Genomic DNA, 57,671 nt, shown 5'->3' with positions numbered 1-57,671 from the left:
GGTGCCTACACATCAGTAGGTTACTACCCCTTCTCTGAAATGCAGAAACTGGTTGGTGTGCTGGTGGAAAAGACCGGCAAGCCTGCAGAGGAACTGCTGCACGACTTTGGCTACTATTTGTTTGGTCGTCTTGCTTCCGCCCATGGCCAGGTGATGGCAGGGCGCAGCGGCATTCTGGATGCCCTCAGTGTGCTGGACAACGATATTCACGTTCAGGTGCGCAAACTCTATCCTGATGCTGATTTACCGACTTTCAAAGTGTTGTCCAAAACGGATAACACCATGCTGTTAGAATATTACTCAACCCGCGAACTGCATTCTCTGGCTGAAGGTCTGATGGACGCAGCTGCCGATCACTTCGGGCAAACAATTCAACGTACAACAGTCAGATCAGACAAGCCCCATACCTATGAATTCAATATCACCGTTGAAAGCTGATGCGGACATGGACAAAAACAGCAAGGCGATTGCAGCGCTGGAGCGCCGTTTAGCCAGGGAAAAGCGTGCCCGTGAACAGGCGGAAGCCCTGTTGACTGAACGTAGCGTAGCTTTGTATGACGCTCTGCAGCAGAGTCAGGCAACGGAAACCCGGTTGCGTCTTGCCATGTGGGCTGCCCAGGAGTCTTACTGGGAATGGCGTGCCAGTGACGACAGAATTACCATCCGTTCATTTTCACTCCATTCCGCTAAAGAGTCTCTGCGGGAAAGTAGTCCGATTGATTTGCTGCGAAACATACACGAAGAAGACATTTCCAATCTGGAGTTTCAGTGGTCCATCGTACTGCATGGCGGCGAAGACCGGCTTGAGGTGTCCTTCCGTTACCGGTTCCGCGAAATGTTTCTCTGGATGCGTTTACGGGGCAGAGTGCTGGAGCGGGACGAATTTGGTTCTGCAGTGCGGATTGTGGGCACCACCCGCGACATCACTTACGAACGTGAAGCAGAGCAGACCTTTCATCTGATGGCATCCGCCTTCGCAAGCTCCCGCGAAGCAATGCTGGTGTTGTCAGACGACTATTCCATCACTGAGTGTAACGAGGCATTCGTTTCTCTTATCAAAGTGCAGGATAAAAACATGACCCTCGGCTGGTCGTTAAAGGATTTGATTGTTGATGCAGACAAACATTTGTCAAAGCACGGACACCAGCAAATACGGTTTGAAACGGTGCTGGTAACACTTGATGAGCGGGAATTGCCGGTAGATATATCGCTGGCACGGTTTGAAAGCCAGTATCAGAAAAAGCCTTATCTGATTGCCACTGTCCGTGACATTTCAGAGCGTAAATTTAATGAAACCCGCTTACGTCAGATGGCTATGCATGATGATCTGACCGGTTTGAGTAACCGTAACGGGCTGAATGAAGCTTTGGAAAACGCACTGGAATCCGGTCAGAATTTTAAGCTCTTGTTTATCGACCTGGACGGGTTTAAACAAATCAATGACGGTGCCGGCCATGAAATCGGTGACCGCTGTTTACAGGAAGTGGCCCGCGTACTTTCCCGCATACATTACAACAGTAAAACAGTCACCCGCTGGGGGGGCGATGAGTTTGTGGTGGTATTGCCGGATTGTGATGAAGAGCGTGCCAGCGCCATCGGTGAATCTGTCATTAAGGGGATAGAAAACCTCAAAATTGAGGCGCAGAGTACCGAGTTACATCTTTCCGCGAGTATCGGCATTGCCTGTCATCCGTTTGATGGCGGCAGCGTTGAACGCTTAATTCAGAATGCCGACGCAGCCATGTATCAGGCGAAGATTGGCGGTAAAGGGCGGGTGAGTGTTTACCAGCAGGGCTTGTGGGAGAGTATGAAGGCGCAGGTCAGCATGCTGTCTGATTTACGTAAGACCATCGAGCAGGATAGCCTGGATTTCTACATTCAGGGTAAATACGATGTACAGGGCGTGCTGAAGTCCGGCGAAGTATTGTGCCGGTGGCAGTCTGCTATGCACGGTAACGTCTCTCCGGGCATTTTCATTCCGCTGGCTGAGGCGAATCAGCTGGATTTGCAAATCGGCTTGCAGGCTTTGTCCCGCGCATGTGACTACCTCATCGTTATGGCACAGCAGCATCAGGTTGTGCCTCTCGCCGTTAACATCAGTGCAAACCAGTTATTAGATCCTCACTTTCCCGCTCAGGCGAAAGCCATTTGTGCGGAAAAAAAAGTGTCGGAGTCATTAATTGAAATAGAACTGACCGAGTCTATTTTTATGCAGGATGAGCAGCGGGCAATTAGTGCACTTCAGGCGTTAAGGGATGCCGGTTTCGACTTGGCGCTGGATGATTTCGGCAGCGGATTCTCTGCGTTAAGTTACCTCAGAATGTTTGAATTCAGTACGGTAAAGCTGGATCGCAGCCTGTTAAAAGACATCCATCATGACGCGAAAGCACTGGCGTTGTTTCAGGGCATTATTGTTATGTTGCAACGGTTAGAAATTCATACTGTAGTGGAAGGGGTGGAGTTGACTGAATACCTGCCGTTACTTCGTGAAGCCCGGGTGGATTTATTGCAGGGCTTTTATTTTGATAAGCCATCCCGGTTCAGTGAATTCCTTGCAAGATTACCGGAACAGAGTACGGTAACAGGCTGACCATTGCAAAAATAGCTGGCGTAAATAAAAAAGGCTGCTTCACCTGTGGTGAAGGAGCCTTTTGCCAATGAAAGTACGGCAGATTTCTGCTGTGTAATTACTTAGCGTTTGTGCTTTCGAAAATTTTGTCAGCCGATGCAGCAACAAAGCCCTGGTACAGTTTGCCGTCAGGCAGTTCGTAGCGCTGTGCGAACTCGTAGAAGCAGGAAGGGATCTGAACCGTTTCTTCGTTCATTTCAACACCGGCTTTGTCGGCCATAGTCGATGACTGGGCTAGAAATACGTTTTCGCCACCTTTGATTTCGCCACCTGAGGTGTTAAGAACAAAACCTGCTTCCTTAAGTAGCGTGTTCACGTCAACCAGAGACTGTGTCTGACTGAGGTGGTTAACACTCACGGTGAAGTGGTTAGCCTGAAAGCCCCATGCCGCCATCCAGGCTGCATATTCAGATTCATTCAGCAGCGTATCGTAGTCTTCTCTAGACAGTGACCACTGAGGCCCTGAATAAAGAAACGTTTCGCTGGTGGTGATGCTTTCATCCATTTGCTCTACCAGCTTATGGATGATCGCCTGAGAGGCTTCTGACAGCTCTTCTACACGGAGTTCACTGATAAACACTTTAGGTTTAGTCAGGTCGGCGTGTTCGAAATGCTTTGCGGTCAGCTTTTTGGCTTCAAAGTCGTAATCGCCTTTCGCCTCGTAGCCCAGCGCCAGAAAATGCGCAGCGAGCTTATCCAGCCGGCATTTGTCGAGATTGAAAGTACGGAACGCCACATGATCGTTCACGATACTGTCACTGTTTTCCTCACCCACCAGCAGCGCATGAATTTTATGGGCTGAAGGTGTGATAGCCACATATTTGTCCCACAGGCGGTCAAATAAGGTATCTACATTTGTATGCATGTTAACTGCGTCCTTTTGCTACAGCGTTAAACCCGGGCTTAATGTACCCGGCAGGGTGACTTTTTCCAGCTCAACAGATGCTACAGGGTATGCGCAATAGTCGGCTGCGTAGTACGCGCTGGCGCGGTGGTTGCCACTTTCGCCTACACCACCAAAGGGGGCTGCACTGCTGGCTCCGGTGATCGGGCGGTTCCAGTTAACAATACCGGCACGGATACGCTGGAAGAAATAACGGTAGTCTTCTTCGCTGTCGCCCAGGAAACCTGCAGATAAACCGTAACGGGTATTGTTTGCTTCTTTGATAGCTGCATCAAAATCGGTATAGCGGATGACTTTCAGTAACGGTCCGAAATGTTCTTCGTCCGGCAAGGCATCAAGTATGTCTGTCACATCAATAATGCCAGGTGTTGCAAAGCCCTTGTTTGCTTCCGGCTGAGTCAGTTCCACAATCACTTTGCCGCCAAGAGAAACCAGTTCCACCTGAGCATCGACCATCATTCTGGCCGCTTTGGCAGAAATCATCGCACCCATGAACGGCTGCTCCTGCGCGTCATAGTCGCCAACTTTGATGTTTTTTGTAACTTCAATCAGGCGGTTCAGGATGGTATCCCCTGCTGCACCTGATGGCAGGAATAAACGGCGGGAACAGGTACAACGCTGACCAGAGGTCACAAAGGCTGATTGCACGATGTCGTGAACGGCGGCATCAGTGTTAGCCACGTCTTTTACGATCAGCGGGTTGTTTCCGCCCATTTCCAGAGCCAGAATTTTGCCGGGATGTCCTGCAAACTGCTCGTGAAGAATTTTACCGGTACGGGAACTGCCGGTAAAGAACAGACCGTCAATACCAGCGTGCGTTGCCAGTGCTTTGCCTGTTTCTACTTCGCCCTGTACCAGATTGAGTACACCAGCCGGCAGACCTGCTTTTTCCCACAGCTTCACCATGAATTCAGCCACGGCCGGGGTTAAATCGCTGGGTTTAAACACAATGGTGTTGCCTGCCATCAGCGCAGGTACAATGTGGCCATTTGGTAAGTGGCCCGGGAAATTATACGGACCAAATACGGCTACCACACCATGGGGCTTATGGCGGATGAACGCCTGGCCTGTGGGCATAGGGTTTTCAACAGTACCGGTACGTTCATGATAGGCCTTTTCGGAAATACCGATTTTACCTGTCATGGCGCCCACTTCTGTTGCCGTTTCCCATTCAGGTTTACCTGTTTCACGGGCAATGATTTTAGCCAGTTCAGGCTTGCTGTCTGCCAGCAGTTCACCGTATTTTTTGATGACAGTCAGGCGCTCGTCAAAGCTTTGAAATGACCAGTCTGTTAACGCATTACGTGCGGCAGCGATGGCCTCGTCAACCTGTGCTGCAATGGCAGCTTGTCCTTCCCAGATAACCTGGTCTTTTGCCGGATCAACCGACTGAATAGTGTGTCCTTGTCCAGCGACCCACTCACCATTGATAAAGTGTGTAGTTTGCATGAATCAATCCTGTCGTTAGTCCCGAAAGCTGACTGGCGCAAAACGTACCATGTCGCCTTCGTTTATATTTAGTGCCGTTGAAGCCTGGCGGGAAATGGCAGCAACATTGTTTTCTTCGCTGACCGCCAAATCAGTGGCAACGGCGCGAAAATCCGCTACAGAGGTATTAATGATGTAACAGGTCTGTCCGCCTTGTGCTGCCGTCTGGTCGTCAATGACCACCGGTAGCTTGCGGCTTGCCTGTGCTGTGCGGATATGGCTCAGATTCGCTTCTACAGTCGGGCCGGCGTCGAAAATATCTACGTAGCCACGGCAGCTGAAGCCTTCTTCCTGAAGCAGAAGCAGGGCAGGGCGGGTTTTATCATGAACCTGACCAATCACTGCTTGCGCTTCTTTACTCAATAAATTGACGTAAATGGGGTATTTGGGCATCAATTCCGCGATAAAGCGTTTATTGCCAATACCGGTAAGGTAGTCCGCAGTGGGGAAGTCCAGCGAAAAGAAATGCTCTTCCAGCCAGGCCCAGAACGGTGATTTACCTTCTTCGTCACTGACACCGCGCATTTCGGCAATGATGGTTTCTGAGAACCGTTCACGGTGCTCCATCATAAACAAAAATCGCACTTTAGACAGAAAGCGGCCGTTAATACCGCCTCTTGCCTGTTCGCGCAGAAACAGCGTGCAGATTTCGGTGACGCCGGTGTAGTCGTTGCACACAGAGAGAATATCCACAGTATTGTGAATATTCAGCTCACGGGAGGCATGTACAACTTTGCCCATGTGATAATGGTAAAACGCATCATCCAGACCTACAGCGGCCTCAATACCTGTGGTGCCTACCACAGTGCCGGTGGTGGTATCTTCCATAACAAAAAGATAAGACTGATTGCCAGGTTGAACCACCTGTTCGGAAAAAGCGCTTTCTGCACGACTGATTTTTTTGCGCAGCAGCGTTTCATTTACCGGTAATGACGTAAAGCCAATACCGGACTCCACTGCGATGTTGTTCAGTGCGTCGTAGTCACCAGTGTTAATAGGGCGAATAATATACATAACCGCGTTTCCGGAGCCGTTGTTTATCAGGCGTTAACTACGGTGGCTACAGCGCGCTCAAAGCGTGCCATACCATCGCGGATTTCTTCTTCTGAAATGATCAGAGAAGGAGCGAAGCGCACTACATTGGCACCAGCCACCAGGCACATCAGTTTTTCGTTTGCCGAAGCAACCAGGAAGTCACGGGCGCGGCCTTCGTAATCTTTGTTCAGGGCAGCGCCCAGTAACAGACCTTGTCCACGGATTTCTTCGAACACATTGTACTTAGCGTTGATTTCACCCAGCAGTTCACGGAACAGGTTTTCTTTTTCGATTACGCCGTTTAACACTTCCGGCGTATTCACTACGTCAAGAGCGGCTTCGGCTACTGCACATGCCAGCGGGTTACCGCCGTAAGTACTGCCGTGAGTACCGGCTTTCAGGTGAGCGGCAATTTCAGCGGTAGTCAGCATGGCACCAATCGGGAAGCCGCCGCCTAACGATTTCGCTGTGGTCAGAATATCCGGCGTCACACCCAGACCCATGTACGCGTACAGTTTGCCGGTACGGCCAACACCCGATTGCACTTCATCAAAGATCAGCAGTGCATTGTGCTTATCACACAGTTCACGCACGCCTTTTACGAAGTCAGGATCAGGAGAGATAATGCCGCCTTCACCTTGCAGAGGCTCCATCATAACCGCACAGGTTTTATCTGAAATAAGCTTTTCAAATGCTGCAAGATCGTTGTAGTCACAGTGAACAACAGCGCCGGGCTTAGGGCCAAAGCCATCAGAATACGCGGCTTGTCCGCCTACTGTTACAGTAAAGAAAGTACGACCGTGGAATCCTTTGTTAAAGGCGATGATTTCGTTTTTCTCTTCACCGAATTTTTCCAGTGCATAGCGACGTGCCAGTTTCAGTGCCGCTTCATTAGATTCAGCACCTGAGTTAGCAAAGTAAACGCGCTCGGCAAATGTGGCTTCAGTCAGCTTCTTTGCCAGACGCAGTGCAGGTTCGTTAGTGAAAACGTTACTTAAGTGCCACAACTTGCTGCCCTGTTCGGTTAATGCTTTAACCAGTGCAGGGTGGCTGTGACCCAGTACGTTTACGGCAATACCACCTGCGAAATCGATGTATTCAGCACCATCCTGATCCCAAACGCGGGAACCTTCACCACGTACCGGTACCATATTGGCCGGATTGTAGTTAGGGACCATGACCTCATCAAAGGTTGCGCGAGTTACGTTCATTATAGTTACCTCTTTTATCGGGCATCCGCTGTGCAAATGTGAAATTGTGCAGATGATGTTGGATGCGAAAAGTACGAATTAGCTATACAGTATGCCAGTTAATCGCCACTTTGTAACCTTGGGAATCCCGCTGCAGGCCTTGTTTTTAGAGGGTTTTAGCTTGTTTTGCATAAAAAGTGCATAAGCATTCAGCTTATTTGTCTAAGCTTATGCAATTTGTTAATAAGTTGAGTCAGGGCAAGTGGCGGCGGGGCGAAGGACGTACCGTGATTTTTAGCGGTATGAATGATTATCCAGTCAAAATTTTTGATTAAATTTTGTGGAAGTGCACGAAAAACGGCGATTTCGTGCACAAAAGACGTTAATCCAGAGGCGGATTCTCAATCAGAGGAAGCTGAAAAATGTCAGTGGATTTCAGAATGTCACGTTCGCTTCTGACAAAGCCCGTTTTATGCAGTGCCAGCGGGATTTCGTCTTTGTTCAGAAATTTACTCTGGTGCAACATACGTACAGCGGCATAAGCTTTGGCTTTCTTGTAAAGCTCTGTGAGATCGTGAGGGTGTTGATCATTCTCTGTGATTTCAATAAACGGCAGCGCAAGGCGCAGACGTTTAAATTGCAGTATCTCTAACAGCCTTGCTGTGAGCGGCTCAGAAAATTCCTGCTGCATAGCAATAAGGTAATTTGCCGATGGCTGTACTTTCGCCATCGCTCCGTGCTGTTCAGTGTCCTTTGCAATTTCAGCTTCTCTTAACAATGCAATCTGCGCCTGTTCAAAGGCTTTAAAATACAACCGTGATACCGCACACCGTCCCAGCTGGGAAAGAGTCCCTGCGGTGAATGCTTCATGGGGCGGTAAATCATAATCATCAGCCAGTGCGCGCATAGTCAGACCCGTTGACTGAGCGAATTGCATGATACGATTTTTAATGTCCGGATACGGATCGGTAATTTTCGGCAGAGCCCGGCGCAGAATCATGGCCGGCAGCAATAAACGGAGGTTTTCAATACCGATAAAGCTCAGCGCCGTGCGTAAGGTTTCCACCGGAATCACTTTTCCCTTAGAGTCCTTACGACGAAACTTAGGTGCATTTACCACGGTCATGAGGTCATCGTAGAGCCATGGTAGTGCCGCAGCATGAGGTTCAATGCGGGAAATAGATGTGGCCCTGACTGACAGAATATCCAGCAGCGGTGCAACGTCATGACTCAGGTTAAGTACAGAGGTAAGGACCACCTCTGTATTGTCTATTTCATCTTTCAGCAACTCAAAAACGTACTGATGAAGTTCGGCGTTAACACGGTCTAACAGACTGGCTTCTGACTGTGCCTGAAGCTGTTTGTTTTTAATGGCGACTTTTTCAACATGCAGCAAACGGCGACGGGCATCGCCCTGTTCCGACTGGGCAAACGCCACTTCCCCCGGACTGCGGCGGCCCATCATCTGAGACACCCGCGCAGGCGCAATCAGCAGGTTATCAAACCTCTCATTGATTGGGGGTAAGTTGTCAGGGGTATGCTCCACTACCGGGCGGCTCCTGCGTACGTCATTTTTATTCGGGGTGCTGTCGGGTACAGAAAATGAAAGCATATCGGGCTACCGGAAAAATCATAGTAACCTGTTATCGGCCGGAGTATGACTTTTTTTGAATACTTTTTGAATATTATGCATCTGCCAGCGTAATAAACCGCTGCAAAATAGCGTGGCCATGCTCTGTCAGCAGTGACTCCGGGTGAAATTGGACACCCCACAGAGGCAGCGTTCTGTGGGCAATCGCCATAATTTCCCGCTGACCACTTTCGTTAATACACCAGGCTTCCACTGACAAACTGTCCGGCAAGGTTTCAGGTTCAAGTACCAGTGAGTGATACCGGGTGACAGTGTATCCGTCGGGTAAGTCGCTGAACATTCCCGTATTATTGTGAAAAAGGGCAGAGGTTTTACCGTGTCTGACCTTATCTGCCCGCGTGACTTTACCGCCGAATACCTGACCAATAGACTGGTGCCCCAGGCAAACTCCCAGCATAGGAATTTTACCGGCAAAGTGGTCAATGGCACTGAGGGTAATACCGGCTTCATCCGGCGTGCAGGGACCCGGTGACAACACCAGGTATTGCGGTGCCAGCGCGGCGATTTGCTCAAGGGAGATTTCGTCGTTACGCACCACTTTTACCTGCTGGCCCAGCTCAGTGAAGTAGCGGGCCAGGTTATGGGTAAAGGAATCGAAGTTATCAATTAATAACAACACAAACTGACTCCGTATATTGTGCCGGCTTAGCGTGGACGGGGAATGAAGCCCAGTGTGTCGTAAACCTTATCCAGTGTGTTAGCTGCACGGGCTGAGGCTTTTTCTGCCCCTTTTTTCATGACTTCATCAAGATAAGCACGATCTTCCCGTAACGCTTTGAAGCGCGTTTGTACTGGCTCAAGCAGTGCAACGACAGCAGAAGCCACATCGCCTTTAAGGTGACCATACATTTTATCTTCGTATTCAGGAACCAGTTCATCAATGGAACGGCCTGTAGACAGAGACAATAATGTCAGCAGGTTAGATACACCCGGCTTTTCTTCAGTGTCGAAATAAATGCGTGCCTTTTCATCAGAATCAGTTACCGCACTTTTGATTTTCTTTGTGAGCTTCTTTGGATCTTCGAGCAAGCCGATGAAGTTTTTCGGATTGTCGTCAGATTTAGACATCTTCTTGCCGGGATCCTGCAGGCTCATAATGCGTGCGCCGAATTCAGGGATGAACGGATCCGGGATAGCAAACATATCGCCGTAGATGTTGTTCATACGTGTGGCAACATCACGGGCCAGTTCCAGGTGTTGTTTCTGGTCGTCACCTACCGGTACCTGATTTGCCTGATATAACAGAATATCTGCGGCCATCAGTGCCGGATAGGTGAAAAGGCCGGCGTTGATATTGGTTACATTCTTCGCAGACTTGTCTTTAAACTGAGTCATGCGGTTCAGCTCACCCATTTGGGTATAGCAGTTCAGGATCCAGGCCAGCTGGGCATGTTCGGGTACATGGGACTGCACGAACAAGGTGCTCTTTTCGGGGTCAATGCCGCAGGCCAGGTATAAGGCCAGACCGTCAAGGCAGGCTTCCCGTAACGCCGCGGGCTCCTGACGCACCGTAATGGCATGTAAATCTACCAGCATATACAGGCAATCGTGATCATCCTGCATGGCAACCCACTGTTTGAGGGCTCCCATGTAATTACCGATAGTAAGTTGTCCTGAGGGCTGACAGCCACTTAATACAATGGGTTTGTTACTCATTTCCTGATTACCTGTACCTGCTGAATTCAGACATTGTTTGCGGCGGCTAATTCCCGTCGCATGTCGTCAATTACATTTTTATAGTCGGGGGCATTAAATATTGCCGAGCCGGCAACGAACATATCTGCGCCGGCTTCTGCGATGGCACGAATGTTATCGGTTTTTACCCCTCCGTCAATTTCAATACGGATATTTTTACCACTTTCTTCTACCCGCTGTTTAACTGCACGGAGTTTATCAAGGGTTGAAGGGATAAATGACTGGCCTCCGAAACCCGGGTTCACCGACATGATCAATATGTGGTGCAGTTTGTCGATGACATGGTCAAGGTAATGAAGCGGGGTGGCCGGATTAAAAACTAGTCCGGGCTGGCAGCCGTTATCAATGATCAATTGCAGCGAACGGTCGACGTGCTGACTCGCCTCAGGATGAAAACTGATATAGCTGGCGCCGGCTTTGGCAAATTGTTCGATAAGGTCGTCCACCGGTGACACCATCAGATGCACGTCGATGGGAGCGGTAATGCCATATTTCCGCAATGCTTCGCAAATCATCGGACCAAATGAAAGGTTGGGGACATAGTGGTTGTCCATCACATCGAAGTGAACCACATCAGCACCTGCTGCCAGCACTGCCTCCACGTCTTCCCCCAATCTGGCGAAATCAGCAGACAATATAGAAGGGGCGATTAAAAACTCTTTCATAGCTTCATACCTTATATGTTCTTAAGAACGCACCGGATGATAGCGCGGCAGGCCGCGTTTGTCTTGTCTGCGGCCAGCATAAGCAGGGCCGGATACCGCAAATAAGTGCGAATTATAGTGTCGCAATGACATTTCTCACTAAATGTCATGAAATAGGATGAATGACTGCACCAAAATGGTGATGTTGTTCAAATTCAGTGCGAACCATAATGGTGCTGTTTGGTTTTATTTAATGTCACTTTTAAATTTTGTGAATAAAAACTCATTGTTATCAGTTGGTTATTCATAAATTTATGATTTTAATCAGATGGGCATTAGTTTTGCCTTATACGAGAAAGCTGAATAAAAACAATAAGACAGAAATCGTTCAATACGTACATAAATAAAATCCAACGGAGAACACATGAAAACTTCCATTCAAAAAACGTTGCTGGCTGTTGCCGTATCATCTGCAGCTTTACTGACTTCTGCGCCTTCTTTTGCAGAATTGAGTGCGAACGTAAGTGTCACAAATAACTACATCTGGCGTGGTCTGACTCAGACTACTAACGAACCTGCTGTTCAGGGTGGTATCGATTACGCTGACGAAAGTGGTTTCTATGCCGGTACATGGGTATCTAACGTTCAGTATGCATCAGATGATGTCTACTCATACGAGCATGATTTGTACTTCGGTTTCTCAGGTGAGTCTGGTGACTTCACTTATGATGTCGGTTACCTGTACTACAACTACGATGCAGAAGCTGAATTCGATTTCGGTGAAATCTACGGTACTGTGGGTTACGGCGGTTTCAGTGCAACCCTTTACTTACTGGCTAATACTGAAGCTGATGAAGGCGAAGGCCAGGACTTCGGTTTTGCTCAGGCTTCTTATGTGTCTCTGGACTACGGCATGCCGGTAGCTTCCGGTGCAGAGCTGGGTCTGCACGTTGGTTATCACCAGGGTGACTTTGCAGAAGCTTTCAACGGTGTTGAAGGTTATGCGGACTGGGCAGTATCTATCGCGAAAGACGGTTTTACTTTCGCCATTACCGGTACAGATTTAGATGATGAATATCCGGGAGACGCTCTGGATAACGATTCAATCAAGTATGTTATTTCTTACGGTGTAGATTTCGAACTGTAAGTTCAACAGACCTCTTTTATAACGTTGAGAGTAAAAGCCCGGAGCAACTGTCTCCGGGTTTTTTATTTGTAATTCAGGCATTCATTAACTTTGCTTCCCGCTGTTTTCAGAAGATGAAAAAAATGCCACTTTTCCTGTACTAACTTCAGCTTGTTAGAATTCTTATTGTCGCTATAATAAGGTTACTTTTTAGCCGGCGAAGACAATCATGGAAAAGATAAGTTTCTTTCGTAAATCACGCTTCTGCATGAAAAAACCAGCAGGCGCTCTTGTTGCGATAGTGGTCATGCTGTCTGCTGCATTTTGCGACCCGGCCACCGTGACAAAAGCTGTATGCGACTTTCAGGATGAAGCGCAAACGGTATCTCAGGCAGCAGCCTTGCCCCGTGAGTGTTCAGCGCTGATGATGACTGAAGTCAGCTGGCTGGAATGGGCGTCCGGTAAGTCCACATCTTACCAGTTTCATTTCTTCGACCTGTTAGAACTGCTCTATGGCAATTCAGACAGAGATTTCCAACCCGCAGGCAAATAATGCTTATCAGCGGTAAACCTAAATCTCCCGGCTTTTTTGCCATGATTCTGAGCGTACTCGCCAGTGCATTTGGTGTGCAAAGCCAGCAAAATTATGAGCGGGATTTTAATCAGGGTAAGCTGGCCGGATACATTGTAACCGGTGTGATATTCGTTGCGTTACTGGTGTTGGGGTTGGCGAGTCTGGTAAACGCCATCATTAACTGAGTATTACTTTAAGCCTGTGTGCTTCAGCACCGGTTTTACCGGCTTCTTTCTGCGTTTGCGGGGTTTAGGGGGCGGTAAATCTGTCGCCGGAGCAAAATACGCCAACAACTCAGCCGCCGGTTTGCGGTTTTCACCCTTCTGACTGATAGAGCGCTTTACCGACAATTCCGAAATTTCAGCACCGGCATACAGCGTCCTGGTCAGCGGAAGATCATGATTGGACATCAATACAGGTATGCCCCGTTTCTTTGAGGCACGAATGGCCAGCTCTGCCAGCTTATGCTGTGAATCAAGGCCAAAACTTTTGGAAGCATAACTGGTGAAAGCCGCTGTTTTGCTCAGAGGAGCATAAGGCGGATCACAATAAATTACATTGCCCCGTCTGGCACGACTGAACACCTTCTCAAACGGTAAGCAGGTGAACACTGCCTTTTGGGAGCGCTCGGCAAATACCATCATTTCTTCTTCAGGGAAGTAAGGCTTTTTGTAACGACCGAAAGGAACGTTAAATTTGCCGGCAAGGCTGTAGCGGCAAAGGCCATTGTAGCCATGACGGTTCAGGTACAGAAACAGGATAGCGCGGTAATATTCATCTGCTGTGTGATTAAACTCTTCCCGCAGCGCGTAGTAAGTGGCTTCAACGTTATGTTTGTCTGAAAAAAAGCGGGACGCATCATGTACAACGGCATCCGGTTGGGCTTTCAGAAAGTTGTACAGATTAATGAGATCGGGGTTAATGTCGTTAAGCAAATAACGCTTGAAGTCGGTATTTAAAAATACAGAGCCAGCACCAACAAAAGGCTCAATCAACCGATTGCCCGAAGGAAGTTTGGCATTGATGTTTTCTACCAGGCTGTACTTACCGCCAGCCCACTTCAGGAAGGCCCGGTTCTTCTTCTGCATCATGCTTTTTGAATGTTACCCACGCGCACATCACGTTTTTAACGTGTTATAGGATGTTATTTGCTATTTGTCCCGGGCCAGCCGGATATTCAGTGACTATCAAAGCCATAATCGATTGTATCTGTCATCGGTGATCCCCACAACCTGCAATCGAATAACCGGTGCATTTAACGGCGAATTAAAGCGGGAACGATCAGATTTGCAGCAAAGTTGCAGGTGATAACGACAAATACGTTTAAGGTTAACGCGCTGATGCTAAAAAGCGGTCGAGCACATTGGCAAAGGCCTGCCTTTCCCGCTGAGACAATGGCGGTGGACCGGAGGTTTGCACGCCACTTGCCCGCATGGTGTCCATAAAATCACGGATATTCAGCCGTGAGCGGATATTCTCGCGGGTAAGTTCTTCACCCCTTGGTGTGACGACACAAGCCTGTTTACTGATGACTTCGTCTGCCAGGGGGATGTCTGAAGTAACGACCAGGTCGCCCGATGATACCCGCTGTACGATTTCGTTATCGGCAATATCGAATCCTTTCTCCACCTGCAGGCGTGTAAGCCACGGGGAAGGCGGAACCCTGATCCCATGGTTTGCCACGAAGGTCACCATGGTTTTAGTGCGCGGCCCGGCTTTGAACAGGATTTCTTTAATGGCAACCGGGCAGGCATCGGCGTCTACCCAGATGCTCACAGCCATTATTGGCTTACCTTTTCAATTTCTTCCAGAACATTGCGGCCCCGCTTGATGAAGATTTTTTCACGGCCCTGGAAGGGCGGGATGGTCGCCACAGCATTGTTAGCTTCTGAAAAAGCGTCGAATTTGTCATTGTATAAAATAACAAACCAGTCACCGCCGTAACGCTGAGTGCGGTAAATCCAGATGAAGCTTTCCATGTTGTTGTCTTTGATGAACTCTTTCATCAGGGTTTCATCTTTCAGGCCGGCTAGCTGAACGATGTAATCATCTGCCTGAATACTGTTAAACAGTTGTTCATTGTCATAGTTGCCACTGCCACTGAATACCGGTTCTGCTCTGGCCGGTGTTTCAGGTACAGACGGCGCCGGACTGGTACGGGATTCGGTGACCTCAACCGCACGGGGGCTTACAGAAGGTGTGGCAGGAGGTGTCACTCTGGCGACCTCACGGACAGGCTGTGCCGTTTCAGTTGCAGGTACTTGCGTACGGGTAGCAATGCGGGCTGGTTCGTCAGCCGGGGGCGGTGATACCTGAGCCGGTTCTTCCGGAATATCACGGATTTGTCCTTTAGGACGGCTCTCCAGCACCATAGGTTTGCGACCCACTTTGGCTTCGGTGATCAGCGGCTTCTCCGGTTCAGAACGTCTTTGAGGTTCTGGCTGAGCTGGCTGCACCTTACGACCAGATACGAATTCATCAAAACCTGCTGATGCCATAGGCTCACGGGGAATGCTTGTTCTGACTGGTGTCACTTCCTGCTCTTGTGCCGGCGCTTCTTCAATCTCTTCACTGGTATCAGTAATAGATGCGATTAATTCGTCTGCGGATGCGTTTTCAGCGGTTGTATCGGAGAAATCGCTTTCGGTACTGAATGATGAGGCTTCAGATCCAGTATCAGTCTCCGGTTCTGCAGGGGTATCCTGCGATACCGGTACTTCCACTTTCTCAGCCGTCACATCTTCGATAAAGCTGAGTAAGTCTTCCGGCTGGGCATTGTCTTCAGCAGTTGGTTGATACTGGTCTTTTTCATCGATAGCGGCAACAGCCTTGTCCCAGGAGACGACGGGTTTATCTTCCTGCACGGCTTTTTGTGCAGGATCTTTCAGTTCATCAAACGCTGAGCCCGGTTCAACGGAGGATACTGGCGGGAACTGGTCATCAATAGGGCCAAACAGGGCCTTGATATCATCGCCATACTGCATGTAAATCAGGCCACCGAAAACGGCAACAAACATCACTGCGACAAGTGAAATGAAGAGAGGGGAAGCCAGTACACTGGTACTTCTTGTTTGCAGATGTTCCTCCTGACCATTGCGTTTAGCCAGGTGCTCGTGAAAAGCCTTACGTCGGTTCTCAATCATAGTATCTAACTCTGAGCCAGGTTGTTGAGTCGCCACTGACTGACTGCTTATAAGCAGAGGCGTATCGGTGTTTTTTGCCGGTAGCCATTTCCGGGCTCTCTCCGCCCAGGTTGACTCACCGAACAGTAATACATTCAAATGTTGCTTATTGCCTGCAAAACGGCTTTGCAGTACCAGATCCCACAGCTCCTGAAGCAGTTCGTCCGGTACATGCTCCGCCTGGGTAATGGTTATGAGAATGGGACCAACATGCTCGTTAAGCCCTGCAAGCAACTCATTCAGCGGCCGTACATAGCTGCCAACCAGTGTACCCAGTAATTGTCTGCAAAGTTGACGACGATAATCTGACAGCTCCATAGTAGGATCGGCTGTCACATAGGCGATTTCTGTCTCGTCGTGTTGCTGGAACACAAAAGATTCCAGCGTCTTTTTTTGCTGAGCAGCGGAATCCCCGCTTACAAAAATTAGTTGTGAAGAATAGTTGACCAGATATTCCAGTCTTTCATGCAATTCAGATTGCACCTGATTACCCTCAGCTGATTACTGGTGTTACGCACTTACCATTGAATGTCTGGCGATACTTATGCGCAGGTTGCCGGTCAGCGAAGAAGTTGCGTTAAAATTTCGTCGCTGACGTCTTTAGTCACAACCGCATGTCCGATACCTTGCGGAATAACAAAACGGATATTACCCGCTTCGACTTTTTTATCCCGGCGCATATGCTTCATATAGGCATCTTTGTTCATGCTGTCGGGACCCGCTACCGGAAGGTCGAACGCTGCCATCAGGGCAATAACCCGACGACTTTCTGACGCATCCATCCAATTCAGTGCTTCTGCAGCCTGACACGCAATTACTGTACCAGCTGCTACGGCTTCACCGTGCAACCAATTTCCATATCCCTGTTCTGCTTCGATAGCATGACCAAATGTGTGACCGAGGTTAAGTATGGCACGCAATCCGCCTTCCCGCTCATCCTTGGCTACCACGTCTGCTTTTATCTCACAGCAACGGTAGATGGCGTCTGCCAGTGTTTTAGTTTCCAGTGTTTTAAGCTTATCGGCATGATCTTCCAACCACTTGAAGAAATTTTTGTCATAAATTATGCCGTACTTAATGACTTCAGCCATGCCGGCCGCAAATTCTCTGGCCGGAAGGGTAGATTGGGTATCAGTATCGATGGCGACAAAAACCGGCTGGTAGAACGCGCCAATCATGTTTTTCCCAAGTGGATGATTAACCGCGGTTTTACCGCCAACGGATGAATCAACCTGAGAGAGCAGGGTGGTGGGAACCTGTATAAACGGAACGCCACGCTGGTAAGACGCGGCAGCAAATCCGCATAAATCACCGATTACCCCACCGCCCAACGCAATAAGGGTGGTATCTCTGGCAGCATTCATCTCCAGCAGACGTGTCATGATAACGCCGAATTGTTCCAGAGATTTATGTTGCTCACCATCGGGGATAATGATGGTTTCAATATGCACATCGCCACAGGCTGCTTTTGCTTTTTCAAGATAAAGCGGTGCCACTACATCATTAGTAATAATGACAGCCAGCGGGCCTTTGATATAAGGAGAGAGAACAGCAGGCTTTGAGAGTAAGCCCGCTTCTATGTGAATCGGGTAGCTACGATCTCCGAGTTCTACAGTTAACATCGACATCACGCAGCGCCCCTATTCCTGAATGTTACTTATAATCCGATTTTGCTGATGATTTGGTTAGCTACCGCACGGGCAGACTGATCATCAGTATCAACAATGTAATCCGCCACTTCTTCGTAAAGCGGGTTACGTTCCTCAGCAAGGTTACGCAGGATTTGCTCCGGTTCACCTTTTTGCAGCAGAGGACGACGCTTGTCACGTTGAGTACGGGCGACTTGCTTGTCGATAGTAGTTTGCAGGTATACAACGATACCCCGGGCAGATAAACGGTTACGCACAGCTTTATTGGTTACTGAACCGCCACCTGTCGCCAACACGATACCTTGCTTGTCCGTAAGATCGTTTATGACGTTTTCTTCGCGCTTGCGGAAACCTTCTTCACCTTCCAGGTCAAAAATCCATGTAATATCAGCACCGGTACGGCGCTCAATTTCCTGGTCGGAATCAAAAAAATCTAGGTGAAGTTCGTCTGCAAGGTGTCTGCCGATGGTGCTTTTGCCAGCACCCATGGGGCCAATTAAAAAGATATTACGTTTTTCAGCCATATTTGCTTATATCACAACTTTTATTCTGTTAGGGGTAGTGGTCTTGCCTTCGGGACTACCCATTCACTTGCGCCCGTTCACTTCAACAACAGGCACAACGCTTAAAACCTCGCTTTATTTTCGAGAGCGGGATTATCTCAGTTTCACGGGCAGCGATGCAAGTTTTGTTGTACTTTTAATCGATAGACTTTGAAATCAGCACGTTAGCGCTATAAATAACAACGACAGACCGGTTAACTGGTCTGCCGTTCGGGGTTATTTTGACGTTACGTTGTGAAAAGTCTTACAAAGATTCTGTTACGATCTTCGGTGTGACGAAAATGAGCAGCTCCCGTTTCTGATACACAGAGGCGTTTCTTTTAAATAAATTTCCAACTACCGGTAAATCGCCGAATAACGGCACTTTGGATACATCTGAGGTACTGGTTTGCTGGAAAATACCACCCAGCACCACAGTTTCGCCATTATCTACCAGCACTTGTGTCTGGATTTCCTGCGTATCAATGGCAACCGCCGGGCCGGTAGATGTATCAACCGTTTCACCACGGGTATCCTGAGTAACTACCAAATCAAGAATGATCCGGTTATCAGGGGTAATGTGTGGTGTCACTTTAAGGCTCAGTACCGCTTTCTTAAACTCTACTGACGTAGCGCCGCTGGAGGTCGCCTGTACATAAGGAATTTCTGTACCCTGCTCAATATAAGCTTCATGCTGGTTAGCGACTGTAATACGGGGACTGGCAATGATTTCACCTTTATTCTCCGACTCCAGTGCTGACAGCTCCAAATCCAGGATGTTACCGTCTATTAAATCGGCAATCTGAAAACCAATGCGGGCGACACCTGTGGTGGTTACCGGCAGGTTCACATTCAGCCGGTCAGAAATGTCCGGTACGCTGCCAGAGGACGCAGAATCCGCACCTTCCAGTGAACCTGAAATCGCACCGTTGCTTTGGGTATCTGTGATACCCCAGCGTACGCCGAGTTCTTCATCAACATTGTCACGTACCGTGACCATACGGGATTCGATGAGTACCTGCTTGACCGGAATATCCAGCGCATCAATAACAGCGCGGGCTTCATCGATAGACTCCTGAGTATCTTTCAGCAACAGCGTGTTGGTACGTTCATCTACTGTGACTGAACCACGGTCTGACAAAATGCCGCCATCCTGCGATTTCAGGATTTGCGCAATGGCATCCGCCTTTGCGTAATTCACCGTGATATTCGATGTAGTCAGCGGTGCCAGATCTGACACCTGCTTTTTCGATTGTAACTGGGCAGTTTCCCGCGCGGTCAATTCTTCTGCAGGAGCAACCAGCAGAATATTGCCTTCCATGCGCTTATCCAGCCCTTTGATTTTAAGAATCATCGCCAGTGCCTGATCCCAGGGCACCCCTTCAAGGCGAATAGTTACGTTGCCGGTAACCGTGTCTGTAGTTACCAGGTTGAAGCCATTGGTTTGAGCAATGATTTGCAGCACCTGACGAACCGGTACGTCCTGGAAGTCCAGTGAAATAGGCTTGCCTGAGTATTCCGGATCTTTATCAAGTTCAGCCAGTTCTTCTTTACTCATCGGCTGTAGTTCAATACGCAGAGTATTGCCCTGCTTGCGGTGGCGGGCCAGCACGGTGCCTTTGTAATTGATTACAAGGCTGGCACTTTCTTCGTCCTGGAACGTCTCAATAGACTGCACCTCTGTGCCGAACTGAACCACATCGAGTTCAACCAGCTGGTCATCTCCGAGTTCAGTTTTGGGCAGAGTGATGGTGAGTTTTCCCTGTGCCTCAATGAGTTGCGGCGAAAAGTTGTCGTTATCAAATTCGATAACGGTGACAGCCATGTTGTCGGCTTCACGGGAAAAATCGATATTGGTCAGGGTTGAGTTGAAGATCTTATCGACTTCAGCGTAAGGATCCAGCAGTACGGTTTCCTGTTCCTGGGCAATAGCCGGCGCAGCCAGGACATTAAAAATCACCAGCGCAGCCACAGAGCCACCCACCCAAAGCCATCTGCGGCTCCGGTTGTGCAGCTTTTTATTGAAAAGGTATCGCTCAGACATTGTTATTATCTCCTGCCGCTGCATTCATCGACAGCGTGGTTTGTTCCCGTTGCCAGCATCCCGCTCCGTCGGGTAGCAATTGTTCAATAATAATGGATTCGGTGCCAATTGACTTAATTTTTCCGTAAAACAAACCGACATGACTTCCTTCACGGGCTTTTAACAGGCTGCCCTCGTTGGTCTTGAACAATACCCAGCGTACACCCTGCGTGCTAAATGTGCCAGATAACGTCAGAGAATCAAGACCATACTTCTCAAGTTCTTCTTTTCTGCGGTCAAAATCAGGCTGTAAACAATTGTTGTTTGTGGCGACGACCACCGGAGAGGTGCGATCCACCGGACGGGCGAAAGGGCTTCTGAAAGAAGAGGCTTCATATTCAAAAGCAGGTTGGGATTTGAACTCAGGGTACGGGTCAACCTGTACCTGCGTTGTAGCTTTTACCTGCTGGATATACGACACCAGGTCGTCCACCCGTGCGCCACAGGCAGAAAGTACAGAAACCAGTGCTGCAAGCAGAACAAAACGTGACGATTTTAACATCATGGCTGTTTTGCTCCCTGTTGAGAATTCATGGAAGTACGGTAGGTTTTCGCTTGCATCTGCAGGTTCAGACGGTCCGCTTCGTGTACAATCTCAAAATCGTGCAGAGTAACGATCCTTGGTAAATCGGCTATTTCAGACACAAATTCACCAAAGTTGTGATAGCCGCCTGATACCTCAATTTCGATAGGTAATTCAGTATAGAATTCTTTCGGCACTTCCTGCTGCCAGTTCAGTAACTTAAAAGTCAGGCCTGACGTAGTACCTACGTAGGTAATGTCGTCCAGTAGTCCCGGCGTTTCGTTACTGGTGGGCAGTGAACGTAGCATGGTAGAGAAATCGGCTTCAATTTGCTTTAACTGTTCCATGTAAGCATTGAGGTTCACCGCGATACGGTATTTGGCCTGGAACTGCATTTTCAGTTCCTGCTCTTCAATTTCTGCCTGTTCAAGCACAGGGAGCTTAGGTTTTACAATGAACCAGTAGCTCAATGCACCAACCACGATAATCACGAACAGCATAACCACCAGTTTGACTTCTTTCGACCAGATGGCGACTTGTTCGAAGTCCAGTTCGTTGAGTTCTTTCAGCTTACTAAAATCAAAACTCATTTTTTATTACCTCCCGCAGAAGGTTGTTCAATGCGTGGTGCAACTTCCGGGCTGATATTAAATTTAAGTGTGAAGTCGCTTACTGCGTCACTGGCCGATGTGTCTGCTTTAATAGATGACAATTCACCGCCCGAAAATACCGGAGAGTTATCAAGCCGGCGCATAAAATCTGACAGGCGGTTATTGGAATCACTCAGCCCCTGTATTTCAATACTGTTCCCCAGTCTTCTCATGGAAGTAAAAGACACACCGGCTGGCAGGATTCTGGCCAGCTCATCAAACACCGAGGGAGCAACGTTCCGGCTGACCTGAAGCTGTTCAATCAGTGCCATGCGCTGTTCAATCGCTTTCTTCGCTTCTTTAATTTTCTGGATTTCTGCAATTTGCTTATTCAGAACAGCAATTTCTTGTTTGAGGTAATTATTGCGGGAATTCTGATTACGGATTTGTGCATCAATGACCTGACCCACAGCCCAGAAAATTGCACCGACAAAAATGGCGATGCCAAGAATAAGGATCAGATACTGTTGTTTTTGTTGCTGGCGTTGTTTTTCCCGCCACGTAAGCAGGTTTACATGTGCCATTCGCTAAAGCTCCGGCTGGCCAGACCCGCGGCAAGGGCAAGCTGGGGGGCCAGCGCCGCCAGTTTTTCCTGATCGAGTTTGGGATTAACGGTCATACCTTCAAAAGGATTAAATACTTCTATTTCCATACCCAGGTCCTGTCTCAATGACTCGACAAGTTCCGGTATGGTGGCACCGCCGCCGGCGAAGACAATTTTCTCCGGGCGATCACCGTGTAATGTAGACACGTACATTTGAATGGCCCGCTGGATCTGTTGCTGCAGATTGGCAGCAAAAATGGGCAGAGTATCCTGTTGCCAGTTACCCGGCAGCGTGCCCAGCAGAATTTGTTTTTCTACCTCGTCGGGCTCCATCATATTGATGGCCGCGAGATCCTGAATCAGCATATTCATGCCAAAAGCATGTTCTTTGGTGTAAATCACTTCACCGTTCTGCCATACACAGATTTGCAGCAGTGAAGCTCCCAGGTTGATACAGCAAATCTTCTCGTCCTCATTTTCCAGAGGATGGAAGTAAAACAGTGCATTACCCAGCGCATAACCTTCCATATCAACCACTTTAGGCTCGAAGGGAACTTCTCTTACCAGAGTAATACGGCTGTCGACCAGGTCTTTGTGGGCAGCAGAAAGGAGCACATTGTCTTTGCCGGGGTAGGTTTTACTGGGGCCGAGTACTTCGAAGTCCAGATACACTTCCTCGAGAGGATAGGGGATCAGGCTGTCTGCTTCGATTTCAATCTGACCTTCCAGTTCGAAATCAGACTGTTCCGGGTCCATGTGTACCACTTTACTGATCACAGACGAGCCCGCTACGGCAATATTGACCGCTTTAACCTTCGTTTTCAGTACTTTCTTAATTTTCTTCAGCGTAATACTGATGGCGTCGAAATCTTTGATTTCACGCTCGGAAAACGCCCGTTTCGAGATGGGCTCGCATGCGAACGCCTGCAGCACAAAGCCTTTGGCATTGCGTTCAATCAACACTGCTTTTATTTGACGAGTGCCTATGTCAAGGCCCACAATAGGTGGCAGCTTTTTCTTAAACAGCGATTTCATTTGCTGGCGTCCGGAATTTCAGAATTAATACTCTAAGGTAGAATGTAACGCAAAATATTTAAACTGTATGGTTATGATACAGGTACATAGGTATAAATTTCTGACACTAACCGGCGTAACACTCTTGGTAATGAAAACTTCGTGAAGTACATAAAATCCCTTTTTCTGATTGCAATTATTGGCGGCACGCTAGGCGTAGCGGCACTTGCCGGTATTTATTTTTATATCAAACCAGACCTGCCAAGTGTTACTGTCCTGAAGGATGTACGCTTACAAACACCCATGAGAATTTATACCTATGATGGAAAATTAATTTCTCAATATGGAGTTAAACGGCGGATCCCGGTAAAACTTGAGGACGTACCTGAAAAATTGATTCAGGCGGTAATTGCTACGGAAGACAGCCGTTTTTATGAACACTATGGTATCGATCCTATCGGTGTGGCACGGGCGGCTTTCAATTTAATTATCACCGGTGAAAAGCAGCAGGGCGCCAGTACGCTCACCATGCAGCTCGCCCGCGGATTCTTCCTGACCCGCGATAAAACCTTCATCCGTAAGATCAAAGAAATTTTCATTGCGATTCACATGGAGCAGGTGCTGAGTAAGCAGGAAATCCTCGAGCTATACCTGAACAAAGTTGAACTTGGTCACCGTGCATTTGGCTTCGGTGCCGCTGCCCAGGTGTATTACGGGAAGAATTTAAAAGAACTGAACCTTGCCCAACTCGCTACGATTGCCGGTTTACCGCAGGCGCCATCGGTGCTGAATCCTGTAAGCCGGCCGGAACGTTCGGTTGAGCGCCGGCGTATTGTGTTATTACGTATGCTGGATGAGGGCTTTATCACGAAGGCTGAGTTTAATGAAGCCGCCGGTGCGCCGGTAACAGCACGTAAACACGGCGCTGAAATAGATCTCGACGCCCCGTACCTTGCTGATCTGATCTACAACGAGATGGTTGAAATCTACGGGAAGGAAGAGGCTGAAACCGGGGGATATCAGGTATATGCCACTGCGCCGTCTGATATTCAGCAAGCGGCACAGGATGCAGTTGTACGTAACTTACACGACTATGATGAACGTCATGGTTACAGAGGCCCGGTGACCTGGTTGTGGAACAAGCCTGCGAAAGATGAGGATGATGAGCCGGAAGAAAATCCTCTGGCCCTGACCGATCAAAACAAACAATGGACGCCGGATGAAGTGCGAACTGCGCTGGATGCGGTGCCGCATTTCCACCCGCTGGTGCCTGCGGTGGTCACGCAGGTCTTTGATCCTGCCACACCGGAAGAAGAGCCGTCGATAACAGTGACCGACCTGAATGGCGTAGAGCGTTTGATTAACTGGGAAGGTCTCGATTGGGCCCGTCCTTACATTACCGATTCCCGTCAGGGAGATGAACCTGAAACCGCATCGGATATTGTTTCTCCCGGTGCTGTGATTTATATCCGCATGCAGGACGAGCAGTGGCGGCTGGCACAAATTCCGGCGGTCAGCGGTGCTCTCATTGCTCTCAATCCTCATAACGGTGCGGCTGAGGCTGTGGTTGGCGGCTACAGCTTCTATCAGAGCCAGTTTAACCGTGCTACCCAGGCCAAGCGTCAGGTAGGTTCAAATATTAAACCCTTTATCTATTCCGCTGCGCTGGAAAATGGCTATACCCTGGCATCCGTCATTAATGATGCGCCGATTAATCAGTGGGATGCCACCACCGGCGTGGCCTGGCGTCCGCAGAACTCACCTCCGGAATACGACGGACCAATCCGTATGCGTGTGGCACTGGGTAAATCGAAGAACGTGGTCTCAGTGCGTTTGCTACGGGGTGTGGGATTACAAAAAGCCAGAGAGCATCTGGCAAAATTTGGCTTCGATAAAGACGAAGTGCCTAACGATGAAACCGTGTCACTGGGTTCCGGCGCGCACACGCCGCTGGAAGTCGTAAGGGCCATGTCTGTTATCGCCAACGGCGGTTACCTGATTACTCCATACTTTATAGACCGTGTGCTCAATGAGCAGGGAGAGCAATTGTGGCAAGCTTCTCCGGCGTGGGCGTGCAACCCGTGCTCTGAAAGCGGTGAGCAAATAGCGGGCGCGGCTGCTCAGGACTACAGTGAAGACAATGTAGAGGCTATGCTGGAAGCCCAGCTGAATGCTGAGGGCGGTCTGGGCAAAGGCTTGCCGGTCACAACTGACGATTCAGCAGAAAAGCGCTCAGCACCAAGAGTGATCAGTGCACAAAATGCCTTCCTGGTAGCTGATATGATGCGAACCGGTGTACGTGCCAATGGCAGCTGGAGCAAGAAAACCTACTGGATGGGTACTGGCTGGCGGGCGAGAAATATTCTGCAGCGGGATGACCTGTCGGGCAAAACAGGTACAACCAATGATGCGCGGGATACGTGGTTCAGCGGATTTCATCGGGACATTATCGCAACAGCCTGGGTAGGATTTGACGATATGAACCGTAATCTTGGCCGCTCTACCCGTAATCAGAATCTGATCAACCGTAATCCTGAGAAGTTTAACTGGCTGGGTAATGCCATGATTGGTGGTGAAGATGGCGCGAAAGCGGCGCAACCTGCCTGGATCCGGTTTATGCAGAAAATACTCGATGGTGTGCCGGAAGAACCGATGGCCATTCCGGAAGGAGTGGTACGAGTTCGTATCGACAGGGGCACAGGAAAGTTGACCAGACGAACAGACCATACGACACTATTTGAATACTTTGCGCAAGGCACCGAACCGAAGGTGTTCGTGCTTGACGATGAAATCGTCGATCCTGCACAAGGTGACGAAAACGCAGCGCCCGAGCCAGAGGAAATCTTTTAGGCGAGAAGGTTTTGGCCGGGCTACATTCCCAACAATAAATCGGATAAACAATGTCAGACGAGTCAAACCGATATTTATATATACCCCACGCTGGACCCTCACTGTTAGAAACGCCCTTGTTGAACAAGGGCAGTGCTTTTACGGCCCGTGAACGGGCCTCTTTCAACCTGACCGGATTACTTCCGCCAAGGTATGAGTCAATCGAAGAACAGGTTGAACGTGCGTTCATGCAATACAGTTCTTTTGATGATGCTCTGAATAAGCACATCTATCTGCGGGCCATTCAGGATAATAACGAAACCCTGTTCTATCGCCTTATCCAGTCACATATTGAAGAAATGATGCCCATCATCTACACCCCTACAGTAGGTGATGCCTGTGAGCAGTTTTCTGACATCTATCGCAGTTCCCGCGGACTTTTTGTTTCCTGGGAAGAACGTCATCAACTGGATGATATCGTCAGGAACGCAACAAAACGTAAAGTAAAAGTGATTGTTGTGACTGACGGTGAGCGGATCCTGGGTCTCGGTGACCAGGGGATCGGCGGCATGGGTATTCCAATCGGTAAACTGTCGCTGTATACCGCTTGTGGTGGTATCAGCCCGGCATACACGTTACCTGTCATGCTGGACGTGGGTACCAACAACGAAAAACTGTTAAACGACCCGATGTACATGGGCGCGCGCCATCCGCGTATCGGTCAGGAAGAATATGACGAATTTGTCGACATGTTCATTAAAGCGGTTAAACGCCGCTGGCCGGAAGTAATGATTCAGTTCGAAGATTTTGCTCAGCCAAATGCGATGCCTTTATTGCAACGCTACCGCAACGAAATCTGCTGTTTCAATGATGACATTCAGGGCACCGCAGCGGTGACTCTGGGTACCATTCTGGCAGCCTGCCGGACCACTCAGCGCAAATTGTCTGAGATGAAAGTGGTCTTTGTCGGTGCCGGCTCAGCAGGTTGCGGTATTGCAGAAATGCTGATCCAGCAAATGGTGTCGGAAGGACTGACTGATGCGCAGGCGCGCAAGCAGGTCTTTATGATTGACCGTTTTGGCTTGCTGACCGAAGGTATGGAAGGCTTACGTGACTTCCAGGCGAAGCTGCAGCACAGTCAGGAAGACATTGCAGGCTGGACGTTCTCCGGTAAATTCCCGTCGTTGCTGGATGTGATGCATTGTGCTCAGCCTGATGTGCTGATAGGTGTGTCCGGTCAGCCGGGTCTGTTCACTGAGCAGGTTATCCGCGCAATGAAGAGTCATTGCGAACTGCCCATTATCTTCCCGTTGAGTAATCCGTCACGACAGGTTGAAGCCCGGCCTGAGCAAGTTATTGAGTGGACAGACGGCGAGGTCATCATTGCTACCGGCAGCCCGTTCAAACCTGTTGAGTACAACGGTAAGGTGTATCCTGTTGCCCAGTGTAACAACAGTTATATCTTCCCGGGGATTGGCTTGGGTGTTATTGCGGGTAAGGCAAAGCTCATCAGTGATGAAATGTTGATGGCAGCCAGTAATGCGCTGGCGTCGGCATCACCTATGGCTAATACCGGTGAAGGCTGCTTACTGCCGCCACTTACTGAAATTGCAACTCTGAGCAAAGACATCGCCTTTGCCGTGGCGAAAGTGGCTATGGAGCAGGATCTGGCGCTGGAAATGACGGACGAGGCCCTGAAAGCGAGTATTGAGAAAAACTTCTGGCAGGCTGAATACCGCCCGTATAAGCGGGTAAGTATTTAAGCACAGTAAAGCCGGAGCCGCTAATACCAGTATAAAGCATACCGGTATTATTCAGCGCCGGCCGCATTGACTGCGAATAAAAAAAGACCGTGCAACGCAAGTTGTACGGTCTTTTCGTTTTTAAAGATGCAACCCCTTGGAGATGAGTTCCTTCGGTTATCCTTTCGCTTAAATCCCTTCAGGGAAGAGCGATTCTTTGGTTACTACCTGAATGCTTTCGATGATACTGCGGACATCCGGATCTAATTTTTCATTTTTAAGGGCCAGCATCCGGTTACGTTCAAATAGCTCTGTATGTTGTTCAATGCGTTTACCCATTTTACTCCAGGCCTGAGCCCTTGCCTGATATGGCCAGGCTTCCAACTCGATGCGTTGTGAATCCAGTTGTGTTAGCAACATTGACGCAACTGAAGCAATAGTCATACCTCCAAATATGCTTGAATCTGTTTTGTCAGGATCTATGGACACGAAAGTAGTCATCATCGGACCATAGGTTTTTAACCAGTCGTAATATTTGTTGAAAGCCTGCTCATCATACTCATCAACAGCAAAGTTGTACGACTCACGTTCAGATACGGTCACCCGTGTAGGTGTAGGGTCTACATAAACGGCAGTGGTGGTTGTGGCTGTGGTAACGATAGGACCGGCATCCGTCGCTTCGGGCATGGCGTCATCTGCGCCGCCTACCGTTAGCAATCCGCCTTTACCCAGGCCGCCTTTTACTTCCTGAGCCTTATATGTGCGCAGGGCCATTACCATCTGGTTGTAAGAATCGGCAAACGCAGTTACCAGCATTTTACCTTCCGGTGTTTTCGAGAAACCCCCGGCGCCACCGGCTGCCGCACCAGCAAACATGCCCCCAAACAGACTGAAGTCATGATTCGCTGCGCTGCCTGTGGATGATGAAACCTGAACACCGGAGCGGTTATCAATGAGCAGTAACGAGGTTGCCGCTTCGTTTTTACTGAAGCCGCCGCCCACGATAGAGCCCAGCGCGCCAAATAATGCACCGCCTATGGCTTTACCGCCCTGTGTTTTTTCTGCAAACAACACGGAAGGGCTGAGAGTATAGTCTGCGGCAACCATCTGACCGCCACCAATGTTTGAGCCTGATCGCAACTGTCCGGACTGCATCAACTGCCGTTCAGTATTCATGGCATTCATAGCACGGCCCCGCTCGACAATTACAAAGCAGTTGGATTGCTGAATCATCAGGCGGATCACTGGAATCGTGCTGCCTAATTTAGGGTAGGTCCTGCGGTATTCGGACCACCAGGGTAAAGAAGTGTCTTCAAACACACTGAGTGTACCGAGGGTTTCGTCGCAGTTTTCCAACTGAGTATTATTGTTAGCTGCAGATGCCCCGCCGGCTCCACCACTTACAGCGCCAGAATCACTACCGCCCATTTTAGGACTGGTAGACATACAGGCGGTCGCAAAAAACAAAGCGCTGATAACGGTTATAACGGGTTTGGCGAGGGATTGTACCTGGGATGCACAACCTGAGCCTGGATTATTCCTTTTCACAATCAATTCCTCTGATAGGTGTAATAAGTAAACCGGATCAGGCTGGATTTATGACGATATTAGAAACAACACCCGATTCCGGTGTTGAACAAAAGATGGCGGAGTTGACTGCGCGAACTTATCCATAAGCTTCGGGATGGTCGCAATTCCCTTTTGACGACTCAACAAATTCAAAATAGCACTGCAGGCCAGATGGGACAAGATAATTGATCAAAAAATGATCATAGTATGGGATAAGCAACAATACCTTACACGAGGAACAGGAATTTATCTTCTTGCATGTACCCTTAACTTATTGATCTTTCGTTCGGTGTGAACGGCTTTGCATACAGGTTGAAGAAAAACTGAACGCTCTGCGGCTAAAAAGTAAACGAACGCATACGTAAACTAAAAAACCGCCTGCACGGGCCGGAAAGTGTCGGTACATCGCTACGTTTTCACTTCAAAAATGACTAAGTCACCCACTGTGTTGTTAGTTAATTTTTTGTTTTATAAGCTCTTTTTTTCTTTGGCACACTGCTTGATATGACCATGGCACAGGAACAAATTCTGGTTAACGCCTATATAGAATTTAAGTGATATTGAAACAGCAATGCAGAGAAAACGGAGAATAATAATGAAAAAAGGAGCTGGTGCAGTAATGAAGCGCTATACAAAGAAAATTAGTCGTGCTCTGAAGCAGGCAGGCCCCGCGGCTCTTATTATTTCTTCTGTTTCGCTACTGACTGCCTGTGGTGGTGGCAGTGGTAGTGAAGTGACTCAGGTCGAAGATACAGAAACGTTTTTCTCTAATTTCACACTAAATATCTCAGATGCGCCGGTGGATAACGCCAGTGAAGTGGTCGTATTTTTCAGCACCGTTGAGTTACGCGGGAATGGTGATGCAATCACCATCGATGTCACAGACAGTAACGGCGATCCCCGCGAGATAGATTTGCTTACCCTTCAGGGAAATGCATTTGCATCGTTGATAGAAGATTTTGAATTGCCCGCCGGTGAATACACGCAAATTCGAATCCCTGTGTCTGAAGCGTCTTACGTGGTTATGGATGATGGCACCTGGCCTTTGTCCGTACCTTCCGGTGAAGTGAAGTTAGACGGTTTTACTGCGCTGGCCGGAGAGGAACAGACATTTACCGTCGAATTTGATTTACGTAAAAGCCTGGTGGATCCGCAAGGTCAGGATGAGGTGTTCCTGAAGCCACGGGGAATACGCCTGGTCGATAACAGCGAAGCCGGCGGCATTGAAGGCCGTGTCGGGGAGTCATTGCTGACTCAGGCAGCTTGTTCTGTGAAGTCTGACTTTACTTACGGTAATGCTGTTTACGTATTTGAAGGCACGGGCCTGGATGTGGCCTCCTTAGGGGATGACGCAGACACCAGTGCCACAGATACTGAGTTCCGCCCGGTCGCGATAGCAACGGTTAATACCGAGACCAGTTTCGATCAATCATCTTACGGGCTGGGCTATCTGGAAGCCGGCGATTACACGCTGGCACTGACCTGTCTGGGTCATCTGGACGAGCCTGAAACCGACGATGATAACGAATTTTCTTTTTTAACTGTCAAAGAAGTCACGGTTGCTGCTAACGAAGTAACAATAGCCAACTTTGACAATTGAGCCTGTTTGCGGGCAATGGACTGTCCGCTCTTTTATTCTTATCTGGTGTGAAAGCATCTCAGATTATTCTGAGATTTCACACCAGAGGTTTACATTTGAACCGGCCAGCCAGGCGACTTTGGACAATCATTGCGTGGTGGCTGCTTAGTTGATACTTTAACGGTATCAACGCGTTTACCCTCATCTTACATGACTCTCCCTGAGATAGACTTTGCCCAGGCAGTGGGGCTGCTAAGCTTTGTGCTTGGCATACTGTGCTTTTACCAGAAAGACGACCGGCATCTGAAACTGATGATGGTGGTGATGAACCTTAATCATGCCTTCCACTTTTTCCTTTTGAATGCCATTACGGCAGCCGTAAGCGCGCTGCTGGCCGTTTTGCGAACCGGGTTATCGCTGAAAACCAGTTCGCCGGTGGTGGCTTTCTGGTTCATTGCTTTTACGATGGGGTGGGGGATCTGGCTGGCAGACAGTTGGAAAGACTTGTTCCCCATTCTCGGCAGTTGCGTAGGCACCTATGCGGTTTTTTGTCTCACCGGCATTTCTATGCGCATTGGCTTCATAATTGGTGCATTGTGCTGGCTGACTAATAATATACTGGTGGGGTCTATAGGCACCACGTTGCTGGAACTTACCCTGATTGCGGTGAATTTAAATACCATCCGCCGGCTCTGGCTGCATAAAAAACTTAATGAAGATATCCATGAGGCAGGAACCTGATGTTTATTCCTAAAAACATGCGTATGCCTGCGGGCGGACAAACCTGGTCGTTCATTAAAGCGCACAGCTTCGGTGCGATGATTACACCTGATCTCACCGCCACACATTTACCTTTTGTGGTTCGTGAACAGGAAGGGCAACTGCTGGGTCATATGGCGAAGGCGAATCCTCAGTGGCGGGACACAGATGGTCAGCGGGTGCTGGTGATTTTTTCCGGCCCTCACAGCTATATTTCTCCCCGCTGGTATGCCAGTAAGCCAAACGTCCCCACATGGAATTATGCTGCTGTACATGCTTACGGGACGCTGGAACTTGTTGAGGATGAGGCAAACCTTGCCGCCATGATGACACTGGTGGAAACCTACGATCCGGGACTCACCGGGGATAAAAGTATTATGTCTGACGACTATGTGAATAAGTTATCCGGTGCAACCACCGGATTTCGTATTCAGGTGGACACGCTGGAAGGTAAAGAGAAACTGAATCAGCACAAGTCACAGGCTGATCAGCAAGGCGTTTATCAGGCTTTGCAGCAATCACAAGATACAGACGCACTGGCGCTGGCGAACTACATGAAATCACGGCTATTGGGGACCGGGGAATAATTTCCGGCCCCTGACTTTAATCTGTTATTATCCATTTCCATCTCTAGCGTGACAAAATTCCCCCATAATCCATCATGGTAAAAATCCTGTTTGCTTTTATTGGCCTTGCTGCGTCCGTGGCTGGCATTGTTACGCTCACTGCTGTGCACGATCTTTACAGTAAAAAGCGCGTTAATCTTGATCCCCATCTGCGGGAGATTTCCGGTATCGAGTTCGATAAGAAAGACCGGTTATGGGCGATTAATGATGGTGGCGATGACCCGGTGCTCTATCAACTGGATGACGACGGCAGTATTGTTCGAAAAATCCATGTGACCAACGCGAAAAATATCGATTGGGAAGATATGACGCAGGATGCCTTCGGGCATTTTTTCTTAGGGGATTTCGGCAATAACGATCAGTCCAGAAAATGGCTGACGGTATACAAAATAGAAAATCCAATCGATATTAAAACCGATACGACGGAAGCTGAAATCATCAAATTTACTTATCCGGAAATGGACGGTTCTCCAATCCCGCCGGAACACCGTAATTTTGATTTGGAAGCATTCGTGGAATTTGACCACAATCTGTATCTGTTTACCAAAAACCGTACTATTCCTTTTGACGGTCTGACCAACCTGTACCGTATCGGTGACTATGCCGCGAATTTTGAAGCTGAATTACTGGGCTCATTTCAAACCTGCACCACACTGGAAAAACTCTGTTGGATCACGTCGGCGGCCTTAAACCCTGAAAGGGATATGCTGGTTCTGCTGGACTCCACCAGCTTATGGTTGTTTGAGAACTTTGAAGGAGATAATTTCTTTTCCGGCGATGTCTCACGGATTGATTTAGGTATCGTGACCCAAAAGGAAGCGGTGGCGTTTTATAACAGCAATACCATCGTACTGACCGATGAGGAGTTCAATGGCATTGGTGGGAATGCCTATGTCATCAAGCTGGATGAAGCTGAGATTAAGCGCATCCGCTGATGCCGCTGTCCCTGAGACAGAACAGCGGCTGATAATATATCTGTCAGTGAGAAGTGTTTATCTGGCGAACTGTCTGAATACGTAGGGTAGTGACGCTCCCAGCGTTTCTCCGTGAGACAGGCCCTGAAGCGTAGTCATTTCAGCATCAACACCGGCTGCTTTCAAACGTTCAACCATTCTGGCGGTTTCACCGGCAGGAACCGCTTCTCTGGCTTTATACACGGCAGCCAGTGTTGCGGCATCCCGATCTCCCCGCGGGCGGCGTTTTGCTTCACCGCCAGAACCCGTGACTACTAACAGGCTTTTGTCTTTAATGTCAACCGGGCTTTCCGCTAGCAGGTCTTGCTCCTCAGATAAAATATAGCCTTCTCCCCACCACAGTGACGGATCGACAGGGGCGTAGAACGCGAAGCTGTCTGGCCGGGTAAACAGGGCGTGCAAAACGAAAATACCGCCATAGGAATGACCCCATAATCCCGTCTTCTCAGGGTTAACCGGGGTATTGTCTGAAATGGCAGGAACGACCTTACCGGTGATAAAAGACAAGTATCCGTCTGCGCCACCATACTCTCTGCCGGGACGTTGCTCTTTAGCGCTTAATGCAGACTCATTGACGGCCGGTGTGTAGTCATAGGCGCGGGCATCGCCGTCTATGCGCAGATCGTTGTCATGAGCGAGGAATGCCAGTACCGGCGGGACTGCGCTTTGCGACAGCTCACTTAGTAAGTCTGCAGAAACTTCCATCAGTGCAGCATTACCATCGAGCATGATGAGTAAAGGATAGCCCTTTTCCGGCGCCGGTGCTTCCGGTATCGCCAGGTTCACCCGGTACGCCTTCTGCGTATCGTGTTTTGCGTCGTGTCTGGTGAATTGTAAACGGGTGAAGCGGTAGCCCGGGGCGCCGGTATCAGCCACGGTTTTACCGGTTGTTATAGTAAGATCCGGTTGAGCGTTTACGGGTGAGACGTGACTAAGAGAAAAACTGAAAAGTGAAAAAATCAAAACTCTGATAAACATATTGATAGCCTGAATAACGAAAAACGTGAGTGCGACTGCAAATTGATGCCTGATAACGAATCAGGTAAATGCAACGACCGATTTTACCACTAATGAGAATGATTATCTTTTGCTATTTGATGTGTTCAGGGGATGAGGACAGTGTCATAAAAAAACAACCTGCCGGATGGCAGGTTGTTATACAAAGTAAATTACAGCCCGAGGGTGAAAATCTTCGAGTTACGCTGGAAGTTATACAGTTCCTTTTTCGCCTGCGGCAGTTCGCCGAGATCTGAAGGACGGAAACCGTGTTCCAGAAACCAGTGTGCTGTCAGCGTAGTCAGAACAAACAAGGTATGTATACCTGAATCCAGTGCACGACGTTTCACTTCTTCCAGAATGCGCTCTGCCCGGTTTTTGCCACGGTAGTCCGGGTGTGTTGCCACACAAGCCAGCTCCGCTTTGCCTTCTTCCGGATAGAGATACAGCGCCGCACAGGCGATGATCATGCCGTCACGCACAATGATAATGAACTGATTGATTTCATTCTCAAGGCGTTCACGGGAACGTTTCACCAGCGCGCCACTTTCTTCCAGCGGCTTGATGAGGTTAATGATACCGCCCACATCTTCGATGGTGGCACCACGTAACTGCTCGTAATGGTGCTCCATCACCAGCGAACCGGCACCGTCACGGGTGAACAATTCCTGCAACAATGCACCGTCAGTTTCATAGCTGATACAGTGAGCACGGGGGATGCCGGCTGCCACACTGGTGGTCAGTGCACTTAACACCGTTTGCTCAGTCTGAATTTGCTCTTCAAAAATGAGCTCTTCCAGTTGCGGACGTTCAATGGTGCGCAGTAATTTGCCGTCGTTATGACGAATACCGTCGTCTTTGGAGAAAACGATAATTTTATCTGCTTTTAGTGCAATCGCAGCCTGCGTCGCCACATCTTCATGGGATAAGTTGAACACTTCTCCGGTGGTGGAATACCCCATCGGAGAAAGCAGAACAATCGAGCCGTCATTCAGATGATCGTTGATACCTGTGGTATCAATCCGGCGCACCAGGCCGGTGTTTTCATAATCGATGCCGCTGCGTACACCCATAGGTTTAGCGACGACCAGATTACCTGTACACACGCGAATTTGTGCGCCGTGCATAGGTGAGTTGGGCAGTCCCATGGTCAGCAGTGCTTCTACGTGGCTACGCACTGAACCGGCGGCATCTTTGACGCATTCCAGGGTTTGCTTGTCGGTAATGCGGACACCGTCGAGAAAACGACCTTCGATGCCCCGCATGCTAACCCGTTCGTCAATTTGCGGACGGGCACCGTGCACCAGCACCAGACGTACACCTAAGCTGGCGAGCAGGGCGATATCGTGAATAATGTTGGCAAAGTTACTCTGTTCGATGGCCTCACCACCGAACATCAGCACAAAGGTTTTTCCTCTGTGCGCGTTGATGTACGGCAGCGAGCTGCGAAAGAGTTTTATGCCATCATGATGAGCTAACACCATTTTTCGTGTTACCCCAGCTTATCCAGATTTTCCAGCTCCTGATACAGTGCTTTGGTCACTGTTTCCTGGCTGGTGCCGCCCAGAATATTGCGTTGGTTAACGCCGTATTCCAGTTGCAGTACCGGATACACATCGTCTTCGATTTTATCGCAGATGGCCTGTAAATCAGCCAGCGGTAAATCTTCGATGGCACAGCCTTTGTCGATGGCTGCCAGCACCACTTTACCTGCAATATCATGGCCGGTACGGAACGGAATGCCCTTACCTACCAGATAATCGGCCAGTTCGGTGGCGTTAGCATAGCCCTGCTGGGCGGCTTCACGGCAACGCTCTTCATTCAGCGACAGTGAGTCGAGCACTTCAACAGCAATACACAGACAAATATGCCATTGGTTTACGGTATCAATGGCACCTTCTTTGTCTTCCTGCATGTCTTTGTTGTATGCCAGTGGCAAACCTTTCATGGTAACCAGCAGGCCTTGCAGGCTGCCGAAAACACGTCCGCATTTACCACGCATCAGTTCCAGTGCATCAGGGTTTTTCTTCTGCGGCATCAGTGACGAGCCGGAAGTTACCGCATCACCCAGTTGCAGGAAGCCCGCTTCACCTGAATTATAGAAAATCAGATCTTCAGCCATACGGGAAATATGCATCATACTGGTGGACGCACAGAACAGCAGTTCCAGCACGAAGTCACGGTCTGATACTGCATCCAGGCTGTTCAGGCACGGTGAATCAAAGCCCAGTTCTTCCGCCAGTTCATGACGGTCAACCGGATAGGTGGTACCTGCAAGCGCACCAGAGCCCAGCGGGCACTGGTTCATGCGCTTTTTCAGATCTTTCATCCGTGCCAGGTCACGCTTGAACATTTCCACATAGGCTAAACACCAGTGTGCAAAATGAATGGGCTGGGCACGTTGTAAGTGGGTGTACCCCGGAATAATGGCTTGCTGGTGGCGGCTGGCGGTATTCAGCAATGAGCGGATCAGCGCTTTTAAGTCAGCTTTCAACGAGTCAACGTGTTCACGGACCCATAAACGAAAATCTGTCGCGACCTGATCGTTACGGCTGCGACCTGTGTGCAGTTTACGACCAATGTCACCCAGCTTATCGATAAGTGCCGCTTCCACGAAGCTGTGAATGTCTTCTTCCGGACTGGCGTCGAAATCCAACTCGCCTTTCTCCGCCAGTACTTTCAGTTCAGACAGGGCAGACTCTAACTGCGCCTGTTCATCTTCAGTCAGTACACCGGCTTTCTTAAGACCGCGTGACCAGATAATGGAGCCCTGGATATCCTGTGCTGCCATCACTCTGTCGAACGGCAGGGAATCATTCACCTGCCGGAACATGTTGCTACTGCCTGCCGCAAAACGGCCGCCCCACAATGCCATGATATTCTCCTGTTACTGCTGCTTTTTCAGTGCTTCGATACGGCTGGACAGGCTGAACAGGCGGATAAAGCCTTCAGCATGACTCTGGTCGTATACATCATCAGCACCGAAGGTTGCGAAATCTTCAGAGTACAGGCTGTTCGGTGAGCGACGTTGCGTCACGGTTGCCTGACCTTTGTAAAGCTTCACAACGATGTCACCGGTTACGCGCTTAGCGAAAGACGCAGCGCCGGCCAGAAGGGCATCATTCAGCGGAGTGAACCAGCGGCCGTCGTACATCACGTGGGAGTATTCCAAACCAATCTGTTCACGGTATTTAAGCGAGGCTTTATCCAGCACCATGGTTTCCAGCGCTTTATACGCCGCTACCATTACTGTGCCTCCCGGCGTTTCATAACAACCGCGGGACTTCATACCTACCAGACGGTTCTCTACGATGTCGATGCGGCCAACGCCATGTGCAGCAGCAATGGTGTTCAGCTTAACCAGTGCCTGGTATGGCGACAGGGCTTCATCATTCACTTTCGTCAGACGACCTTCTTCGAAAGACAGAGTGACACGTTCCGCCTGGTCAGGTGCATCTTCCGGATCAACAGTCATTGTCCAGATTTGTTTGGTAGGCTCCTGCCATGGATCTTCCAGCTCACCACCTTCGTGGGAGATGTGCCATGCGTTTGCATCACGGCTGTAGATTTTGGTCGCAGAAGCTGTCGTTTTGATATTACGTTCTGCCAGGTATGCCAGCAGATCTTCACGGGAAACCATGTCCCACTCACGCCATGGCGCGATAACGTGCAGATCAGGTGCCAGAGAAGCAAAGGTGCCTTCGAAACGCACCTGGTCGTTACCTTTACCGGTACAACCGTGACACAGCGCATCTGCGCCAACTTTACGGGCAATTTCTACCTGTGCTTTTGCTATCACAGGGCGGGCCATAGAAGTACCCAGCAGATATTCACCTTCGTAAATAGCACCGGTAGTGATGGTCGGATAAATGTATTCGCTGACGAACTCTTCCTTCAGATCAACGATATGACATTCACTGGCACCGGAAGCGATAGCTTTTTCTTTCAGGCCAACCAGTTCTTCATCACCCTGACCGACATCAGCGGCAAATGCCACCACTTCACAGTCATAGTTTTCTTTCAGCCATGGAATGATGGCTGAGGTATCTAACCCGCCGGAATAGGCGAGTACGACTTTATTCACGTTCTTTTTCATTAAACCTGTCCTCTCAGGAACCTAGTAGTTTGGTCAGTATTGCGTTTTGGGCATGCATTCTGTTTTCTGCTTCCTGCATCAGCAGTGATTTGTCACTGTCGATAAGCGAACCGGTGATTTCCAGGTCGCGGTGAGCAGGCTGACAATGCATGACATATTGTGCGCCGGTTTTTTCCATCAGGGCTTCGTTGACCTGATAAGGCATAAATTTATCTTTAATGGCTTCAAGGGGCGTATCATCGCCCATTGATAACCAGGTATCAGCATAAAGCACATCAGCGCCGGTAGCGGCATCAATATCGTTGCTTTGTACTATTTTAACGCCGGTTTTAGCGGCAATGTCTTGTGCTTGCGCAACAATTTCCGGATCGGCTTCGTGTCCTGGCGGTGTAACCACAACCTGGTTGCAGCCCAGCAGTGCGCCAACAATCAGTAATGAATGGGTTACGTTGTTGCCGTCACCGATATAAGCCATAGTCAGGCCTTCGGTTTTTCCGAACGCTTCGTACATGGTGAGGTAATCAGCCAGACCCTGACACGGGTGATACTTATCGCAAAGCGCATTGATCACCGGTACTTTTGCCGCTTTCGCGTAGTCTTCAAGCGTGCTGTGTGAGAACACACGGGCAACAATAGCGTCTGCCCAGCACGCCAGATTGGCAGCGGTATCTACGTTATCTTCACGGCCGGCCAGTTTGCCGCCCTGTACGTCCAGGTAAACCATATGGCCACCTAGTTTATTAATGCCGATATCGAAACTTACGCGGGTACGCAGAGAAGGCTTTTCAAACAGTGCTGCAACAGATTTACCTGCCAGCACCTGGCTGTACTTCGCCGGGTTTTGTTTGATGGTTACGGCTAAATCTAACAGCGCCTTCGTGTCTTCGGGTGTCCAGTTAGCAAAGGACAATAAATCCTGTTTCATGGTCAATATCCTCAATACGGCTATGGCGCGATGCGCGTACCGGTATCCTTATTTAAAATGTCACTGATGCTGGCATCCCAGCTGGCGATGGTGACCGGACGTCCCAGGGACGAAGCTGCCAGCAGAGCCGCATCTGTTTTTACTTTCATGCCGTCTGTGATTACACCACCGGCAACCAGGCTGTCTATTTGTTGTTGGTTTAATGAGCTTAACAGCGCTTTATCTGCATCAAGCACGCCTTTGACGTTAGACAATAGCAGTAACTCGCCGTCAAGCAACTGGGCGATTACGGTGGCTGCCTGGTCGGCATTAATGTTCAGCAAACGGCCCTGCGCACTGGCACCGATGGAGCTGACTACCGGTAACAGATCTTTGCCGGTTAATGCTTTAAGCAGTTCCGGGCTGTTTGCCGAAGGCACGCCAACGGCACCGTATTTCTCATCCAGCGGCTCGCAGCTTACCATGTTGCCATCTAATAAGGACAAGCCAACAGGTGTTAATCCGCTACGGATTGCCAGTGCACACAGTGCTTTGTTCGCACTGCCGGCCAGAGTGCCGCAGATGTACGGCATATGTTCGTCCGGTGTTACCCGCAGACCATCAATTTTCTGGCTGGGCAGATTCAGTGCGGCCATCAGTGTTTCAACCAGCGGACCGCCACCATGTACGATGACCACAGGACGGGTCTTCATGACTTCACCGACAGAAGTCAGTAATGACAACGCCGCATTTTCATCTTCAAGCAGCGCACCGCCCACTTTAATAACAATAGGAGACAATTTCATTATGCAATCAGTCCCTGAGCGTCGGGCAGGCCACTGACCAGGTTTGCACATTGCATTGCCTGCGAGGCTGCACCTTTCATTGTATTGTCGATGGCGCTGGTAATAACGGCATAGCCTGACTGAGGATCCAGTTTCCAGTGCAAATCAACAAACGGCGTATTCACTACATCATCAATTTTCGGGAAGGTATCGCGAATGCGGACAACAGGTTTGCCTTCATAAGCGGTGTGATAGGCAGATGACAGTTGCTCAGCGCTGACGCCCGGCTTCAATTTCACAGTAATCGTGGCCAGAATGCCCCGCTTAAAGTTACCCAGGTGCGGGGTGAAAATCACTCCGGTGCCAAGCCATGCCTCGATTTCCGGGGTGTGTCTGTGACCCAGCACGCCGTAAGCCTGCAGGCTTACTTCGCAGAAGCTGTTATTCAATGCGGCTTTACGACCAGCACCACTCACGCCGGAAACAGCATTAATAACCGGGCGCACGGCACTGTCTAACAAACCATTTTCCAGCAGAGGTTTTAACGCTGTCAGTGAAGCTGTGGGGTAACAACCCGGTACGGCAACGATTTTCGCTGCCGCAATATCCTTGGCATACCATTCAGCAAGGCCATACACCGCTTTATCCAGACATGCTTCTGAGGTGTGTTTGAAACCGTAGAACTGTTCAAATACTTCAGTGTTCTTAATGCGGAATGCGCCGGATAAATCCAGCACTTTGGCTTTGCCTTTACTCAGTGCAGCCATCCAGTCGTGACTGGCTTCGTGAGGCGTGGCCAGGAAAACCAGATCCATGGTATCTGCGAGTGTGTCTAACGTGCTGTCATTCATCGGCGTAAGCATGTACTGGCTCAGGTGTGCATACTGACCGTGGATCGCAGCAATGGATTTATTGCCGTCGGCACTGTTTTCAGAAACATAGGTGCCCAGCAAATCCATAGCAGGGTGACGATGAACTAAATCAACGAGTTGTGCGCCAGTGTAACCACTGGCTCCGATAACTGATACTTTTAACATAATAGGTTTAATTAATTCTGTAGAGGGATAAAAAATCACTTTCTACCTTTGTACGCGAATGAAAGGGATACTGTTTTCATTCGCCCGCGTACAAAGGTAAAAAGTGCGCTACCGCAAAAGCAAATTCACACCGGATCGTCGGTGTACATAATGCAATGTGTAGCCAGCCAGGGGAGAGCTAAACTGTTTTACCTTGTCAACCTGCTGGTCGGGCCTGCTGGTTGGTTGAATCATGAGATTGTCCTGTCATTTTCTCTGTCTTCACGATAAAACGTTGCCATGGCTGACTTAGAGCGCCTATCGAATGCTGCAGAGATTACTAAACCGTCGCCTATGATACTCATTGCGAATAAATATGCAATAAATATGTATAAATATTTCTCTGTGCCAGGCGCGGTGAATTTCGTAATATAAATGGTATGTATGAAGATTATTTGACAGTCCGGCGGCACACCGTTTTGTCACGATACGCACATATTTACTGCCTGTGGTAAGAAAGAAAGGACACAAAAATGAACAAAAAAACCGTTGCACTGGTTGCCCATGACCATAAAAAAGCAGAACTCCTTGCGTGGGTGAATAAACATTTAGACAGTATGCAAAAATGCGAACTGGTGGCAACGGGTACCACCGGTGGTCTGATTGCAGACGATACCGGACTGAGTATCAAACGTTTTAAGAGTGGTCCGCTCGGGGGCGACCAGCAAATTGGAGCGCTCATTGCCGAAGGAAAACTGGATGCATTGATTTTCTTCTGGGATCCACTTAATCCTGCCCCTCACGATCCTGATGTAAAAGCGCTGCTGCGCCTGTGTTCGGTATGGAATGTGCCGGTGGCGTGTTCTTCGGCGACTGCTGACCTTATTATCACATCGCCGTTATTTTTCGCTGAAGATTACTTGCCGCTGAAACCGCAGTATTAAGAGAAAAAGCCGGACCGGTTTACGCCGGTCCGGCGGTTGGCATTGAAGTGTGTGCCAACGTCGGTGGACTCGTGCTTATTGTTAAGTCAGTGTAGGCGGGATTTCTGCAAAGTTGTTTAGTGGTACTGTAAAGCTTCTGTAAAGTTGGTGACATCGCGTCTTTACGGTGGTCGGAGTCAGGTAAACTTACTATCAGCAGGACAGGAGCCATGCCATGACACAGACCGTTTTCTCCATGTCAGTATTACGTTCAATGTCATCAACGCACACCCAACGTTTTTTTAAGCCGCAGAATTTTGGAGGCAATGAGATGGTCGCCACAGCGACAAAGCAGTCTATTTTGATCATTGATGATGACCGTGAACTGACGGACATGCTGAAAACTTATCTTGAGGCAACCGGTTACAGTGTAACCGTGGCCAATGACGGATACAGTGGTCTGGCGGCGGCAACTTCCGGTGAGTCTGTTGACCTGATCCTGCTGGACGTCATGATGCCTCAACTGGATGGCTTTGAAGTGCTTAAAAAATTGCGTATTAGCCATTTAACCCCGGTACTGATGCTAACCGCCCGGGGCGATGATTATGATCGCATCCTCGGACTTGAACTCGGGGCTGATGATTATTTACCCAAGCCATTTAATCACCGTGAACTGGTGGCGCGGGTGAAGGCCATTTTCCGCCGTCTGGAAATGTCTACCCAGTCCAGGCAGCAACAGGATTTGTCTGTAAACCATATATCACTGAGCATGAGCCGGCAGACAGTGGCAAGCCATAATGTGGCGCTGACACTCACTAACACCGAATTTGCTATACTGCATTTACTCATGATCAATGCCGGTCAGCTGGTCACGAAAGATGACATCAGCCAGAAAGTACTGGGTAAGAAGTTACAGGCATTTGACCGCAGTATTGATATGCATGTCAGTAATCTGCGAAAGAAGATTGCTGAAACCACGAATGATGAAAAGATAAAAACCATTCGCGGGTCGGGATATTTACTAAGACTGGCTTCATGAATTCACTTGCACGTTTCAATCCGGCCCGGCGTTTAGTCGGGCGTTTGTTTTTATGGTTCTGGGTAACCTTTATTTTTACCGCAGTTGTGACTTTTTATGCGGTGAGTTTTTTCAATGAACACGCAGAAGTCCGTGCACCGGATGCGCGTGAGCTGGAAGCCCTGAACCGTGCTGTTGCTGCTATTAATCGTGTAATTCAGGAAGACGGCGCTAAACCCGCCCGCCGCATTCTGGAAGAAGCTGACCGGATAAGCCGGCACAGACTTATCGCTGTAGGCATTGATGACGGCGCGATGGTGCAGGGAGGAGGGCCACCAGTCAGGCGCAGTGAAGAGGATGATCTGACTAGACTGGCTAAGCAGGCCTCACCGTTGTCACTGGTGCGGGGAAATTTTGAGACAATCGGGCCTGCCAGAGTGGATATTAACGGAAAGGATTTTGCCATTTATGTTTCTCTGATGAACGGGCCTCCCGACAGTCAGCAGCCACTCAAGTATTTTCTTTGTATCGCACTGGTGATTACCATTGTCTTATCTTATCTTTTCGCCCGATCTCTGGTACGTCCCATCACTATCTTGCAGGAAACCAGTCGTGAACTGGCGGGGGGTAACTGGAAAGCCAGGGTGAAGGAAGCCGATGGCCGCCGTGACGAGTTAGGAAGTTTATCCCGCGATTTTAACGCCATGGCATCGCAGCTCGAACAAATGTGGTTAGGACAGCAGCGGCTACTGGCCGATATCTCCCACGAATTACGTTCTCCTCTTGCCCGTTTGCAAATGGCGGTCGGTCTGGCGCATCAACAGAACGTAGATCCGGCGGCTCTTGCCCGGATAGAGCGGGAAGCCGAACGGATGGACTCGATGATCGGACAGTTGCTTACATTAACCCGGGCAGAGTCCGGCAAGCCGGAAATCTCTCCGGTGATGATAAGCGTGCTGTTTGACCGTACCTTTGCCGACGCCAGATTCGAAGCGTCTAACCGGAATATCCGGTTTGAGGTTGCAGCATTGCCACAGCAAACCGTTAACGTGAACAGTATGCAGTTATGCAGTGCCGTTGAAAACGTAGTGAGAAATGCCATTCGCTACGCGGAGTCTTCCGTATCGGTAGCCATTTCTGTGAACGAGTCGCAATGGTCTGTTGTGGTTAAGGATGACGGCCCGGGGCTATCTGAAGAGGAATGCAGCTCTGTATTTGCACCGTTCTACCGTGCAAGTCTTGCCAGAGATCGTGAGTCCGGCGGGGTTGGTTTGGGACTTGCCATTGCAAAAGCCGCAGTGGAAATGCATCATGGCGACATTAAAGCAACCCGAAATGCGTCCGGTGGACTGACTGTCACCATTTCTCTGCCACTGGACGGGCGTGATACATGGTCCGGACAATCTCCACAGAGCACTCATTAATTCATAACAGCGATGCCATTCCTGCGTTCTGGCAGCAGCATGTTACCTCAGGTGTGCTGACTGCCAGAGACGGCGTGAAGCTGGCTTATGCGTTTTGTCTTCCTGCGCAGCCTGCCGCTACCATTGTTATCAGCAGCGGCCGTATTGAAGCGTACCTGAAGTATCAGGAAGTGATGTTTGATCTGTACAATCAGGGCTTTGCTGTTTTCATTATGGATCACCGGGGGCAGGGGCTGTCGGACAGAATGACCGCTAATCCGCATCAGGGCTTCGTCCGGGATTTTGCAGATTATGTCAGTGACCTTCACCTCTTCATTACAGAGGTGGTATCAGCCAGACAACCTGACGGAGAGCGTTACCTGCTTGCCCACAGCATGGGGTGTGCGATTGGGGCACTCACGACTCTGGCCCATCCGTCATTGTTTCAGAAACTTGTTTTTTGTTCTCCCATGTTTGGTATACGTCCCGCGTTACCGGGCTGGATTGCCAATTCCTTGCTCAATATGGTGGAGCGCCGGTATCAGAAAGCCGGGCAGCAGGAAGGCTATTTTATCGGGCAAAAAGATTACTCGCCGGTTACCTTCGATGCCAATCATCTCACACACAGCGAACTGCGATACCGTTTGTTCCGTGATACTTACGCAAACACGCCAGAGGTCCAGCTTGGCGGTGTAACCGTTCACTGGCTGAGAGCGGCCATGAAAGCCATGGATTTTATTGAGAATAATGCCGGTGATATTAAGCAACCTGTGTTAATTCTCAGTGCCGGCGACGATACGGTGGTGGATAACCGCAGGCAGCGAAGGGTGGCCGGACTCATGCCGGATGCTGTTCTGCATTCCTGTGAGGGGGCGTATCACGAGATTCTCATTGAAGCAGACCGGATCCGCGAGCCTGCTATGAACAGGATCCTCGATTTTCTCGCCTGATTTACAAAAGTGTCTCTATTTTACACACTCAGACGGGGGGACAGAATCGCCGGCACTTTATTCTGCTGACCGGGTGAACCCTGTAAATGACTGACCTGACTTCGTTTTTTATTAAATTTTAATGACACTGAAAATTGCGGTATGGCTAATGCAATACTTTCGTATAAGACACGGGAAGACTCGTCAGAGTGAACCGTAACAAAATAAAACTTAACGACAGAAAAGTTGCCCTATAAAGCAATGCGAGGCCAGAAAATCATGCAAAATTATGCTTCATTAAGAACAATGCGTTTACAAGCGCCCAAAAATACAGATTTATCTTCTGTTTACGGGCATGCAATCAGTACTTTCAGCCCTTTGTCAGATAAAGTGGTTGAGTTTGTCGGAAACTCCGTAGCGCAACGTCGTGCACGCCGCTGGGCTGCTCAGGCGCAAACTAACAGGGTGCTTAACGCACTGTAACGGTCCATTGCACCAAAACTGCCCACAGCAACCGCCCTTCCTCCGCTGTGGGCTTGTCTCATGTCCTGTCACACCGTATCCTTGCTCCACAGCAAAATTCGTGATGTGACCATGTTTGATATCGTTTTATACCAGCCAGAAATTCCGCCCAATACCGGCAACATTATCCGTTTGTGTGCTAACACAGGCTTTTCCCTGCACTTGATAGAGCCTCTGGGCTTCGACTGGGACGATAAGCGTGTCAGACGTGCTGGTCTCGACTACCATGAATTTGCCGACGTAAAGCGCCACGCCAGTCTGGACGCTTATCTCAAAAGCGAACAACCGGCGCGCATTATCGCCTGTACCACTAAAGGCAAAGCCTTTCACAGTGATGTGAAATACCAGAAAGGTGATGCGTTAATCTTCGGCCCTGAAACCCGTGGTCTGCCCGACGAGTTTATTCAGTCCCTGCCTCCGGAGCAACGCGTACGCATCCCCATGTTGCCAGACAGCCGCAGCATGAATCTGTCCAATGCCGTGTCAGTTTTCGTTTACGAAAGTTGGCGGCAAACGGGTTATGAAGGCGCAAGATAAAACTAATCTGATTGTCACGCCCCGTCCAGCCTTGTCTGTGGACCACTGTGAAGTAATGTTAAGTTGTGTAAAGCCCGTAGTGTAAAGATGCGGGCTTTTGTATTTTAGGTATTTTCACTTAAGGAAAGACTGTGTTATCACCAGGATCCCACCGATGGGTAAAATGGCTGCTGTTACTGGTTGTCATTGCTGTACCCGCCTACGCTGCATGGAACATGTTCGCAGCCCCCGCCCGTGACATCAGCGCATTTTCATTTTCGCAGGTTGGCCGGGGTACCATCGAAAAGAACATCATTGCAACGGGCCAGCTTGAACCCAAACGTTATGTTGTCGTTGGTGCACAGGTGTCCGGTCAGGTTGAGAAAATCCATGTGGAAGAAGGTGATGTGGTGGAAGCCGGCGATTTGCTGGTGGAAATTGATGCGACAGTCTTTGAAACACAGGTACAGAACGCAGAATTTGCGCTGGACGTAAAGAACGCGAACCTCGCTCAGCTGAAGGCTGAGCGGGAACTGGCGTTGCTGCGCGAAAAGCGGAACAATAATCTGTTTGAGCAGGATGCGGTGAGCGCTGATACCGCTATCAGCAGCCGTATCGACGTCAAAGTACTGGATTCAAAAATTAAAGCCAGTATTGCGCAAATTAAAGCTGACGAAGCATCTCTGGCCGGTGATAAAGCGACACTGGGCTTTGCTAAAATTTATGCTCCAATCAGCGGTACGGTAGCATCTATTGCTGTTCGCGAAGGACAAACATTGAACGCGAACCAGAACGCACCGGAGCTGCTGCAGATCTCTGACCTTACTACCATGACATTGCGGGCAGAAGTCTCTGAAGCTGATGTGGAAAGTATTAAGCGTGGTATGCCGGTGTACTTCTCCACTATTGGAAATACCCGTAAGAAATATCACTCTGTAGTACGTCAGGTTTTACCGACTCCCACAATCATAAACGATGTCGTGTTGTATCAGGTGCTGGTGGATGTGGAAAACATCGAAGGTACGTTGATGGACTCTATGACTACCCAGGTTTTCTTTGTTGAAGAGAAGGAAGAAAATACCCTGGTAGTCCCGCTGGCTGCGGTTAAAGGGCCTCCCCGTGATAAATTCGTCATGGTCCGTGAGCAGGGTGAACTGGTAAGAAAGCCGGTAAAGACCGGGGTCAGTACCCGCACTGAAGTTCAGATTTTATCCGGTCTGAATGAAGGTGATGAAATTGTTTCCGGACAGGCATCAGCTGCTGCAGGCACTAAAGATAATAACGACCGTGGTTTCGGAGGTCCCATGGGTGGTCCGCCTATGAGGGGGCCACGTGGCTGACGTACCTTTAATTGAACTGGCGAATGTGACCCGCAGTTATCAAACTGAAGGTACAGAAGTCAGGGCGCTGGACGGTGTCTCACTGCGGATCCAAAAAGGTGAGTTTGTTGCCATCATGGGGCAGTCCGGGTCCGGAAAATCGACCCTGATGAATATCCTCGGCTGTCTGGACACGCCCACGTCGGGCAGTTATACCATTCACGGCCACGATGTGAACAAGCTGTCACAGGAACAGTTGTCAGCGCTGCGCCTGAAAACCTTCGGCTTCGTATTTCAGCGTTATCAGTTACTCGCCAGCCTCACCGCGACGGAAAACGTTGCGCTGCCGGCAATATACAGTAACACCGATAAGAGCATACGTGAGGAGCGTGCATCAGCGTTACTGACCAAGCTCGGGCTGGGTGACCGGCAGGATCACCGCCCCGGTGAATTATCCGGTGGTCAGCAACAACGGGTATCTGTTGCCCGCGCACTGATAAACGGTGCAGAGGTTATTCTGGCTGATGAGCCAACCGGTGCACTGGACTCTGCCAGCGGAGAGCAACTGCTTAATCTGCTGAAAGAACTGCACGGGGAAGGGGTTACCATCATTCTTATCACCCACGATCCGGCTGTGGCAGAACATGCTCAGCGTCAGGTGCATCTGCTGGACGGAAAAATCGTGTCTGATTCGGGGGAAGTGGCTCAGCCGGTGACGACATCTGCTGCACAGACATCGTCGATAAAACCGTTTAAAAGTATTTCCGGCATTGCGGCACTGAGCATGGCTTTTTCATCACTGCGGCTAAACTGGTTCCGTACCTTACTTACCCTGCTGGGGATTATCATTGGAGTAGCAGCGGTGGTCACCATGATGGCTATCGGGGAAGGAGGGAAACAGGACGTACTGAAGCGTATTGAAGCTATTGGTACCAACCTGATTTCAGTGCGGCCGGGCGGTAAAAATATGCGCAATTCCGGTGATGTAGCGACGCTGACTCTGGCAGATGCTGACGCATTACGTGATATTCCCGGCGTGACCTACGTTGCGCCGGAACGTTCTTCACGCAATACCATGCGCTATGGGGAAAATGATTTCTCGGGCAGGATTAAAGGCTCCACGCCGGATTACCTTCACGTGAAAGACTGGGAAATGGCGCAGGGCGTATTTTTCACTACCGAAGACGTGAACAATTATGCACCGGTTGTGGTGATAGGTGATACGGTTGCTGAAACCTTATTTACCGATAAGATGCAGGCGGTTGGTAAGTACATACTTATGTCAAACAGCCTGTATCAGGTGATTGGTGTATTAAAATCGAAGGGCGCAACTGCCGGTGGTAGTGATCAGGATGACGAAGTGCTGATCCCCATTACAACCGGACGGCTAAAGGTATTTGGCCGTGAATACCTGAGCGGCATAACGATTAAAGCCGCCAGTTCAGAAGTCGCATCAGATGTGAAGGATGCAGTCCTTGCTGTTCTCACCGAACGTCATGGTACAGAAGATGTGATGGTGTTTACCACTGACTCTCTGGTTGAGGCGGTTACCGAGACACAAAATACGCTTACATGGCTTTTAGCGTCTGTTGCTGCCATATCGTTATTTGTTGGCGGTATTGGCGTGATGAATATCATGTTGGTGAATGTGTCTGAACGTAAACGGGAAATTGGTCTGCGGATGGCCACCGGTGCCAAGCCGGCCGATATTCTTAAACAATTCAATATTGAAGCCTGGGTGGTGTGTATTCTCGGCGGCTGTGTGGGCATTTTGCTCGGGTATCTGGTGATCCTGATCGTGTCCCAGTTTTCCATTTCAGTGGCTTATACACTGCTACCGCCTGTACTGGCATTTATTACATCGCTGCTGGTGGGCGTACTGTTCGGTTATGCTCCTGCACTCAAGGCATCCCGCCTTAGCCCCATTGATGCGTTATCAGAGGATTGAGTTTTGAAAAAATCAGGATGTTTGCTGATAGCAGCATTAATGACAGGTTGTGCGTATACCCCGTCAGACCTGGACGGACAAAAGTCAAAAACACAACCGGATGTTTTTGATATCTATACACAGGACGGCGCCGGCGTAGACATTGCGGAAAACTGGTGGAGTGTGTTTAATTCTGAGGGATTAAATGCACTCATGGTTCGCCTGGCAGACAGTAACCTGACACTGGAAGAAGCTGCACTGCGGCTGCAACGGGCTGAGCTGATTTTACGTCAGAGTCAGGCCGACAATATTCCGGATATTACTGCCAGTGCAAGCGGCCGCAGTGGAAAAAACCTTGATACCGGCACAGAGTCAAACAGTACATCCGGCAGTGTGGGTGTCAGTTACACTTTTGATGTATGGGGCAGTCGTGAAGCCACTCAGCTTGGCAATAAGCTGAGTATCGACAGTCAGCAGTTTTCCCGCCGCAGTGCTGCATTGCAGGTGCAGGGTTTGCTGACCAGTGAGTACTTTACCCTATTGTCGCTTGAGCAACGCCTTGTCATCGCTAAACAAAACTACGAAGCGGCTGATCAATTATATAAGCTGGTGGACATTCGCTTTCAGGAAGGGGATGCGTCGGGTATCGAGGTGAGCCAGCAACAGAACACCATGATCAGTGCCCGTGGTGAACTGTTACGACTGAATTATCAGGCTACATTGAGCCGCCGCGCCATTGCAGTTCTGTTGGGGGATGAAACCTTAACCGCCATCAGTGGTGAAGAAAAGCTGCTGTCGTTTGTTCTGCCGGATATTGAATTGTATCAACCGGCTGCGGTGTTAAAGCAACGCCCTGATGTGCAGATTGCTGATGTTGCTTTGAAGCAGGCTGATATCGATGTGTATCTGGCGGGCATTCAGGGGCTGCCGGGATTAAGTCTGAGCGGTAGCTTATCAGTCAGTGATTTGCTCGATCTGGCTTCCGGCTGGAGTGTGAGTGCCGCACTAAACAGCGCCGCTACACTGTTCGACGGTGGCCGTATCGATGCCGGTAAGAAGATTGCCGATGTGGATCTTGCTCTGGCATGGAATAACTACAGCGCCACCACGTTAACCGCGTCTCAGTCGCTGCTGGATTCGCTGGACAACTATGCATACCTGAAAGCGGCTTATGAACTGGATGTCGCTTCAATGGAAAACAACGCACGGTTATACCGGTTAGCTGAAATTCGCTACAAAGCCGGTGATATCGATTTTCTGAATTTGCTGAGTGCGCAACGAAGCTGGTTCTCGGCACAATTGTCGGTTATTACCAGTTATCAGCAGACCTTATCGGCTGCCGCGACGATTTATCAGGAAGCGGGCGGGAAACCTGAACTGGTTACTTTGTAGTGGTTTTATGAAAGGTAAGAAAAGCGGGTAGCTGGTGCTACTCGCTTTTTAAATCTCTTGCCAGTAATGCCACAGCGGCTTCTTTCGGCGGCTTACCGTGATAAAGCACAGCATATATTTGCTCACAAATAGGCATTTCCACGCCATATTGCTTCGCCAGTGCATGCACTTCTTCGGTATTGCGGTAACCCTCGACAACCTGGCCGATGTCACGCATGGCGGTATCCACGTCTTTACCTCGTCCCAGTGCAAGACCAAAACGGCGGTTTCTGGACTGATTGTCAGTACAAGTTAATACCAGGTCACCCAGACCGGCCATTCCCATGAAGGTTTCCGGTTGAGCACCCACTTTAACACCAAGACGGGTCAGTTCAGCCAGTCCCCGGGTAATTAACGCCGTACGGGCATTGGCACCAAAGCCAAGGCCATCAGCCAGACCTGCACCGATGGCGATAACGTTTTTCACTGCGCCGCCGAGTTGCACGCCGATGAAATCAGGATTTTTATAAACCCTGAATGAACGGCTGCAATGCAGCTTGCGGGCAAAATCATCGACCAGCGATTCACAGGTGGACGACAGTGAAATGGCAGTTGGCAGACCTGCAGCCATTTCTTTTGCGAACGTCGGGCCGGAAAGTACTGCCAGCGGATAAGTATCACCCAATACGTCCAGTGCAACGTCACGCAACAGTCTGCCGGTACCCGGTTCCAGACCTTTAGTAGCCCAGATCAGCCGGTGATCGGTTTTTAGCATCGGCTTGATGGTATTAAGTAAATCTTTAAAGGCATGGCTGGGAACGACAATAAGAATGTCGCGGCTGGCAGCTACCGCTTTGGAAAGATCGGCTTCTACTGTCAAAGCATCAGGGAATTTGGCGCCGGGCAGATAACGGGCGTTTTCCCTGCTGTCTGCCAGTGCCTGCATGTGAGCTTCGTCGCGGCCCCATAACAACGTGGGGTTGCTATTTCTGGCCAGACAAAAAGCAAGGGCGGTGCCATAAGACCCCGCCCCCAATACGGTTACTGAACCGGTATTCATAAAAGAGTGACTTAAGCGTCTAGCTTCTGACCACCTTCCTGCGCTTGCTGTGCACGTTTCTGCATGTAAGCGGCGAAGATAGCGTCGAAGTTAACCGGAGCCAGGTTCAGAGCCGGGAATGTGCCACGGTTAACCAGGTTTGAAATAGCTTCACGGGCATAAGGGAATAACAGGTTAGGGCAGTAAGAACCTAACAGAGGTGCTTTAGCCTGGTCCGGCATTTCCGGTGCAATCGCAAAAATACCCGCTTGTTCTACTTCACACAGGAACGCGGTTTCTTCACCAACGGTCGCAGTAACGGTTACAGATAAAACAACTTCAAATGCATTTTCAGCCATTTTATTTGTAGACGTATCGATATCTAATTTGATTTCCGGCTTCCATTCTTTCTGGAAGATAGCCGGCGCATTCGGAGATTCAAAAGAAATGTCTTTTGTGTAGATGCGTTGAATATTGAATTGAGGACCCTGGGCTTGCTGGCCTGCCTCTGCGCCATTGGTGTTCTGATTTTCTTCAGCCATGATAATTCCTGAATGTGTAAATACGTTCTTAACTTAAAATTATTGCGCTAACAGCGCATCGAGTTTTTGTTGTGATTCAAGAGCAAATAAATCATCACATCCGCCCACATGGGTATCGTTGATAAATATCTGCGGTACTGTCCAACCGCCGTTAGCTCTTTCTATCATCACATCGCGGAGTTCAGGGTTCACATCAATTGCGATTTCCTCGAATGCTACGCCTTTTTGCGCTAATAATGCTTTAGCACGATGACAGTAAGGGCAATGCCCCTTGGTATAAATTTCTACTTTACTCACAATCTGCTCCTGTGTTCCGGCCCGTTATTTGGCAACCGGAAGTCCGGCAGAATTCCACGCGTTCATGCCGCCTTTCAGCACTTTCACGTTTGCGAAGCCGGCTTTGTTCATGGCCGCTGCAATACCGCGTGCGCTGTTACCCATTGCACATACAACAATAATGGGTTTGTCTTTTACGTTTTCAAGCTTTTTGAAATCTTTTGCTCTGACTTCCTCAGGTTTCAGCTGGCGGGCACCGAGAATGTGACCGGTTTTAAACTCGTTAGGCGCGCGGGTATCAAAAACAACGGCGTCTTCTTTATTTACCAGCATGGTCATTTCGTGGGTATTTACTTCTTTTACTGATGAAGTGAAACCTGTGACATAGCTGAAAATCAGCATTGCAACTAAGGCGACCCACGCACCGGCTAACAGCATATTATTACCGGCAAACTCTACGAGCTGTTCCATTCCTAAAACCCTTACTTTACATGGAAGACTAAAAATCGACTGCAAAGTATATAGAAAAACCGCACAGAAACCAGCCTGACAACGCATCATTGAATTAGTCGATTGCAGATGAATCCTCTATCCCGTTGATATAGTATGGACTTTGAATCAGAGTCAGGTGCTGTCAGAGGCAAAGCAACGGGTGAGTGTACAAAATTTCAATCAGGCCGGTCCGTCCGGAAAGTCCGTTCGCGGGCCTCTTCTCAGTGTCCTTTGCTGGCTCTGCCTGTTCACCGTGCTGCTACCTCAGGCTTATGCTCAGGAACAACAACAGGCAAAACTTGCTGAGTTACAAGCTGAACTTAAAGCCAGACAAGCGACACTGGCAGCCAATAAGGCGAATGCCGGTGAATTGCAGGCAGCGTTGAAGCAATCTGAACTTGAAATCGCCTCCACGGCCAAATCTCTCAATGATACCTCTACACAACTGGCTGATAACCGTGAACAGCAAAAAAAGCTGGAAGCAGAACAGGAAGCGCTGAGAAAGGCCATTCTGCAGCAACAAACCATGCTGGCGAGCCAGTTACGCAGTGCATTCATGGCCGGCAATTATGACTATGCAAAGATGCTGTTTTATCAGGACGAAGCCAGTACGTTTGAACGCGTGCTGACTTATTATCAGTATCTGAGTAAAGCCCGCTCAAAGGAGATCACCACTTTCCGCTCGAATGTGGAACAGCTGGTTCAGGTTAATGAGGCGCTTTCGGAGAAAGCCAGAGCACTGAACAGCCTGCTGGCGGATCAGAAGTCTCAGCAAGCAGTGTTACTGGCCCGTCAGGCAGATCGTTCTGAAACACTGAAAAAACTTAATCAAAAAATCGAGAGTGATGCTGCCAGAGTAAATGAACTCAAGCAAAACGAAGAAGCGCTTGTGCGGGCCATTGATGAGGCGCGCCGTCGTGCGGAATCGGCGAAATCAGAACTGGCGGGTTTATCCGGCTACAAAGGGAAGCTGCTCAAACCGGCTTCAGGACGGGTACGCAAGCTGTTCGGGACCCGCCGCCAGGGGCAGGTGCGCTGGAAAGGCATTATCATTGAAGGTGCAGAAGGTACACCGGTGAGAGCCGTGTCTCATGGCCGCGTCCTTTATTCTGACTGGTTACGTGGTTTCGGGCTGGTAACCATTGTTGAGCACGGGCAGGGCTATATGAGTGTGTATGGTCACAATCAGGCATTGCTGAAGCAAGCCGGAGATACGGTGGGCGACGGTGAAACGATTGCTTTAGTCGGACAAAGTGGCGGACAGAACTATCCTAATCTATACTTTGAAATCCGGCACAAGGGCAAGGCCCTTAATCCCTCAAGCTGGCTGGATCTCTGATATTCCGGCGAACTGAGCGGCCACCTCAAAAATTGTTTAAAAAATGTCAAAAAAAGCGCATTTGAAATTTCATATTTCGAAGATCACTGTTATGCTCAATATGTATGGAATGCAATACTAAATAAATAACCCGTATGGACGCAGGGTAACAAAGGTCATAAGAACCTTATAATTACACTATTAAAATAATAGGCGTGCGCTTGCTAAAAATTTGTTTACTCAAAAGAACTGACCGTCAGTTGGTTGATTGGTTTGCGTTGTTTTGGGGTGTGTTGTTTGCACTCTTCTGTCTACCAGTCGCGGCTGCAAGTGTCCAACCAAAAGTCGTCGTTATTATCGACGATATCGGACATCGTTTCTCCGACCGCAGGGCGCTTGACCTGCCAAGAGAAGTGACGTTCTCGATTCTTCCTGATGCTCCCATGACTACTGAAATGTCCGAACTGGCTCATGCCCAGGGGCGGGATATAATGTTACACATGCCGATGGAATCCTTTGATGGCCAGGAAATGGGGCCTGACGGGTTGCGTGTAGGTATGTTTGAGACTCAGATGGAACTTCAATTTGCCCGTGCAATGGAAAGTGTGCCTTATGCGATTGGCGTGAACAATCACATGGGAAGCAGGCTGACCAGCATGTTCAATCCGATGCGCTCTTTTATGGATTTACTGAAGCAACGAAATTTATTCTTCGTTGACAGCCGTACATCCGTGAAAACTGTCGCGGAGGAAGCCGCATTGCACGCCGGGATCCCGGTAGCACGAAGGCATGTGTTTCTCGACCATGTCATCGACGAAGCGGCCATTGAAAAAGAGTTCGATCGTATGTTGCTGCTTGCCCGTGAAACGGGGACCGCTGTTGCCATTGCTCATCCGCACAGGCTGACCATGGAAATCCTGCAAAAGCGTTTGCCTGAGCTGGAAGAAATGGGGATCAGACTGTCGACGGTCAGCGATTTATTCGAGCCTGAACCGGCGATGATGGCACAGCAAAAGTCAGAGGACACGATGAGGCCACAGATGGTCGCGCCGAATTAATCCTTTTTTTGGGATTGTAATTTTGAATTTCGCCAAGACTGTTATATTATAACGTCCCTTTTGATGGCGAGGCGAGAAATGTCCCGAATTCAGGATGCTGACAATCCGACTAAATTAGACAGGCTGGGTATATGGATATCCAGCTTGTGTGCGTTGCATTGTCTTGCTTTGCCTTTGTTGCTGCCGCTGATCCCGCTTATCGGCTCAACATTCTTCGCGCAACTTTGGTTTGAGCGCACTATTCTTACTATTTCCATGCTGATAGGTGCTGTGGCACTGATTAACGGCGCGGTGCGTTATCACGGGCAATATTATCCGCTGGTTCTGTTATTTTCAGGCGGGGTTATTTACTGGTTCAAAGATATATTCGGGCACGACTACGAACCCTTCACCATTGCCACCGGCGCGCTGCTTATTGTTGCCGGCCACTGGATAAACATGCGTTTGTGCCGCCAGTGCCGCTGTTGCCGCAATACGGTATTATCCCAGCATCTCGCAAAGTAACACCGTTAACACATCAGTCGCGTAGCATTCAGCGTTTCACATGCTACGTCTGGCACATTGCTGAAAATCCCGTCCACGCCCCATTGCTGAAGTAACAGCATATCCTCAGGGTTATCCACAGTGTAAACGAACACCTTATAGCCTTCAGCTTTTGCCCGGCTAACATAACTTTCTTCAACAATATCCAGTGCAATGTGTAATGACCAGGGTTTCAGTGAGTCTGCGAACTGCAATAAATCGGTATGGATACTGGCGGTAAGTGCACCGGTTTTAAGATCAGGTCTGGCGCGGCTGATCTCTGCAAGCCATTGATGATTGAAAGACGATATCACCATGGAGTCCGTACTGGCGCCGCTTTCTTCACAGGCGCGGTCAAAAGCGCTGAGCCAGCGGGCGGTGTCTGTCAGCCCTTTGATTTCAACATTGCATAATGCATCTTCAGGCAGGGTAGCCAGGGTTTCTGCAAGAAACGGAATACGCTCACCCTGACCGGCATCCAGTGAGCGCAGATAGTCAGTTGTTTGATCGGCAACCCGCCCCCGGCCATTCGTGGTTCTGTGTAGCCAGCGGTCATGAAATACCACGATGTCATCGCCGATCTGATAAGTATCGAACTCAACACCGTGTGCTCCCATGGCGAATCCGAGCCTGAAGGCCAGCAACGTGTTCTCCGGTGCCGCCTTACTTGCTCCGCGGTGAGCGAGTACTATCATTTACTTGTCCTGTTTATGGAGCTTTTGTGCGTTCATGGTTTCGTAGATGGAGGCTGATGTCACCAGTATGCCACCTATTAACGCTTTCCAGCCCGGAGACTCATGTAAAATTAGCATAGCCAGGATTACGCCGTACAGTGGCTGCATGCAGGCAATCAGAGAAAAAGTTTTTGCCCGCAAGTGGATGAGCGCGGTTGCTATAAGCGCGTGGGGTACTGCGGTAAACATGGAGCCGAGAACGGCCAGCAGCAACCATGTATCAAAGGTGGCATCACTGAGGTGTTCACTGGCAAAAGGCAGCAGGCAGGCTATCACCACCAGGATTTGCCAGGCCATGGCCTTCGCACCTGAATAGTGAGAAAAGTGCTGGCGGTGAAGCAGGTTTCTCAGGGCATAAAGCACGGCAGAAAAAATACCGGTCAGGACACCCAATGTCACCTCGTTTTCCAGCGATATCTCCGGCACCAGCAGCGCCACGCCCACAAAAACAATTAACGCACTGAAAAAGTCTTGCCAGACAAGCCGGATTTTCTCAAAGAAGGGTTCAATAAGAACGGTTATGACCGGGAAGGTAAACAGGGCAATCATGCCCACGGCAACACCGGCGTATTGCATCGCCGCGAAGTAAGTTACCCAGTGCACGGCCATCAGACTACCCAGCAACAGAGCAATACCGTAATCACGTTTGTTGTTCAGTCTGAAGGTTTCACCGGCCAGACGCATGAATACAGCAAGGCACAGACAGGCAAATACAGAGCGCCCGAAAGTAATATCCGTTGCGCTCAAGGGAATAATATTTGAAA

Annotated in this window: 55 protein-coding genes (2 of these 55 cut by a window edge); 23 read left to right on the top strand and 32 right to left on the bottom strand. The window is 49.4% G+C overall.

Annotated elements, in window-relative coordinates:
• Together ACXAGR_RS03755 and ACXAGR_RS03750 are read left to right on the top strand one after the other, a co-directional pair.
• On the top strand, nucleotides 1-438 hold the 3' portion of the coding sequence (locus tag ACXAGR_RS03755) for a heme NO-binding domain-containing protein (protein ID WP_474841485.1). Its footprint begins 102 nt before the window's first position; the window shows 438 of its 540 coding nt (coding positions 103-540); its start codon lies off the left edge, out of view; the stop codon is at nucleotides 436-438.
• Complete coding sequence (locus ACXAGR_RS03750) at nucleotides 410-2,590, top strand: putative bifunctional diguanylate cyclase/phosphodiesterase (protein WP_474848212.1); 2,181 nt, start codon at nucleotides 410-412, stop codon at nucleotides 2,588-2,590. The genes ACXAGR_RS03755 and ACXAGR_RS03750 overlap by 29 nt, the downstream gene beginning before the upstream one ends.
• A gap of 97 nt (nucleotides 2,591-2,687) precedes the next feature.
• Here the strand turns inward: ACXAGR_RS03750 and ACXAGR_RS03745 are convergent, their stop codons facing one another.
• From ACXAGR_RS03745 to rpe, 8 genes are all read right to left on the bottom strand, one after another.
• A complete protein-coding gene (locus ACXAGR_RS03745) occupies nucleotides 2,688-3,494 on the bottom strand; it encodes a 2-oxoadipate dioxygenase/decarboxylase family protein (RefSeq protein ID WP_474841481.1) in 807 nt (268 codons plus the stop codon).
• An 18-nt stretch (nucleotides 3,495-3,512) separates the two neighbouring features.
• Nucleotides 3,513-4,982, bottom strand: a complete 1,470-nt coding sequence (astD, locus tag ACXAGR_RS03740) for a succinylglutamate-semialdehyde dehydrogenase (protein ID WP_474848210.1) — start codon at nucleotides 4,980-4,982, stop codon at nucleotides 3,513-3,515.
• 15 nt (nucleotides 4,983-4,997) lie between these two features.
• The gene (astA, locus tag ACXAGR_RS03735; protein ID WP_474848208.1) at nucleotides 4,998-6,035 is read right to left on the bottom strand and encodes an arginine N-succinyltransferase; all 1,038 of its coding nucleotides are present in this window, start codon (nucleotides 6,033-6,035) and stop codon (nucleotides 4,998-5,000) included.
• Nucleotides 6,036-6,061: 26 nt separating this feature from the next.
• On the bottom strand, nucleotides 6,062-7,267 hold the full coding sequence (locus ACXAGR_RS03730; RefSeq protein ID WP_474848206.1) for an aspartate aminotransferase family protein: 1,206 nt from the start codon (nucleotides 7,265-7,267) through the stop codon (nucleotides 6,062-6,064).
• Between the two features lie 361 nt (nucleotides 7,268-7,628).
• Nucleotides 7,629-8,858 (bottom strand): HDOD domain-containing protein, encoded by a 1,230-nt coding sequence (locus ACXAGR_RS03725; RefSeq protein ID WP_474841473.1) that lies wholly within the window; start codon nucleotides 8,856-8,858, stop codon nucleotides 7,629-7,631.
• A 73-nt stretch (nucleotides 8,859-8,931) separates the two neighbouring features.
• Nucleotides 8,932-9,516, bottom strand: coding sequence for an anthranilate synthase component II (locus ACXAGR_RS03720; RefSeq protein WP_474841471.1), 585 nt, complete (start codon nucleotides 9,514-9,516; stop codon nucleotides 8,932-8,934).
• Nucleotides 9,517-9,542: 26 nt separating this feature from the next.
• Entirely contained in the window at nucleotides 9,543-10,553 is a 1,011-nt protein-coding gene (gene trpS, locus ACXAGR_RS03715; protein WP_474848204.1) for a tryptophan--tRNA ligase, read from the bottom strand.
• Nucleotides 10,554-10,579: 26 nt separating this feature from the next.
• The gene (gene rpe / locus ACXAGR_RS03710; RefSeq protein WP_474841467.1) at nucleotides 10,580-11,257 is read right to left on the bottom strand and encodes a ribulose-phosphate 3-epimerase; all 678 of its coding nucleotides are present in this window, start codon (nucleotides 11,255-11,257) and stop codon (nucleotides 10,580-10,582) included.
• A 403-nt stretch (nucleotides 11,258-11,660) separates the two neighbouring features.
• Between rpe and ACXAGR_RS03705 the strand changes: the two genes are divergently transcribed.
• From ACXAGR_RS03705 to ACXAGR_RS03695, 3 genes are all read left to right on the top strand, one after another.
• Nucleotides 11,661-12,383 carry a TorF family putative porin gene (locus ACXAGR_RS03705; RefSeq protein WP_474841465.1) on the top strand — a complete coding sequence of 241 codons (723 nt, stop codon included), beginning with the start codon at nucleotides 11,661-11,663 and terminating at the stop codon, nucleotides 12,381-12,383.
• 247 nt (nucleotides 12,384-12,630) lie between these two features.
• Complete coding sequence (locus tag ACXAGR_RS03700) at nucleotides 12,631-12,915, top strand: hypothetical protein (RefSeq protein WP_474841464.1); 285 nt, start codon at nucleotides 12,631-12,633, stop codon at nucleotides 12,913-12,915.
• A complete protein-coding gene (locus ACXAGR_RS03695) occupies nucleotides 12,915-13,121 on the top strand; it encodes a DUF2970 domain-containing protein (protein WP_119502744.1) in 207 nt (68 codons plus the stop codon). Before ACXAGR_RS03700 ends, ACXAGR_RS03695 begins: the two co-directional genes overlap by 1 nt.
• A 3-nt stretch (nucleotides 13,122-13,124) precedes the next feature.
• Here the strand turns inward: ACXAGR_RS03695 and ACXAGR_RS03690 are convergent, their stop codons facing one another.
• The 10 genes from ACXAGR_RS03690 to pilM form a co-directional block, all read right to left on the bottom strand.
• Nucleotides 13,125-14,027, bottom strand: a complete 903-nt coding sequence (locus tag ACXAGR_RS03690) for a Dam family site-specific DNA-(adenine-N6)-methyltransferase (protein WP_474848202.1) — start codon at nucleotides 14,025-14,027, stop codon at nucleotides 13,125-13,127.
• Between the two features lie 238 nt (nucleotides 14,028-14,265).
• Nucleotides 14,266-14,712 (bottom strand): YaiI/YqxD family protein, encoded by a 447-nt coding sequence (locus tag ACXAGR_RS03685; RefSeq protein ID WP_474842369.1) that lies wholly within the window; start codon nucleotides 14,710-14,712, stop codon nucleotides 14,266-14,268.
• Nucleotides 14,713-14,717: 5 nt separating this feature from the next.
• On the bottom strand, nucleotides 14,718-16,601 hold the full coding sequence (locus tag ACXAGR_RS03680) for a hypothetical protein (protein ID WP_474848200.1): 1,884 nt from the start codon (nucleotides 16,599-16,601) through the stop codon (nucleotides 14,718-14,720).
• A 77-nt stretch (nucleotides 16,602-16,678) separates the two neighbouring features.
• A complete protein-coding gene (gene aroB, locus ACXAGR_RS03675; RefSeq protein ID WP_119502740.1) occupies nucleotides 16,679-17,746 on the bottom strand; it encodes a 3-dehydroquinate synthase in 1,068 nt (355 codons plus the stop codon).
• Between the two features lie 29 nt (nucleotides 17,747-17,775).
• Entirely contained in the window at nucleotides 17,776-18,291 is a 516-nt protein-coding gene (gene aroK, locus ACXAGR_RS03670; protein WP_119502739.1) for a shikimate kinase AroK, read from the bottom strand.
• A gap of 283 nt (nucleotides 18,292-18,574) precedes the next feature.
• The gene (locus ACXAGR_RS03665; RefSeq protein WP_474848198.1) at nucleotides 18,575-20,353 is read right to left on the bottom strand and encodes a type IV pilus secretin PilQ; all 1,779 of its coding nucleotides are present in this window, start codon (nucleotides 20,351-20,353) and stop codon (nucleotides 18,575-18,577) included.
• Nucleotides 20,346-20,897 carry a pilus assembly protein PilP gene (locus ACXAGR_RS03660; protein WP_232373409.1) on the bottom strand — a complete coding sequence of 184 codons (552 nt, stop codon included), beginning with the start codon at nucleotides 20,895-20,897 and terminating at the stop codon, nucleotides 20,346-20,348. Before ACXAGR_RS03660 ends, ACXAGR_RS03665 begins: the two co-directional genes overlap by 8 nt.
• Nucleotides 20,894-21,505, bottom strand: coding sequence for a type IV pilus inner membrane component PilO (locus ACXAGR_RS03655; protein ID WP_119502737.1), 612 nt, complete (start codon nucleotides 21,503-21,505; stop codon nucleotides 20,894-20,896). Before ACXAGR_RS03655 ends, ACXAGR_RS03660 begins: the two co-directional genes overlap by 4 nt.
• The gene (locus ACXAGR_RS03650; RefSeq protein WP_474848196.1) at nucleotides 21,502-22,089 is read right to left on the bottom strand and encodes a PilN domain-containing protein; all 588 of its coding nucleotides are present in this window, start codon (nucleotides 22,087-22,089) and stop codon (nucleotides 21,502-21,504) included. The genes ACXAGR_RS03655 and ACXAGR_RS03650 overlap by 4 nt, the downstream gene beginning before the upstream one ends.
• The gene (gene pilM / locus ACXAGR_RS03645) at nucleotides 22,077-23,144 is read right to left on the bottom strand and encodes a type IV pilus assembly protein PilM (protein ID WP_119502735.1); all 1,068 of its coding nucleotides are present in this window, start codon (nucleotides 23,142-23,144) and stop codon (nucleotides 22,077-22,079) included. The genes ACXAGR_RS03650 and pilM overlap by 13 nt, the downstream gene beginning before the upstream one ends.
• 141 nt (nucleotides 23,145-23,285) lie before the next feature.
• On the opposite strand from pilM, the gene ACXAGR_RS03640 reads away from it, so the two are divergent.
• Nucleotides 23,286-25,973, top strand: coding sequence for a penicillin-binding protein 1A (locus ACXAGR_RS03640; protein WP_474848194.1), 2,688 nt, complete (start codon nucleotides 23,286-23,288; stop codon nucleotides 25,971-25,973).
• A gap of 50 nt (nucleotides 25,974-26,023) precedes the next feature.
• Entirely contained in the window at nucleotides 26,024-27,715 is a 1,692-nt protein-coding gene (locus ACXAGR_RS03635) for an NAD-dependent malic enzyme (protein ID WP_474841452.1), read from the top strand.
• A gap of 168 nt (nucleotides 27,716-27,883) precedes the next feature.
• Here ACXAGR_RS03635 and ACXAGR_RS03630 read toward each other — a convergent pair whose 3' ends face one another.
• Nucleotides 27,884-29,242 carry a CsgG/HfaB family protein gene (locus ACXAGR_RS03630; protein ID WP_303572021.1) on the bottom strand — a complete coding sequence of 453 codons (1,359 nt, stop codon included), beginning with the start codon at nucleotides 29,240-29,242 and terminating at the stop codon, nucleotides 27,884-27,886.
• 616 nt (nucleotides 29,243-29,858) lie between these two features.
• On the opposite strand from ACXAGR_RS03630, the gene ACXAGR_RS03625 reads away from it, so the two are divergent.
• The 4 genes from ACXAGR_RS03625 to ACXAGR_RS03610 all read left to right on the top strand — a co-directional run bounded on the left by ACXAGR_RS03625 (nucleotide 29,859) and on the right by ACXAGR_RS03610 (nucleotide 33,162).
• On the top strand, nucleotides 29,859-30,863 hold the full coding sequence (locus ACXAGR_RS03625) for a DUF4382 domain-containing protein (RefSeq protein WP_474848191.1): 1,005 nt from the start codon (nucleotides 29,859-29,861) through the stop codon (nucleotides 30,861-30,863).
• Between the two features lie 189 nt (nucleotides 30,864-31,052).
• On the top strand, nucleotides 31,053-31,583 hold the full coding sequence (locus ACXAGR_RS03620) for a YgjV family protein (RefSeq protein ID WP_474848189.1): 531 nt from the start codon (nucleotides 31,053-31,055) through the stop codon (nucleotides 31,581-31,583).
• Nucleotides 31,583-32,188: an FMN-binding negative transcriptional regulator gene (locus ACXAGR_RS03615; RefSeq protein WP_474848188.1), complete on the top strand. Its 606-nt coding sequence runs from the start codon at nucleotides 31,583-31,585 to the stop codon at nucleotides 32,186-32,188. Before ACXAGR_RS03620 ends, ACXAGR_RS03615 begins: the two co-directional genes overlap by 1 nt.
• Nucleotides 32,189-32,262: 74 nt before the next feature.
• Nucleotides 32,263-33,162 (top strand): hypothetical protein, encoded by a 900-nt coding sequence (locus ACXAGR_RS03610; protein WP_474848186.1) that lies wholly within the window; start codon nucleotides 32,263-32,265, stop codon nucleotides 33,160-33,162.
• Between the two features lie 57 nt (nucleotides 33,163-33,219).
• On the opposite strand, the gene ACXAGR_RS03605 is transcribed toward ACXAGR_RS03610, so the two are convergent.
• The 7 genes from ACXAGR_RS03605 to argC form a co-directional block, all read right to left on the bottom strand.
• The gene (locus ACXAGR_RS03605; protein WP_474848184.1) at nucleotides 33,220-34,077 is read right to left on the bottom strand and encodes an alpha/beta hydrolase; all 858 of its coding nucleotides are present in this window, start codon (nucleotides 34,075-34,077) and stop codon (nucleotides 33,220-33,222) included.
• A 293-nt stretch (nucleotides 34,078-34,370) separates the two neighbouring features.
• Nucleotides 34,371-35,681, bottom strand: coding sequence for an amino-acid N-acetyltransferase (gene argA, locus ACXAGR_RS03600; RefSeq protein ID WP_474841440.1), 1,311 nt, complete (start codon nucleotides 35,679-35,681; stop codon nucleotides 34,371-34,373).
• 8 nt (nucleotides 35,682-35,689) lie between these two features.
• Complete coding sequence (gene argH / locus ACXAGR_RS03595; RefSeq protein ID WP_474848182.1) at nucleotides 35,690-37,072, bottom strand: argininosuccinate lyase; 1,383 nt, start codon at nucleotides 37,070-37,072, stop codon at nucleotides 35,690-35,692.
• 12 nt (nucleotides 37,073-37,084) lie between these two features.
• Nucleotides 37,085-38,293 (bottom strand): argininosuccinate synthase, encoded by a 1,209-nt coding sequence (locus tag ACXAGR_RS03590; protein WP_474841436.1) that lies wholly within the window; start codon nucleotides 38,291-38,293, stop codon nucleotides 37,085-37,087.
• Nucleotides 38,294-38,306: 13 nt separating this feature from the next.
• On the bottom strand, nucleotides 38,307-39,218 hold the full coding sequence (locus tag ACXAGR_RS03585) for an ornithine carbamoyltransferase (RefSeq protein WP_474848180.1): 912 nt from the start codon (nucleotides 39,216-39,218) through the stop codon (nucleotides 38,307-38,309).
• A 20-nt stretch (nucleotides 39,219-39,238) separates the two neighbouring features.
• Nucleotides 39,239-40,003: an acetylglutamate kinase gene (gene argB / locus ACXAGR_RS03580; RefSeq protein ID WP_349589757.1), complete on the bottom strand. Its 765-nt coding sequence runs from the start codon at nucleotides 40,001-40,003 to the stop codon at nucleotides 39,239-39,241.
• The gene (argC, locus tag ACXAGR_RS03575; protein WP_474848178.1) at nucleotides 40,003-41,019 is read right to left on the bottom strand and encodes an N-acetyl-gamma-glutamyl-phosphate reductase; all 1,017 of its coding nucleotides are present in this window, start codon (nucleotides 41,017-41,019) and stop codon (nucleotides 40,003-40,005) included. Before argC ends, argB begins: the two co-directional genes overlap by 1 nt.
• A gap of 512 nt (nucleotides 41,020-41,531) precedes the next feature.
• On the opposite strand from argC, the gene ACXAGR_RS03570 reads away from it, so the two are divergent.
• The 9 genes from ACXAGR_RS03570 (at nucleotide 41,532) to ACXAGR_RS03530 (ending at nucleotide 50,947) form a co-directional block, all read left to right on the top strand.
• Nucleotides 41,532-41,942 carry a methylglyoxal synthase gene (locus tag ACXAGR_RS03570; protein WP_303572012.1) on the top strand — a complete coding sequence of 137 codons (411 nt, stop codon included), beginning with the start codon at nucleotides 41,532-41,534 and terminating at the stop codon, nucleotides 41,940-41,942.
• A gap of 310 nt (nucleotides 41,943-42,252) precedes the next feature.
• Nucleotides 42,253-42,960 carry a response regulator gene (locus ACXAGR_RS03565; protein ID WP_119503501.1) on the top strand — a complete coding sequence of 236 codons (708 nt, stop codon included), beginning with the start codon at nucleotides 42,253-42,255 and terminating at the stop codon, nucleotides 42,958-42,960.
• On the top strand, nucleotides 42,957-44,363 hold the full coding sequence (locus ACXAGR_RS03560; RefSeq protein ID WP_474848176.1) for an ATP-binding protein: 1,407 nt from the start codon (nucleotides 42,957-42,959) through the stop codon (nucleotides 44,361-44,363). The genes ACXAGR_RS03565 and ACXAGR_RS03560 overlap by 4 nt, the downstream gene beginning before the upstream one ends.
• Nucleotides 44,330-45,292: an alpha/beta fold hydrolase gene (locus ACXAGR_RS03555; RefSeq protein WP_474848174.1), complete on the top strand. Its 963-nt coding sequence runs from the start codon at nucleotides 44,330-44,332 to the stop codon at nucleotides 45,290-45,292. Before ACXAGR_RS03560 ends, ACXAGR_RS03555 begins: the two co-directional genes overlap by 34 nt.
• Nucleotides 45,293-45,550: 258 nt before the next feature.
• Nucleotides 45,551-45,754, top strand: a complete 204-nt coding sequence (locus ACXAGR_RS03550) for a hypothetical protein (protein ID WP_474848172.1) — start codon at nucleotides 45,551-45,553, stop codon at nucleotides 45,752-45,754.
• A 111-nt stretch (nucleotides 45,755-45,865) separates the two neighbouring features.
• Entirely contained in the window at nucleotides 45,866-46,330 is a 465-nt protein-coding gene (gene trmL, locus ACXAGR_RS03545) for a tRNA (uridine(34)/cytosine(34)/5-carboxymethylaminomethyluridine(34)-2'-O)-methyltransferase TrmL (RefSeq protein WP_474848802.1), read from the top strand.
• A 131-nt stretch (nucleotides 46,331-46,461) separates the two neighbouring features.
• On the top strand, nucleotides 46,462-47,649 hold the full coding sequence (locus ACXAGR_RS03540) for an efflux RND transporter periplasmic adaptor subunit (RefSeq protein ID WP_474848170.1): 1,188 nt from the start codon (nucleotides 46,462-46,464) through the stop codon (nucleotides 47,647-47,649).
• Complete coding sequence (locus ACXAGR_RS03535) at nucleotides 47,642-49,576, top strand: MacB family efflux pump subunit (protein WP_474848169.1); 1,935 nt, start codon at nucleotides 47,642-47,644, stop codon at nucleotides 49,574-49,576. Before ACXAGR_RS03540 ends, ACXAGR_RS03535 begins: the two co-directional genes overlap by 8 nt.
• 3 nt (nucleotides 49,577-49,579) lie before the next feature.
• A complete protein-coding gene (locus ACXAGR_RS03530) occupies nucleotides 49,580-50,947 on the top strand; it encodes a TolC family protein (protein WP_474848168.1) in 1,368 nt (455 codons plus the stop codon).
• Nucleotides 50,948-50,984: 37 nt separating this feature from the next.
• Here ACXAGR_RS03530 and gpsA read toward each other — a convergent pair whose 3' ends face one another.
• Genes gpsA through ACXAGR_RS03510 form a run of 4 tightly spaced genes read right to left on the bottom strand, consistent with a single transcriptional unit; the run spans nucleotide 50,985 to nucleotide 53,254 of the window.
• Entirely contained in the window at nucleotides 50,985-51,986 is a 1,002-nt protein-coding gene (gene gpsA / locus ACXAGR_RS03525) for an NAD(P)H-dependent glycerol-3-phosphate dehydrogenase (protein ID WP_474848167.1), read from the bottom strand.
• Between the two features lie 11 nt (nucleotides 51,987-51,997).
• Nucleotides 51,998-52,507 (bottom strand): protein-export chaperone SecB, encoded by a 510-nt coding sequence (gene secB / locus ACXAGR_RS03520; protein WP_119502717.1) that lies wholly within the window; start codon nucleotides 52,505-52,507, stop codon nucleotides 51,998-52,000.
• Nucleotides 52,508-52,546: 39 nt separating this feature from the next.
• Complete coding sequence (grxC, locus tag ACXAGR_RS03515; RefSeq protein WP_119502716.1) at nucleotides 52,547-52,804, bottom strand: glutaredoxin 3; 258 nt, start codon at nucleotides 52,802-52,804, stop codon at nucleotides 52,547-52,549.
• Between the two features lie 24 nt (nucleotides 52,805-52,828).
• Nucleotides 52,829-53,254 carry a rhodanese-like domain-containing protein gene (locus ACXAGR_RS03510; RefSeq protein WP_119502715.1) on the bottom strand — a complete coding sequence of 142 codons (426 nt, stop codon included), beginning with the start codon at nucleotides 53,252-53,254 and terminating at the stop codon, nucleotides 52,829-52,831.
• 265 nt (nucleotides 53,255-53,519) lie between these two features.
• On the opposite strand from ACXAGR_RS03510, the gene ACXAGR_RS03505 reads away from it, so the two are divergent.
• The 3 genes from ACXAGR_RS03505 (at nucleotide 53,520) to ACXAGR_RS03495 (ending at nucleotide 56,155) form a co-directional block, all read left to right on the top strand.
• Nucleotides 53,520-54,614: a murein hydrolase activator EnvC family protein gene (locus ACXAGR_RS03505; RefSeq protein ID WP_474848800.1), complete on the top strand. Its 1,095-nt coding sequence runs from the start codon at nucleotides 53,520-53,522 to the stop codon at nucleotides 54,612-54,614.
• Between the two features lie 239 nt (nucleotides 54,615-54,853).
• The gene (locus ACXAGR_RS03500) at nucleotides 54,854-55,651 is read left to right on the top strand and encodes a divergent polysaccharide deacetylase family protein (RefSeq protein ID WP_474848166.1); all 798 of its coding nucleotides are present in this window, start codon (nucleotides 54,854-54,856) and stop codon (nucleotides 55,649-55,651) included.
• Nucleotides 55,652-55,729: 78 nt separating this feature from the next.
• The gene (locus ACXAGR_RS03495) at nucleotides 55,730-56,155 is read left to right on the top strand and encodes a MerC domain-containing protein (protein WP_119502713.1); all 426 of its coding nucleotides are present in this window, start codon (nucleotides 55,730-55,732) and stop codon (nucleotides 56,153-56,155) included.
• A gap of 5 nt (nucleotides 56,156-56,160) precedes the next feature.
• On the opposite strand, the gene ACXAGR_RS03490 is transcribed toward ACXAGR_RS03495, so the two are convergent.
• Nucleotides 56,161-56,868: a glycerophosphodiester phosphodiesterase gene (locus tag ACXAGR_RS03490; protein ID WP_474841410.1), complete on the bottom strand. Its 708-nt coding sequence runs from the start codon at nucleotides 56,866-56,868 to the stop codon at nucleotides 56,161-56,163.
• Nucleotides 56,869-57,671, bottom strand: partial view of a DMT family transporter gene (locus tag ACXAGR_RS03485; RefSeq protein ID WP_474841408.1) — the 3' portion only. It continues 70 nt past the right edge of the window; 803 of the gene's 873 nt are visible here — the last part of the coding sequence; the start codon falls outside the window, past its right edge; its stop codon occupies nucleotides 56,869-56,871. It abuts the gene before it with no gap.

Source organism: Alteromonas sp. ABH4_457 (assembly GCF_056160625.1).
Note: the sequence above shows the minus strand (reverse complement) of the source record. Positions and strands in the feature narration are given on the sequence as shown.

What these genes read in the sequence shown, in the direction of transcription:
- ACXAGR_RS03750 (WP_474848212.1), top strand. Translation starts at nt 410, where the DNA reads ATGAATTCAATATCACCGTTGAAAGCTGATGCGGACATGGACAAAAAC.
- ACXAGR_RS03745 (WP_474841481.1), bottom strand. Translation starts at nt 3,494, where the DNA reads ATGCATACAAATGTAGATACCTTATTTGACCGCCTGTGGGACAAATAT.
- astD (WP_474848210.1), bottom strand. Translation starts at nt 4,982, where the DNA reads ATGCAAACTACACACTTTATCAATGGTGAGTGGGTCGCTGGACAAGGA.
- astA (WP_474848208.1), bottom strand. Translation starts at nt 6,035, where the DNA reads ATGTATATTATTCGCCCTATTAACACTGGTGACTACGACGCACTGAAC.
- ACXAGR_RS03730 (WP_474848206.1), bottom strand. Translation starts at nt 7,267, where the DNA reads ATGAACGTAACTCGCGCAACCTTTGATGAGGTCATGGTCCCTAACTAC.
- ACXAGR_RS03725 (WP_474841473.1), bottom strand. Translation starts at nt 8,858, where the DNA reads ATGCTTTCATTTTCTGTACCCGACAGCACCCCGAATAAAAATGACGTA.
- trpS (WP_474848204.1), bottom strand. Translation starts at nt 10,553, where the DNA reads ATGAGTAACAAACCCATTGTATTAAGTGGCTGTCAGCCCTCAGGACAA.
- rpe (WP_474841467.1), bottom strand. Translation starts at nt 11,257, where the DNA reads ATGAAAGAGTTTTTAATCGCCCCTTCTATATTGTCTGCTGATTTCGCC.
- ACXAGR_RS03705 (WP_474841465.1), top strand. Translation starts at nt 11,661, where the DNA reads ATGAAAACTTCCATTCAAAAAACGTTGCTGGCTGTTGCCGTATCATCT.
- ACXAGR_RS03700 (WP_474841464.1), top strand. Translation starts at nt 12,631, where the DNA reads ATGAAAAAACCAGCAGGCGCTCTTGTTGCGATAGTGGTCATGCTGTCT.
- ACXAGR_RS03695 (WP_119502744.1), top strand. Translation starts at nt 12,915, where the DNA reads ATGCTTATCAGCGGTAAACCTAAATCTCCCGGCTTTTTTGCCATGATT.
- ACXAGR_RS03690 (WP_474848202.1), bottom strand. Translation starts at nt 14,027, where the DNA reads ATGATGCAGAAGAAGAACCGGGCCTTCCTGAAGTGGGCTGGCGGTAAG.
- aroB (WP_119502740.1), bottom strand. Translation starts at nt 17,746, where the DNA reads ATGTCGATGTTAACTGTAGAACTCGGAGATCGTAGCTACCCGATTCAC.
- aroK (WP_119502739.1), bottom strand. Translation starts at nt 18,291, where the DNA reads ATGGCTGAAAAACGTAATATCTTTTTAATTGGCCCCATGGGTGCTGGC.
- ACXAGR_RS03665 (WP_474848198.1), bottom strand. Translation starts at nt 20,353, where the DNA reads ATGTCTGAGCGATACCTTTTCAATAAAAAGCTGCACAACCGGAGCCGC.
- ACXAGR_RS03660 (WP_232373409.1), bottom strand. Translation starts at nt 20,897, where the DNA reads ATGATGTTAAAATCGTCACGTTTTGTTCTGCTTGCAGCACTGGTTTCT.
- ACXAGR_RS03655 (WP_119502737.1), bottom strand. Translation starts at nt 21,505, where the DNA reads ATGAGTTTTGATTTTAGTAAGCTGAAAGAACTCAACGAACTGGACTTC.
- ACXAGR_RS03650 (WP_474848196.1), bottom strand. Translation starts at nt 22,089, where the DNA reads ATGGCACATGTAAACCTGCTTACGTGGCGGGAAAAACAACGCCAGCAA.
- pilM (WP_119502735.1), bottom strand. Translation starts at nt 23,144, where the DNA reads ATGAAATCGCTGTTTAAGAAAAAGCTGCCACCTATTGTGGGCCTTGAC.
- ACXAGR_RS03635 (WP_474841452.1), top strand. Translation starts at nt 26,024, where the DNA reads ATGTCAGACGAGTCAAACCGATATTTATATATACCCCACGCTGGACCC.
- ACXAGR_RS03625 (WP_474848191.1), top strand. Translation starts at nt 29,859, where the DNA reads ATGAAAAAAGGAGCTGGTGCAGTAATGAAGCGCTATACAAAGAAAATT.
- ACXAGR_RS03620 (WP_474848189.1), top strand. Translation starts at nt 31,053, where the DNA reads ATGACTCTCCCTGAGATAGACTTTGCCCAGGCAGTGGGGCTGCTAAGC.
- ACXAGR_RS03615 (WP_474848188.1), top strand. Translation starts at nt 31,583, where the DNA reads ATGTTTATTCCTAAAAACATGCGTATGCCTGCGGGCGGACAAACCTGG.
- ACXAGR_RS03610 (WP_474848186.1), top strand. Translation starts at nt 32,263, where the DNA reads ATGGTAAAAATCCTGTTTGCTTTTATTGGCCTTGCTGCGTCCGTGGCT.
- argA (WP_474841440.1), bottom strand. Translation starts at nt 35,681, where the DNA reads ATGGTGTTAGCTCATCATGATGGCATAAAACTCTTTCGCAGCTCGCTG.
- argH (WP_474848182.1), bottom strand. Translation starts at nt 37,072, where the DNA reads ATGGCATTGTGGGGCGGCCGTTTTGCGGCAGGCAGTAGCAACATGTTC.
- ACXAGR_RS03590 (WP_474841436.1), bottom strand. Translation starts at nt 38,293, where the DNA reads ATGAAAAAGAACGTGAATAAAGTCGTACTCGCCTATTCCGGCGGGTTA.
- ACXAGR_RS03585 (WP_474848180.1), bottom strand. Translation starts at nt 39,218, where the DNA reads ATGAAACAGGATTTATTGTCCTTTGCTAACTGGACACCCGAAGACACG.
- argB (WP_349589757.1), bottom strand. Translation starts at nt 40,003, where the DNA reads ATGAAATTGTCTCCTATTGTTATTAAAGTGGGCGGTGCGCTGCTTGAA.
- argC (WP_474848178.1), bottom strand. Translation starts at nt 41,019, where the DNA reads ATGTTAAAAGTATCAGTTATCGGAGCCAGTGGTTACACTGGCGCACAA.
- ACXAGR_RS03570 (WP_303572012.1), top strand. Translation starts at nt 41,532, where the DNA reads ATGAACAAAAAAACCGTTGCACTGGTTGCCCATGACCATAAAAAAGCA.
- ACXAGR_RS03565 (WP_119503501.1), top strand. Translation starts at nt 42,253, where the DNA reads ATGGTCGCCACAGCGACAAAGCAGTCTATTTTGATCATTGATGATGAC.
- ACXAGR_RS03560 (WP_474848176.1), top strand. Translation starts at nt 42,957, where the DNA reads ATGAATTCACTTGCACGTTTCAATCCGGCCCGGCGTTTAGTCGGGCGT.
- ACXAGR_RS03555 (WP_474848174.1), top strand. Translation starts at nt 44,330, where the DNA reads ATGGTCCGGACAATCTCCACAGAGCACTCATTAATTCATAACAGCGAT.
- ACXAGR_RS03550 (WP_474848172.1), top strand. Translation starts at nt 45,551, where the DNA reads ATGCAAAATTATGCTTCATTAAGAACAATGCGTTTACAAGCGCCCAAA.
- trmL (WP_474848802.1), top strand. Translation starts at nt 45,866, where the DNA reads ATGTTTGATATCGTTTTATACCAGCCAGAAATTCCGCCCAATACCGGC.
- gpsA (WP_474848167.1), bottom strand. Translation starts at nt 51,986, where the DNA reads ATGAATACCGGTTCAGTAACCGTATTGGGGGCGGGGTCTTATGGCACC.
- secB (WP_119502717.1), bottom strand. Translation starts at nt 52,507, where the DNA reads ATGGCTGAAGAAAATCAGAACACCAATGGCGCAGAGGCAGGCCAGCAA.
- ACXAGR_RS03510 (WP_119502715.1), bottom strand. Translation starts at nt 53,254, where the DNA reads ATGGAACAGCTCGTAGAGTTTGCCGGTAATAATATGCTGTTAGCCGGT.
- ACXAGR_RS03495 (WP_119502713.1), top strand. Translation starts at nt 55,730, where the DNA reads ATGTCCCGAATTCAGGATGCTGACAATCCGACTAAATTAGACAGGCTG.
- ACXAGR_RS03490 (WP_474841410.1), bottom strand. Translation starts at nt 56,868, where the DNA reads ATGATAGTACTCGCTCACCGCGGAGCAAGTAAGGCGGCACCGGAGAAC.